The 57671-nt window shown below is 63.8% G+C and carries 48 protein-coding genes, 1 tRNA gene and 1 riboswitch (2 of these 50 cut by a window edge); of the genes, 28 read left to right on the top strand and 21 right to left on the bottom strand.

Annotation, left to right across the window (positions count from 1 at the left end; translation table 11 throughout):
- A protein-coding gene (gene purH, locus QQF40_RS00780) for a bifunctional phosphoribosylaminoimidazolecarboxamide formyltransferase/IMP cyclohydrolase (RefSeq protein ID WP_175088258.1) crosses the window boundary here: on the top strand, positions 1–549 show its final stretch. It extends 1029 nt beyond the left edge of the window; only the last 549 of its 1578 coding nucleotides appear in the window; its start codon lies beyond the left edge, outside the window; the stop codon is at positions 547–549.
- Positions 550–686: 137 nt separating this feature from the next.
- Here purH and QQF40_RS00775 read toward each other — a convergent pair whose 3' ends face one another.
- Complete coding sequence (locus QQF40_RS00775) at positions 687–1796, bottom strand: amidohydrolase family protein (RefSeq protein WP_285460144.1); 1110 nt, start codon at positions 1794–1796, stop codon at positions 687–689.
- A 61-nt stretch (positions 1797–1857) separates the two neighbouring features.
- Positions 1858–2097 carry a DUF2061 domain-containing protein gene (locus tag QQF40_RS00770; RefSeq protein ID WP_175088260.1) on the bottom strand — a complete coding sequence of 80 codons (240 nt, stop codon included), beginning with the start codon at positions 2095–2097 and terminating at the stop codon, positions 1858–1860.
- 332 nt (positions 2098–2429) lie between these two features.
- Between QQF40_RS00770 and glsB the strand changes: the two genes are divergently transcribed.
- Positions 2430–3371, top strand: coding sequence for a glutaminase B (gene glsB, locus QQF40_RS00765; protein WP_175088261.1), 942 nt, complete (start codon positions 2430–2432; stop codon positions 3369–3371).
- 684 nt (positions 3372–4055) lie between these two features.
- Here the strand turns inward: glsB and QQF40_RS00760 are convergent.
- From QQF40_RS00760 to QQF40_RS00735, 6 genes are all read right to left on the bottom strand, one after another.
- A complete protein-coding gene (locus tag QQF40_RS00760) occupies positions 4056–5513 on the bottom strand; it encodes an NAD-dependent succinate-semialdehyde dehydrogenase (protein ID WP_175088262.1) in 1458 nt (485 codons plus the stop codon).
- Between the two features lie 98 nt (positions 5514–5611).
- Positions 5612–5956 (bottom strand): hypothetical protein, encoded by a 345-nt coding sequence (locus QQF40_RS00755; protein ID WP_285460143.1) that lies wholly within the window; start codon positions 5954–5956, stop codon positions 5612–5614.
- Positions 5957–6033: 77 nt separating this feature from the next.
- On the bottom strand, positions 6034–6438 hold the full coding sequence (folX, locus tag QQF40_RS00750) for a dihydroneopterin triphosphate 2'-epimerase (RefSeq protein WP_175088383.1): 405 nt from the start codon (positions 6436–6438) through the stop codon (positions 6034–6036).
- A gap of 86 nt (positions 6439–6524) precedes the next feature.
- On the bottom strand, positions 6525–7076 hold the full coding sequence (gene folE, locus QQF40_RS00745; RefSeq protein WP_175088264.1) for a GTP cyclohydrolase I FolE: 552 nt from the start codon (positions 7074–7076) through the stop codon (positions 6525–6527).
- 353 nt (positions 7077–7429) lie between these two features.
- Complete coding sequence (locus QQF40_RS00740; protein WP_285460142.1) at positions 7430–8527, bottom strand: serine/threonine protein kinase; 1098 nt, start codon at positions 8525–8527, stop codon at positions 7430–7432.
- Between the two features lie 206 nt (positions 8528–8733).
- Positions 8734–9456, bottom strand: a complete 723-nt coding sequence (locus QQF40_RS00735) for a ComF family protein (RefSeq protein ID WP_285460141.1) — start codon at positions 9454–9456, stop codon at positions 8734–8736.
- A 309-nt stretch (positions 9457–9765) separates the two neighbouring features.
- Here QQF40_RS00735 and bioB point away from each other — a divergent pair, with 309 nt between their 5' ends.
- The 6 genes from bioB to QQF40_RS00705 all read left to right on the top strand — a co-directional run bounded on the left by bioB (position 9766) and on the right by QQF40_RS00705 (position 15011).
- Positions 9766–10944 (top strand): biotin synthase BioB, encoded by a 1179-nt coding sequence (bioB, locus tag QQF40_RS00730; protein WP_285460140.1) that lies wholly within the window; start codon positions 9766–9768, stop codon positions 10942–10944.
- A gap of 6 nt (positions 10945–10950) precedes the next feature.
- Positions 10951–12312: an aminotransferase class I/II-fold pyridoxal phosphate-dependent enzyme gene (locus QQF40_RS00725; protein ID WP_487886066.1), complete on the top strand. Its 1362-nt coding sequence runs from the start codon at positions 10951–10953 to the stop codon at positions 12310–12312.
- The gene (locus tag QQF40_RS00720) at positions 12309–13112 is read left to right on the top strand and encodes an alpha/beta hydrolase family protein (protein WP_285460139.1); all 804 of its coding nucleotides are present in this window, start codon (positions 12309–12311) and stop codon (positions 13110–13112) included. Before QQF40_RS00725 ends, QQF40_RS00720 begins: the two co-directional genes overlap by 4 nt.
- Position 13113: 1 nt before the next feature.
- Positions 13114–13980 carry a methyltransferase domain-containing protein gene (locus QQF40_RS00715; protein ID WP_285460138.1) on the top strand — a complete coding sequence of 289 codons (867 nt, stop codon included), beginning with the start codon at positions 13114–13116 and terminating at the stop codon, positions 13978–13980.
- A gap of 58 nt (positions 13981–14038) precedes the next feature.
- Positions 14039–14827 (top strand): dethiobiotin synthase, encoded by a 789-nt coding sequence (bioD, locus tag QQF40_RS00710; RefSeq protein ID WP_175088270.1) that lies wholly within the window; start codon positions 14039–14041, stop codon positions 14825–14827.
- 99 nt (positions 14828–14926) lie between these two features.
- A tRNA-Leu gene (locus QQF40_RS00705) sits at positions 14927–15011 on the top strand.
- 270 nt (positions 15012–15281) lie between these two features.
- On the opposite strand, the gene QQF40_RS00700 is transcribed toward QQF40_RS00705, so the two are convergent.
- Both QQF40_RS00700 and QQF40_RS00695 read right to left on the bottom strand, forming a co-directional pair.
- A complete protein-coding gene (locus tag QQF40_RS00700; protein ID WP_285460137.1) occupies positions 15282–15548 on the bottom strand; it encodes a hypothetical protein in 267 nt (88 codons plus the stop codon).
- 239 nt (positions 15549–15787) lie between these two features.
- Positions 15788–16174, bottom strand: a complete 387-nt coding sequence (locus QQF40_RS00695; RefSeq protein ID WP_352230709.1) for a YnfA family protein — start codon at positions 16172–16174, stop codon at positions 15788–15790.
- Between the two features lie 171 nt (positions 16175–16345).
- On the opposite strand from QQF40_RS00695, the gene QQF40_RS00690 reads away from it, so the two are divergent.
- Together QQF40_RS00690 and QQF40_RS00685 are read left to right on the top strand one after the other, a co-directional pair.
- Positions 16346–16798, top strand: coding sequence for a GreA/GreB family elongation factor (locus tag QQF40_RS00690; protein ID WP_175088272.1), 453 nt, complete (start codon positions 16346–16348; stop codon positions 16796–16798).
- A 221-nt stretch (positions 16799–17019) separates the two neighbouring features.
- Positions 17020–17565 carry an Mpo1 family 2-hydroxy fatty acid dioxygenase gene (locus QQF40_RS00685; RefSeq protein WP_175088273.1) on the top strand — a complete coding sequence of 182 codons (546 nt, stop codon included), beginning with the start codon at positions 17020–17022 and terminating at the stop codon, positions 17563–17565.
- A gap of 145 nt (positions 17566–17710) precedes the next feature.
- Here the strand turns inward: QQF40_RS00685 and QQF40_RS00680 are convergent, their stop codons facing one another.
- From QQF40_RS00680 to QQF40_RS00660, 5 genes are all read right to left on the bottom strand, one after another.
- On the bottom strand, positions 17711–19540 hold the full coding sequence (locus QQF40_RS00680) for an acyl-CoA dehydrogenase C-terminal domain-containing protein (RefSeq protein WP_175088274.1): 1830 nt from the start codon (positions 19538–19540) through the stop codon (positions 17711–17713).
- Positions 19541–19833: 293 nt separating this feature from the next.
- Positions 19834–21039 carry a uroporphyrinogen-III C-methyltransferase gene (gene cobA, locus QQF40_RS00675; RefSeq protein ID WP_348994685.1) on the bottom strand — a complete coding sequence of 402 codons (1206 nt, stop codon included), beginning with the start codon at positions 21037–21039 and terminating at the stop codon, positions 19834–19836.
- A gap of 247 nt (positions 21040–21286) precedes the next feature.
- Positions 21287–22564 carry a serine--tRNA ligase gene (gene serS, locus QQF40_RS00670; protein ID WP_176676351.1) on the bottom strand — a complete coding sequence of 426 codons (1278 nt, stop codon included), beginning with the start codon at positions 22562–22564 and terminating at the stop codon, positions 21287–21289.
- Positions 22565–22696: 132 nt separating this feature from the next.
- On the bottom strand, positions 22697–23083 hold the full coding sequence (gene crcB / locus QQF40_RS00665) for a fluoride efflux transporter CrcB (RefSeq protein ID WP_285460136.1): 387 nt from the start codon (positions 23081–23083) through the stop codon (positions 22697–22699).
- Between the two features lie 197 nt (positions 23084–23280).
- Complete coding sequence (locus QQF40_RS00660) at positions 23281–24138, bottom strand: hypothetical protein (protein ID WP_175088277.1); 858 nt, start codon at positions 24136–24138, stop codon at positions 23281–23283.
- A gap of 360 nt (positions 24139–24498) precedes the next feature.
- Between QQF40_RS00660 and QQF40_RS00655 the strand changes: the two genes are divergently transcribed.
- The 5 genes from QQF40_RS00655 (at position 24499) to cobO (ending at position 34747) form a co-directional block, all read left to right on the top strand.
- Complete coding sequence (locus tag QQF40_RS00655) at positions 24499–27744, top strand: FAD-binding and (Fe-S)-binding domain-containing protein (RefSeq protein ID WP_285460135.1); 3246 nt, start codon at positions 24499–24501, stop codon at positions 27742–27744.
- Between the two features lie 281 nt (positions 27745–28025).
- Entirely contained in the window at positions 28026–29972 is a 1947-nt protein-coding gene (locus QQF40_RS00650; protein WP_285460134.1) for a cation:proton antiporter, read from the top strand.
- 260 nt (positions 29973–30232) lie between these two features.
- Entirely contained in the window at positions 30233–31474 is a 1242-nt protein-coding gene (locus QQF40_RS00645) for a NupC/NupG family nucleoside CNT transporter (RefSeq protein ID WP_175088280.1), read from the top strand.
- 287 nt (positions 31475–31761) lie between these two features.
- Positions 31762–32014: riboswitch (cobalamin riboswitch) on the top strand.
- A 132-nt stretch (positions 32015–32146) separates the two neighbouring features.
- Positions 32147–34024, top strand: coding sequence for a TonB-dependent receptor domain-containing protein (locus tag QQF40_RS00640; RefSeq protein ID WP_285460133.1), 1878 nt, complete (start codon positions 32147–32149; stop codon positions 34022–34024).
- 123 nt (positions 34025–34147) lie between these two features.
- Positions 34148–34747, top strand: coding sequence for a cob(I)yrinic acid a,c-diamide adenosyltransferase (cobO, locus tag QQF40_RS00635; RefSeq protein ID WP_175088282.1), 600 nt, complete (start codon positions 34148–34150; stop codon positions 34745–34747).
- 50 nt (positions 34748–34797) lie between these two features.
- On the opposite strand, the gene QQF40_RS00630 is transcribed toward cobO, so the two are convergent.
- Complete coding sequence (locus QQF40_RS00630; protein ID WP_285460132.1) at positions 34798–35634, bottom strand: helical backbone metal receptor; 837 nt, start codon at positions 35632–35634, stop codon at positions 34798–34800.
- 178 nt (positions 35635–35812) lie between these two features.
- Here QQF40_RS00630 and QQF40_RS00625 point away from each other — a divergent pair, with 178 nt between their 5' ends.
- Positions 35813–36637 carry an SIMPL domain-containing protein gene (locus QQF40_RS00625; protein ID WP_175088284.1) on the top strand — a complete coding sequence of 275 codons (825 nt, stop codon included), beginning with the start codon at positions 35813–35815 and terminating at the stop codon, positions 36635–36637.
- Positions 36638–36759: 122 nt separating this feature from the next.
- Here QQF40_RS00625 and pyrF read toward each other — a convergent pair whose 3' ends face one another.
- Complete coding sequence (gene pyrF, locus QQF40_RS00620) at positions 36760–37461, bottom strand: orotidine-5'-phosphate decarboxylase (protein ID WP_175088285.1); 702 nt, start codon at positions 37459–37461, stop codon at positions 36760–36762.
- Between the two features lie 295 nt (positions 37462–37756).
- Between pyrF and QQF40_RS00615 the strand changes: the two genes are divergently transcribed.
- On the top strand, positions 37757–38167 hold the full coding sequence (locus tag QQF40_RS00615; protein WP_175088286.1) for a ComEA family DNA-binding protein: 411 nt from the start codon (positions 37757–37759) through the stop codon (positions 38165–38167).
- Between the two features lie 637 nt (positions 38168–38804).
- Here the strand turns inward: QQF40_RS00615 and QQF40_RS00610 are convergent.
- Both QQF40_RS00610 and rfaH read right to left on the bottom strand, forming a co-directional pair.
- The gene (locus tag QQF40_RS00610) at positions 38805–39311 is read right to left on the bottom strand and encodes an FKBP-type peptidyl-prolyl cis-trans isomerase (protein WP_175088287.1); all 507 of its coding nucleotides are present in this window, start codon (positions 39309–39311) and stop codon (positions 38805–38807) included.
- Between the two features lie 68 nt (positions 39312–39379).
- Positions 39380–39907: a transcription/translation regulatory transformer protein RfaH gene (gene rfaH / locus QQF40_RS00605; RefSeq protein WP_175088288.1), complete on the bottom strand. Its 528-nt coding sequence runs from the start codon at positions 39905–39907 to the stop codon at positions 39380–39382.
- Between the two features lie 253 nt (positions 39908–40160).
- On the opposite strand from rfaH, the gene QQF40_RS00600 reads away from it, so the two are divergent.
- The 9 genes from QQF40_RS00600 (at position 40161) to QQF40_RS00560 (ending at position 51385) form a co-directional block, all read left to right on the top strand.
- A complete protein-coding gene (locus tag QQF40_RS00600; RefSeq protein ID WP_285460131.1) occupies positions 40161–41366 on the top strand; it encodes an AmpG family muropeptide MFS transporter in 1206 nt (401 codons plus the stop codon).
- A 225-nt stretch (positions 41367–41591) separates the two neighbouring features.
- Complete coding sequence (locus tag QQF40_RS00595; RefSeq protein WP_175088290.1) at positions 41592–41951, top strand: STAS domain-containing protein; 360 nt, start codon at positions 41592–41594, stop codon at positions 41949–41951.
- Entirely contained in the window at positions 41951–43123 is a 1173-nt protein-coding gene (locus tag QQF40_RS00590; protein ID WP_175088291.1) for a polysaccharide biosynthesis/export family protein, read from the top strand. Before QQF40_RS00595 ends, QQF40_RS00590 begins: the two co-directional genes overlap by 1 nt.
- Before the next feature lie 58 nt (positions 43124–43181).
- Positions 43182–44636, top strand: coding sequence for a GumC domain-containing protein (locus QQF40_RS00585; protein ID WP_285460130.1), 1455 nt, complete (start codon positions 43182–43184; stop codon positions 44634–44636).
- Positions 44637–44643: 7 nt separating this feature from the next.
- On the top strand, positions 44644–46017 hold the full coding sequence (locus QQF40_RS00580; RefSeq protein ID WP_285460129.1) for an O-antigen ligase family protein: 1374 nt from the start codon (positions 44644–44646) through the stop codon (positions 46015–46017).
- Positions 46018–46163: 146 nt separating this feature from the next.
- The gene (locus QQF40_RS00575; RefSeq protein ID WP_285460128.1) at positions 46164–47540 is read left to right on the top strand and encodes an oligosaccharide flippase family protein; all 1377 of its coding nucleotides are present in this window, start codon (positions 46164–46166) and stop codon (positions 47538–47540) included.
- Entirely contained in the window at positions 47537–48619 is a 1083-nt protein-coding gene (locus QQF40_RS00570) for a glycosyltransferase family 2 protein (RefSeq protein ID WP_285460127.1), read from the top strand. The genes QQF40_RS00575 and QQF40_RS00570 overlap by 4 nt, the downstream gene beginning before the upstream one ends.
- The gene (locus tag QQF40_RS00565; protein WP_285460126.1) at positions 48619–50073 is read left to right on the top strand and encodes a WecB/TagA/CpsF family glycosyltransferase; all 1455 of its coding nucleotides are present in this window, start codon (positions 48619–48621) and stop codon (positions 50071–50073) included. The genes QQF40_RS00570 and QQF40_RS00565 overlap by 1 nt, the downstream gene beginning before the upstream one ends.
- A 67-nt stretch (positions 50074–50140) precedes the next feature.
- Complete coding sequence (locus tag QQF40_RS00560) at positions 50141–51385, top strand: glycosyltransferase family protein (protein ID WP_285460125.1); 1245 nt, start codon at positions 50141–50143, stop codon at positions 51383–51385.
- 159 nt (positions 51386–51544) lie between these two features.
- Here the strand turns inward: QQF40_RS00560 and QQF40_RS00555 are convergent, their stop codons facing one another.
- Both QQF40_RS00555 and QQF40_RS00550 read right to left on the bottom strand, forming a co-directional pair.
- Positions 51545–53371, bottom strand: coding sequence for an SEC-C domain-containing protein (locus tag QQF40_RS00555; protein ID WP_175088297.1), 1827 nt, complete (start codon positions 53369–53371; stop codon positions 51545–51547).
- 143 nt (positions 53372–53514) lie between these two features.
- A complete protein-coding gene (locus tag QQF40_RS00550) occupies positions 53515–54453 on the bottom strand; it encodes a homocysteine S-methyltransferase family protein (RefSeq protein ID WP_285460124.1) in 939 nt (312 codons plus the stop codon).
- Between the two features lie 267 nt (positions 54454–54720).
- On the opposite strand from QQF40_RS00550, the gene QQF40_RS00545 reads away from it, so the two are divergent.
- Complete coding sequence (locus tag QQF40_RS00545; RefSeq protein WP_175088298.1) at positions 54721–56628, top strand: coiled-coil domain-containing protein; 1908 nt, start codon at positions 54721–54723, stop codon at positions 56626–56628.
- 69 nt (positions 56629–56697) lie between these two features.
- Positions 56698–57671: the start of a DNA topoisomerase III gene (locus QQF40_RS00540; RefSeq protein ID WP_285460123.1), read on the top strand. Its footprint extends 1144 nt past the window's final position; the window shows 974 of its 2118 coding nt (coding positions 1–974); the start codon lies at positions 56698–56700; the stop codon falls past the right edge of the window.

Here is a 57671-nt window from a genome sequence, read left to right as displayed (position 1 = left end):
GAAGAGGCGGCGGCCATCGTCGCCACCAAGGCCAATGTGCGCCTGCTCGACGTCGCGGATGCCTGGGCCGCCGAGCGTACCGGCGGCCATGACTTCAAGCGTGTCACCGGTGGCCTGCTGGTCCAGGACCGCGACCAGGGCATGGTCGGCCGTGATGAGCTCAAGGTCGTCACCGAGCGTGCGCCGAGCGAGCAGGAACTCAACGACCTGACCTTCGCCTGGAAAGTGGCCAAGTTCGTCAAGTCCAACGCCATCGTCTACATCAAGGATGGCCAGACCATCGGTGTGGGCGCCGGCCAGATGAGCCGTGTGTACTCCGCCAAGATCGCCGGCATCAAGGCCGCCGATGAAGGTCTAGAAGTGCCGGGCTCCGTGATGGCCTCCGATGCCTTCTTCCCGTTCCGCGACGGTATCGACGCCGCCGCGGCAGCCGGCATCACTGCCGTCATCCAGCCGGGTGGCTCCATGCGCGATCAGGAAGTCATCGATGCGGCCAACGAAGCCGGCATCGCCATGGTCTTCACCGGCATGCGTCACTTCCGTCACTGATCAGATGTCAGTACTTCAGTGGCATGCACGAGCACGGTGACTTGCACGAGCGTATAGACTAGCGCTCACGCAAAAGCCCCCGTCAGCGAATAATCGCTGGCGGGGGCTTTTTCATGCGCAGACGGCAAGGAACGAGGTCATTCGACCGGCAGATTGACCCAGCGCAGGAAGTTGTCGCGCGCAACATTGCGCGCCGCCTGTGGCGACAGCGCATCGAGGAAGGGCGTATAGCTGGCGAGGATATCGCCCACCGAGCCGAAGCGCCCGACCACATCACTGCCGAGCACGAAGCGCTGTGGGAAGCGCTCGACCAGCTTGACCCAGCGCGAGCGCGGCTGCCCCTCATCGTCCAGCAGGTAGGGTTCCAGCACTGACCAGGACAGGTCGATATTCAGGTTGGGATAGGTTTCCAGCATGCGCTCGATCTCGCCGTGTAGCCAGGTCATGCGCCCCAGACGGCGATTGAGCTCGGCACTGGTCCCGGCGTGCGCCCAGATGAAGGTCGTGTTCGGATTATCGCGCACCGCACTCTCGAATTCCTCGAGGTACAGGCCCTCGTGCCCTTCCCGTTTGCTGGTGATATTGGAATGGATCATCACCGGCAGGCCTTTCTCTGCCGCCAGCGCATAGACCTTCATCAAGGCCGGATGATTGGCGCGCGGCGTCTCGCCTTCGGTCAGACGCGTCAGATCATCATGGCGCGTGAAGACCTCCCCGATGCCCTTCCAGAAGCCGGGATAGATCGCCAACAGCTGACGAATCTCGTCGGCGGCATTCAGGTCGGTGGGGTTGAAGCCGGTGATGAACGGCGAGAAACGCGCCTGTACCGGCTCGGGCGCGCGAGTCAGCGCCTCGGCCAGGATGTAATCGGTACCGGAATACCAGTAGACCGGCGCATCATCGCCCATGTAGTAACGTGGCTTCTTGGGTGCGTCCTGCTGCCATTTCTTGGCGACGCCGATGCCCGTGACCAGGGCGTGATCGACCTGCGCCTGGTCCATGGCATCCAGCAAGGCCCCCAGACCGTCGCCCTGCTGGAAGAAGTCCACGAAGTGCAGATGGGCGTCACTGTAGTGATAATCGCGCGTCTCGTCGGCTGACACGGCCTCGAGAGCAGTCAGGCTGCCGGCAAGCCCCAGCAGCAACGCCAACGCCCCCTGGACGAGAGGACGTTGGCGGGCGCGGGCAGGACAAGATGGCTGGGCAGGAAGAGAGGAACGGGCGGTGCGAGGGGCAAGTTTCAGCATGGGGAGCTCCGGGAAAAGGTCGCTCGATTCTGCGGCGCATCCTCGCCACGCGCAAGCGGCCTCAGCCCGCCAGCGCCGCCCCGCTCATGGAGTTTCGCGAGTTTGCCTCGCGCTCAGCAGCCTGCTGGCGGCGCGCGGTGACGCGGTTCCAGACCTTCTCGTGGAAGAAGAAGGCGACGGTGTTGACCGCCGGCTCGACGATGGCGACCAGGCCGCCGACCACGATATCGCCGGTCAGCAGGTAGGTGACACCGAAGGCGATGGAGAAGTGCATGCTGGCAAAGGTCAATGTCTTGATCATGTTGGCTGCCCTCCGGGCGGTCTACTCAGCGCGTCGCATGTCATGGGGTCAGGCAGCTGCGTGCTGCCTTGATGAACCAATAATAACGATTCTCAACTGCATATAGAAATCACTTTGCACTACCTGGCTGATAAGCGTCAACTATCACGCGATTGAGCCGGCCTGAGGGCAGGAACTGCCAGGGGCATCGGGCGCGCCAGCTGCGGTCATATCCGCTAGAATGCTCTGCCGGTCCCTGGCGCCATTATCGGCCTGTCACCCGATGGCGCCGTTGTCACGATGGCCCGGCCAGCTTCACGCCCTTTTCCCTCTACCGCTGCTTCAAGGTTGCCATGACGCCGCCACTCGACCCCGATGCTCTCCAGACACTGCTCGAACGCCTGTCCGATGATGCCAGCCGCTGCTTCAACGAGGGCAAGGTCGCGGACTATATCCCGGCACTGGCGCAGGTCGACCCTGACCAGTTCGGCATCGCCGTCTGCCATGTCGATGGACGTGTCCAGTACGCCGGCAGCGCGCATACCCGCTTCTCGATCCAGTCGATCTCCAAGGTGCATGCGCTGGTACTGGCGATGCAGCGCCTGGAGAGCGACGAGATCTGGACGCGCGTCGGCCGTGAACCCTCCGGCCAGGCCTTCAATTCGATCATGCAGCTGGAGGTCGAGAACGGTATTCCGCGCAATCCCTTCATCAATGCCGGTGCCTTGCTGATCACCGACCTGCTGGTGTCGCGCATCGTCTCGATCCAGAACACCCTGCGTGAGCAGCTCAGGCGCCTATCCGGCAGCGACGATATCGGCTTCGATGAGAAGGTCGCGCGCTCGGAAATGGACCACAAGGCACGCAATGCCTCGCTCGCCTACCTGATGCAGGCCTACGGCAATGTGCATTCCGATGTGGATGACCTGCTGGACACCTACTTCCACAGCTGCTCGGTGTCGATGAACTGCGTGGAACTGGCGCGCAGCTTCGCCTTCCTTGCCAATCGCGGCATCAACCCACTGGATGGCAAGGAAGTGGTCTCGCCGCTGGAGACACGCCAGCTCAATGCGTTGTTGCTGACCTGCGGGCTTTACGATGCGGCGGGTGACTTCGCCTGGCGGGTGGGCCTGCCGGGCAAGAGTGGCGTCGGCGGTGGCATCATCGCCATCCTGCCGGGACAGATGAGCATCTGCGTCTGGTCACCCCGCCTGGACGGCTATGGCAATTCGATTGCCGGGCGACATGCACTGGAAGGCCTGGTGGCGGGGATGGGGCTTTCGCCATTGGGGTGAGAAGTGAGGGCTGAGGCACGATAGCCGAGCTCCGGCCATAAAAAAGGGCGAGTCGCGTCCGCCACGCCACTCGCCCTGTCTTCAATCCTTGAAGACTATCACCACAGGTCCCGCTCTTTGACTGTAGCGTAAATAAGCATATCCACAAGTAAGAGAATGCCGACAAAGCACAGCTGTCTTTGGCCCTGATCTGCGCGAAAAGGCCGCGATATACCGCTTTGGTCTGACACGCGCAGCGCGAGACACTCCATCTCTACGACCAATGGCTCATGCGCCTCTTGACGCGAGATTGCCCTCCTCTCGCCCATGCCGCTCTTTCATCAGCAGCGAAAGGTCGCTCTCATCAGCAGAGAAGATTCCACGGGCAAGTTGCAGGCGCACTCGGCGCAGACAGGTGGGATAAATGCATGGCATGAAAAAGCCCGCCCGGTTTCCCGAGCGGGCTTTTTGCCAGCTGATGGCGTATCCGATCATTGCCTTGAGAGCTGGCCATCAATCAGCGATGCAAAGCTCAAAGATGCAAGGCTCATGCAGGGATCGACAGCGCAGATCCATTGGCGATAGATCAGCCAAGCGATGGCGTATCCGATCATTGCCTTGAGAGCTGGCCATCAATCAGCGATGCAAAGCTCAAAGATGCAAGGCTCATGCAGGGATCGACAGCGCAGATCCATTGGCGATAGATCAGCCAAGCGAGAGACACAGATACTTGGTTTCCATGTATTCCTCGAGGCCATACTTGGAGCCTTCACGGCCCAGCCCCGATGCCTTGGTGCCACCGAAGGGCGCCGCGGCGTTGGAGATCAGCCCGGTATTGATGCCGACCATGCCGTAATCCAGACCTTCCGAGACGCGCCAGACACGCTTGAGATCCGTGCTGTAGAAATAGCTGGCCAGACCGAACTCGGTGTCGTTGGCCATCTCGATGGCCTCTTCCTCGCTCTCGAAGGGGAAGATCGCTGCCAGCGGACCGAAGGTTTCCTCACGGGCGACCTTCATCTCTGGCGTCACCTGCGAGATCAGGGTCGGCGTGAAGAAGCTGCCCCCCAGCGGATGCGGATGGCCGCCCAGCAGCAGTTCGGCGCCCTTGTCGAGGGCATCCTGCACGTGCTCGGTGACCTTCTCGACGGCGTCGCCATCGATCAACGGGCCGACCTTGACACCCTCTTCCAGGCCATTGCCCACGGTCAGCTCGGTGTTCATCGCGGCAGCCAGCTTCTCGCTGAAGGCGTTGACCACGCTGGACTGCACCAGGAAGCGATTGGTGCAGACGCAGGTCTGACCGGCATTGCGGAACTTGGCTGCCATCGCGCCTTCCACCGCCGCATCGAGATCGGCGTCTTCGAACACCAGGAAGGGCGCGTTGCCGCCAAGCTCCAGCGAGATCTTCTGGATATGCTGGGCGGCATTTGCCATCAGGCCACGCCCGACTTCCGTGGAGCCGGTGAAAGTCACCTTGCGCACGATGCTGGAATCGGTCATCGCCTTGGCGATGTCCCTGGCCGAGCCCGGCACGACGTTGAAAACGCCGCGCGGCACGCCAGCGCGTTCCGCCAGCACCGCCAGCGCCAACGCAGAGAACGGCGTCTGGCTGGCCGGCTTGACCACGATCGGGCAGCCTGCGGCCAGCGCGGCACCCGCCTTGCGGGTAATCATCGAGGCCGGGAAGTTCCACGGCGTGATCGCCCCCACCACCCCGACCGGCTGCTTGAGCACCAGGATACGCTGGTCACGCTTGGCGGCCGGAATGGTATCGCCATACACGCGCTGACCTTCCTCGGCGAACCAGCGCAGGAAGCTGGCCGCGTACTGGATTTCACCGGCGGCTTCAGCGAGAGGCTTGCCCTGCTCCAAGGTCATGATCTGCGCCAGGTCATCCTTGTGCTCCAGCATCAAGGCGTACCACTTCATCAGGATGTCAGCGCGCTCCAGCGCCGGCGTCTCCTTCCAGTCCGCGAAGGAGTGCTGCGCAGCCTCGATGGCCCGTTCGGTCTCGGCGTAACCCAGCCGAGGCACGCGGCCGATGATTTCGCCGGTGGCAGGATTGTCGACCTCGATCTGCTCGCCGGAATCCGCGGCTACCCAGCCACCGTCGATATAGGCAAATGGACGAAACAGACTGGTATCGTTGAGATGTTCCATGAAGACTCCCGAGGCGTGCTTGTGGGTCAAGGCAGTGATTCCCGGCTAACCGAGACTACTCAAGACTAACCTGATATAGCCTAGATGCGGGCGTGGCGCTAGATCCACAACCCTGCCAGTACTAGTACCACGATGGCCAGCCCGGCGAGCCACCAGCGCTTGCGCGTTGCCGGCCTGGCGGCGTCAGCCTTGCCCCCGGGGGCCTCGCCGACCTCGCTCTCGGGCGGCATCGAGACGACTCGCCTTGCCTTCTGCTGCTTGATTCGCGCATTGAAGACCTGCACTGCACGCCCGTCGCGAAGCTCGAAGTCCACCGCCAGCCCCGGCCCCGGCAAGCCACGCCCGCGCCAGCCGACCAGATCGAAGACGTGCTCACCGCCCTTCTCGTCCCGAATGGTGCCCTGCTGTTCTGCATCATCGAAATGGATGATTTCCCCGATCACATCATGTCTCCCGACTCTTCAGGCTTCTGCGCCTGATCTTCTCGACATCTGAGCTTCTCAACGCCTGCCCCGGCCGACTAGTCATGCGCTTCGCGACTGTCCGACAGGGTGACGGACACCGAGTCCGAGAAGCGCAAGGCATGCGGCTTGTCGATCTCGACCTGCGCCGTCAGCACCTGTTCGTGCGCCATCACGATATCCAGCACCTCACGGGTCATGCGCTCGAGCAGCGCGAAGCGTCCTTCCTCGACATGACGGATCAACTGCTTGGTGATGGTGCGGTAATTGAGCGCTTCACTGATGTGGTTGAACTGCACGGCGCGTGCCGCGCGATAGCGGATCACCACGTTGATCACGACATCCTGGCGATTCTGGATCTCGTCTTCGTTGATCCCGATATAGGTTCTCAGACGCAGATTCTTGATGCGAATGGTGGCGAGGTCGTGATCGAGATGTTCATCGTGCAAGGCATGCATCGGCATCGGCAGGGACTCCTGATCAAGGGAAACGCGCGAGATGACTCCCAGACAAGAACGCCGCCTCGAAAGGCGGCGTCTTCACTCTGCTGTCAGCTGATCAGCGTCAGGAATTCCTGACGGGTCGGCTGATTGTCGCGGAAGGCGCCCAGCATCACGGACGTCTTCATGCTGGAATTCTGCTTTTCCACCCCACGCATCATCATGCACATGTGGCGCGCTTCGACCACGACGGCCACACCACGTGCACCGGTGACCTGCTGAACGGCCTCGGCGATCTGCCTGGTGAGGTTTTCCTGGATCTGCATGCGACGCGAATACATGTCGACGATACGCGCGAACTTGGACAGACCAAGCACCTTGCCGGACGGCAGATAGGCGATGTGGCACTTGCCGATGAACGGCAGCAGGTGATGCTCGCACATCGAATAAAGCTCGATGTCCTTGACCAGTACCATCTCGTCCGTATCGGAGGTGAAGACAGCGCCGTTGACGATCTCCTCCAACGACTGTTGATAGCCATGCGTCAGGTACTGCATGGCCTTGGCCGCGCGCTTGGGCGTATCCAGCAGGCCCTCACGCTCTGGATCCTCACCCAACGCGGTGATGATCTGGCGGTAGTGGTTGGCAATCTCTTCGGTCATCCGTCTGCCTATGGTATCGGTCAGGGGCGCGCACTAGCGCACGCATAGCAGGGGTAAAGCACAAAAGTCATACACAAGCGATCAGATGGCAAGAAATCGTATAACTTCGTGTTCAATGTCAGGGCCAGATTCTACCTCAGGCATGCCGTCAACGCAGGTCTGTTCACGCGATTGTCGTATCCGTGCAACACATGCGCCCCCATCGGTAACCGATGGGGGCGCATGAAGAGGCGATGTCACTCACTTCGCCAAAGCGACTCAAGCCTCGCGACGGCCTTCAGGTCATGTCACGACTGCCAGGCTATGCCGCGACTACCAGCTCATGTCACGACTGCCAGGCTATGCCGCGATCGCTAGGCCAGCCAACGCGGCGCAGACAGCGCGACGCGCTGCTGTTCCAGGCTGCGAATGTGGTCGTCCCAGTAGCCTAGGCTCGCCACGTGGGAGAAGGCCTGCGGGAAGGCGGGATCCGACCAGCGCCGCACCACCCAGGCACTGTGACGCACCATGCGCAGGGTACGCAGAGTCTCGATCCACTTGAGCTCGCTGCGATTGAACTCACAATGCTGCTCGTAGCCCTCCAGCACCTCGGACAGCTGCATGTGCAGCTCCGGGTCACTCTGACCGGTCAACAGCATCCACAGGTCCTGCACCGCCGGGGCGCTCAGGCAGTCATCGAAGTCGACCAACGCGAAGCTGTCATCACGCCCCAGCATGTTGCCGATGTGGCAATCGCCATGGGTGCGGATCAAGGCGCTTTCCAGCCAGCTCTGCTCCGCGACCAACGGGCGCAGTGCCTCGATGACACGCTGGTAGCTGTCGCGCTGGCGCTCACTCAGCCAGTCGGAGGGCAGCACGCTGGCGCAGCTTTCTTCCAGAATTCGCAGCGGCGAGAGCGTCTCCCGCTCGCGAAACGCGCTCTTGCGCCCCACCGCATGCACGCGGCCGATCAGCTCGCCCAGCTGATAGAGGTGCTCGGCAGATTCAAGCTCTGGCGCGCGCCCCACCACATGCGGGAAGAGCGCGAAGTCGAAGCCCTCGAATCGATGCAGCGTCTCGCCGGCCTCGTTCGCCCACGCAGGGGCGCCCGGAACACCGGCCTCATCCAGCTCGGCCAGGAAGGCGTGCTCCTCGAGAATCTGGGCACGGCTCCAGCGCTCGGGGCGATAGAACTTGGCCACCCAGCGGCGTCGGTCATCATCGGCGAGATGGTAGACACGATTCTCGTAACTGTTCAGCGCGAACGGCTCGCCGGGCAACCAGAAGCCCAGCGATTCGACAGCGGCCACGACACGGTCCGGCGCGAGAGCATCGAAGGGATGAAAACGCGTGTCTCCATGGCCCTCTGACGCAGATGTCGTCGACCAGGTGTTGCCATTGGAGCGCACATCCAACTCGCGCGAAGTGCCGGAAGATTGCGTGTCATCGGGGGAAACAGGATCAATAGGCATGGCAATTCCTCGGGCGTGGACCAGCAAACGGCTGCCGGACCTTGCATGCTATGAGATTAGACCCTCTGCACGCCAGTCTTCTCCCTGACTGACCCCGCCTGCCCGCTGAGTTCAACGCCCGTTTCGCGGCTGAGCCCTGTCGGCATGTGTCGGGCGGCTCGGTCGCAAGGCTCGGCAGGAGGGACCCTGCGTGTCGCGATTGCGGGTCACTGCGCACCGCGCAGGGCCAGGGGAGTCCGCGCCAGCACGCAGGCATCGACCTCACGGGCACCGGCTCGCAGACAGGCCTGAGCAAGACTGTCGAGCGTCGCGCCGCTGGTCATGACGTCATCGATCAGCAGCACGTGCTCGGGCAATAGGCCCTCGATGCCATAACGCCCACGCTGGGCCTTCAGACGCCCGCGCCGGTCCCGCAGGCGCTGATCCGGCGCTGCCCTGGCCTCCGCGACTGACGCCTCTTGCGGCATGCGTCTGTCTCGCACCCGCGCTCTATCCCGCGGATAGCCAGCAATGGCGGGGCTCAGCCCGCGACACAGTTCCGCCAGCGCATCATGGCCGCGCTGGCGACGACGATAGGCATCTGCCGGTACCAGCAGCACTGCGCCGTGAGGATGCGCCTGGCGCCACTCGCGGCAGAAGTGCGCAAGCTCCCGCTGCATGAGTTGGCGCAGCAGTCGCCCGGCGCGGCGCTGATGCTGGTCCTTGTAGCGCTGGAACAGCCCCGCCAGCAACCCCTCATAACGCAGCGGTGCAAAGCAGCGTGCAAAGGCGGGCGGTGATGACAGGCAGCGAGCACAGGCCTGCTGACTCAAGGCCAGTGAGGCGACAGGCTCAGCACAGTGCGGGCAGGCATGCTGATTGCGCGCGATTCTCGCCTCGCAGGCATCACACCACTCGCGGCGCGATGACAGCTCTCGCTCACGACGCAAGTGAGTCGGTGACAAAGGCAATGAACGGGGAGGTGAAGCTGAAGCGCTCTGTCGTTCGGTCACGCTAGGCATGGCTGTCGTCAGCTGACGCTGACAGAAGGCACAGGGTCGCGACAACTGCCAGTGGTCAACCAGCAGACTCCTCATCGTTGACAGCATCCGCGGAAACTCTATCATCTCAGTTAACCTGACTTTATTCGATGCGTTGACTGGCCACTTGCCAGCTCGGCTGCCGACTCCCAAACTCACTCACGGATGAGCGGCTCAGCGCGCTCTCGCTCTGCCCGCCTGATGAAGGACCTCAAGCTCATGACCGTAGAAGCCTCCCGCGTGACCACACAAGCCACGAATATCCCTGCGCCTGCCGATGACAGCGTGGTACGCCATGACTGGAGTGTCGCGGAAATCGAGGCGCTGTTCGCCCTGCCCTTCAATGACCTGCTGTTCCGTGCCCAGCAGGTGCACCGCCAGCACTTCGACCCGAATGCGGTGCAGGTCTCCACCCTGCTGTCGATCAAGACCGGCGCCTGCCCGGAAGACTGCAAGTACTGCCCGCAGTCCGGCCACTACAACACCGGCCTCGGCAAGGAAAAGCTGATGGAGATCGAGAAGGTGGTCGAGCAGGCGCGTGCCGCCAAGGACGCCGGCGCCAGCCGCTTCTGCATGGGCGCAGCCTGGAAGAGCCCACGTGAGCGCGACCTCGAGGTGGTCACCGAGATGGTGCGTCAGGTGAAATCGCTGGGACTCGAGACCTGCATGACGCTGGGGATGGTCGATACCGATCAGGCCAAGAAGCTCGCGGATGCCGGCCTCGACTACTACAACCACAATCTGGACACCTCACCGGAGTATTACGGCGAGATCATCACCACGCGCAGCTACAGCGAGCGCCTGGACACCTTGGCCAGCGTGCGCGAAGCCGGCATGAAGGTGTGCTCCGGCGGCATTCTCGGCATGGGTGAGACCACCACCGACCGTGCCGGCCTGCTGCGTCAGCTGGCCAATCTGGAGCCGCAGCCGGAATCGGTGCCGATCAACATGCTGGTCAAGGTGGCGGGCACGCCGTTGGAGAATGTCGATGACCTCGATCCCATCGAGTTCATCCGCGCCATCGCCGTGGCACGCATCATGATGCCGAAGAGTCATGTGCGCCTGTCCGCCGGCCGCGAGCAGATGGACGATTCCACCCAGGCACTGGCCTTCCTCGCCGGTGCCAACTCCATCTTCTATGGCGAGCGTCTGCTGACCACCGGCAACCCGCAGGCCAACCGTGACCGCGAGCTGTTCGAGCGCCTCGGCCTGCACCCGGAGACCCGCCAGGAAGTCGCCAGTGACGAAGTGCGCGAGGCCGCCCTGAAGGCCGCCATGGAAGAAAAGGCACGCGCCAATGTCGAGGGCAGCCTGTTCTATGACGCCACGCGCGAGGCAACGCCCGCCAGCAGCGAAGGCCAGGTTCGCGGACGCAAGCCCTGCGGCCTGGTGGTCTGATCGCTCGTGGCCACCGACACGCCCGCCAGCGCGCGCTTCAGCCCTCAGTCCAGCGCCAGCTTCACGCATCTGGAGGACCTGCTCACTCAGCGTGAGCGGGTCGGCCGCTATCGCCGGCGCCTGACGCTGGACTCCCCACAAGGGCCCCACGTCAGCCTCGCCGGGCAGGTAGCCGATGCAGAGGCGCGCCGGCTGCTCAACTTTACCGCCAACGACTATCTGGGGCTGGCCAACCACCCGGCACTGGTCGAAGCCGGCTGTCGCGCGGCGCGTGAATTCGGTGTCGGCAGCGGCAGCGCTCACCTGGTCAATGGCCACCAGAGCGCTCACCACCAGCTGGAGGCTCGCCTGGCCGAGCTGACCGGGCGGCCGCGCGCGCTGCTGTTCTCTACCGGCTTCATGGCCAATCTGGGCGTGATCGATGCGCTGGCGAGTGCTTCGCGCGAGGCCGGTCGCAGCCTCGAGATCTTCCATGATCGCCTCAATCACGCCAGCCTCCTCGACGGCGCGCGCCTGGCGTCCTCCGGCACCACTGCCGTACGCTCGCGTCGCTTCCACCATCGCGATCTTGAAGACCTCGAGCGTCAGCTGGCGCGCTCCCGCTCCAACGACAAGCTGGTGATCAGCGATGGCGTGTTCAGCATGGATGGCGACTGCGCCGATATCGCGGGCCTGAGCCAGGCCTGCGCCCGACACGGCGCCTGGCTGATGATCGACGATGCCCACGGACTGGGCGTGCTGGGCGAGCATGGCGAAGGCCTGGTCGGGCGCGCTACCCCGCTGGCTGACGTACCGATATTGGTCGGCACCCTGGGCAAGGCGCTCGGCAGCAGCGGCGCCTTCGTCGCCGGCAGCGATGCGCTGATCGAAAGTCTGATTCAGCTGGCACGCCCCTACATCTACACGACCGCGCAACCGCCGCATGTCGCCGCCGCTACCCTGGCGGCGCTGGAAATCGTCGCGCGCGAGCCGCAGCGCCGTGAGCAGTTGCAGGCTCGCGTGCAGCAGTTCCGTGAGGGTTGTACGCATCTGCTGGCGGGCAGTGGGCTCGCGCTCGGGCTGACGCCAGCCGACACGAACATTTCATCCTCCGCCCCGCTGACCCCGATTCAGCCACTGATTCTGGGCAGCGAAACACGGGCATTGGCCTGGAGCACGGCGCTGCGCAAGCGCGGCGTGCTGGTCTCGGCCATCCGCCCGCCCACGGTGCCCTCAGGCAGCTCGCGCCTTCGCTTTACCTTCTCCGCCGAGCACACTGCCGAGGATATCGCGGCACTGCTTGAGACTCTCGAAGCGGTACTGGCAACGGAAAAGGCCCAGCCCCGCTCGGTTTCCCCAACCATCAGCTCAGAAGGAGTCACGCCATGACGCTGACTCGTCTGGTGCTGTTCAGCGGCTGGGGCATTGATGCACGCATCTGGCAGCCCTTGATCACCTGCCTGCATGCACGCCTCGCTCACGTCACTGAGACGGATGATGAAGCTGAAAGGCACCCGCTGGAAATCATCGCGCCGGATTGGCCAGAAGAAGGCCCGCAAGCCGAGTCACGGGCAGGCGCAGAACCGTCCGCCTCGCACGCCTCACTGGGCGGCGCCGACACCCTGTGGCTGGGCTGGTCGCTTGGCGCCCTGCGGGCCGAGGCGCTGGCGAAGGAGCAGGCGCCGGCCGCCCTTGTCTCGCTGTCCATGGGGCCAAGCTTCATCGATCAGGCCGCAGCTGAGCAGATGATTCCCGCCCTGGCACCAGAGGTGCTGGAGGACTTCCGTAAAGCCTACGCGCGCAACCCCGCGGCCAGCTGGCAACACTTTCTGCGCTGGCAGGCCAGTGGTGAGACCTCTGCACGTGACTGCCTCAGACAGTTGCGCGAACTGATCGGACGCCACCCCGTCAGTTGCGAAGCAGTGCTGGCGGCAGGACTATCGGAACTGGCCAGTCGCCAGATGTCGCTGGCGCCTCCATCAGAGTTACCGCTCGAGTTCTGGCTCGGCAAGCAGGACCCGCTACTGGCGCCGGGCCTGAGTGCAGCGCTGCGCGCGCAGGGCCAGGTGGTTGCCGAATTCGAGGGGGGCCACTGCCTGCCATTGAGCGCGACCGAGGCACTTGCCGATGCCCTGCTCGCGCGCATGGGCCTCGCCACACACGCCACGCACATCAGCGAGGAGGCCTGAGATGTCGATAGCCGTCAGCGTGCCGCCTACTGAACCTGCAACGCCCCCGCTCACGCCTGCACTTGCGCCTACCCCGAGCCGCCAGCAGATTGCCCGCGCCTTTGACCGCGGCGCTGCCGACTACCTCACTCTGGCGCAGGCGCAGCACGCCATGGCGGCCACCCTGTTCGCGTCGCTCCCTGAGCAGCTGCCGCCCGCCGCCCGTGTGCTCGACCTCGGTTGTGGGCCCGGGCATTGGACCCTCGAACTGGCGCAGCGCTACTCTGAGGCTTGCTGTATGGGACTGGATCTTTCGCTTGAGATGCTGCGTGAAGCCGTACGCCAGACAAGCGAGCTTGCGAGTGGCAGCCCTGAACGTCTGCACTGGCTGCGCGCAGATGCCGAGCGCCTGCCACTGGCCGATGCGAGTCTGGACCTGGTGTTCTCGAGCCTGGCCGTGCAATGGTGCGATAGCCCTCGGCAATGGCTCGTCGAACTGTCACGTACCTTGAAACCCGGCGCTCGAGCGCACATCAACACCTTGGGGCCCGGCACTCTCAAGGAAGTACGCCACGCCTGGCAGCGCGCAGATGAATCCGTGCGTCACTTCCCCAGCGCCGCCCACCTTGCACGCCATGCCCAAGCCGCCGGGTTGCGCTGCCACTGGCAGTTACGCCCGCGGGTATTTCACTATCCCGATGTCGCCGCGGTCATGGCCTCGATCAAGGGCATCGGGGCGCAGACCGCCACTGGCCGGCGCCTGACACGTGCCGAGGTGCAGCAGGCCAAGGCGCGACATGAAACGCTACGTACCGCAAAGGGGTTGCCTGTAAGCTATCAAGTCATTGAACTTGTGCTCGAAAAACCGCTCAGAATTGCGTGCGGATAACACTGATACTTTGCTTGAAGGCAATTACCTGCCTCGCTCGGATACAATGAAAACTGATATGAAAACCGCGGACAGCTCGACACGGGACACTGCTTTGCCTGCACGAGGCGAACATGGCATCGCCGCCTTCGTGACCGGCACCGATACCGAAATCGGCAAGACCTTCATCGCCAGCGCCCTGCTGGCACGTGCTCGCCTGCGCGGCCTGACCACGCTGGGCCTCAAGCCCGTGGCCTCTGACTGCTTCGAGAATCACGACGGCCTGGTCAACGCCGATGCCCTGTCATTGCAGGCACAGTGCGAACCGGAAGCCGATTATGAAAGCATCAACCCCTGGCGCTTCGCGCCAGCCATCGCGCCGCATATCGCCGCGCGTCAGGTGGGCATCAAGCTCGAGGTGGCGAAAATCGCGGCGCATGTGCGAGGCCAGCGGACGAGTGCACCGCGCGACCTGCTGCTGGTGGAAGGTGCTGGCGGCTGGCGGGTACCGCTGAACGATGATGAGGATTTCTCGGACCTGGCCATCGAACTGGGCTTGCCGGTGATTCTGGTCGTCGGCCTACGCCTGGGCTGCATCAATCATGCGCGCCTGACACTTGAAGCCATCGAGCGCGATGGGCTGGAGATCGCCGGCTACGTCATCAACCATCTGGAAGCGGATATCGAGGTCAGCGAAGACAACATGGCAACCTTGTCACGCACGCTGCGGGCTCCCTGCCTGGGGGTCGTGCCGTGGATGTGCGATGAAGACCTCTCCAATACACGCCACGCCGCCGAGCGCGCCGCCAGCTATCTGCAACTGCCCTGCGGGCTGGAATCACGTAGCGAGCATGTTATGGCGAAGTGAAGCGCTGAAGGCGCGGCGCAAGACGGGAAAATTCCGGTGATAATCGATACAAGCGATTGACTTGAAAGGCATCACGGGTAAAATGCAGGCCTGCTTCTCGCGGAAGTGGTGGAATTGGTAGACACGCCAGATTTAGGTTCTGGTGCCGCAAGGTGTGGGGGTTCGAGTCCCCCCTTCCGCACCATCAGCATACTCTGCTGATGTTCCCCAGCTGCCTCGCGCAGTCAGCAAGTTCTCCCGCTTTTGTCTATTGTGCATGCGTCGTGTCATCTGATGCCTTCTGCACCCATAATCCTTGTCAGTACCTTCCCGTCGGTTGCCATATCCGCTTCGCGCCCGCGCTCTGCGTCAGTCTGCCTTGCACACAACCTGCTCTACTCTCTCCTGCTTTGCGTCCTCTGCCTTGCGCCCTCCGGACAATCCGCGGTGCGGCATTCGTGCGTTTCGACGAACCTCAGCGTCGTCTTAGGCTGTCCTGCAGGTTGGCCAGACTGACACGCGCCTGATCCATCAACAGCTGGCGCTCTTCACGGTCATGATGCGCGGCATGCGCCGCGGCGAGTTGCAGGTTCACGTATTCGATCCCGCTGGTGACGCGATAGAACTCGCGACGCGAGGCCACCTGGCGAAAAGCATCGAGCAGCGAGGGATCAAGCGCCAACCACTCACCACGCGCAACGTCTGGCTCCGCCTCCACCAATGCCGATAGCAGTGGTTGCACGGCCTGATTCCATTCCTCTCTGCGCGGCCGCCAGCGACCGAGCCAAAAGCCGATGAAACCGCCGATGCCAAGGCCGCCCAGCCCCCATAACCATTCCCACTGCATGCTGGTGCCTCACTGCGTCAGATCGAATCCCGAGGGTCATTGCCTCATCCTGGCGCAGTATACCCAACAATGAGCGCTCTCATGCTCAACGACCGACTTATTTAATAAAATCCTAATAAAAAAGACATCTACGCTCATTGCGCACGGGCGCCCAGCACGATGATGGCGCTGCCCGCCAGGCAGACCAGTGTTCCCAGCAGGTCCCAGCGACTGGGCAATTGCTGCTCGACCAGCCACAACCACGCCACGGACGCGGCGATATAGACACCGCCATAGACGGCAAAGGCGCGCCCGGCGTGACTGACGTCGACCAGTGAAAGCAGCCAGGCGAACAGCGCCAGGCTGAGCATGCCGGGAATCAGCCAGGCGGGGCTGCGTTCCAGTTTCCACCAGGCCCAGAAACTGAAGCAGCCAGCGATCTCGGCGAGCGCCGCCAGCGGATATATCCAGAGAATCGACATCGATGAGTCTCGTGTGAGAGTGGCAGCCTTGGGTGACAGCGCCATTAAAGTTGTCGGCATCAGACGACTCCCGCACCCCGTCAAAAGCCGCTAGGATTAATTAGCGGACAATCCATGGACAATCACGGCCGATGGATTTCCTGTCCGTCTCTCCATATTGCCCAAGCCAGGATTGGCGCCGTCTTGCTGCGCATGATATCGCGCAGTGACTCGATAACAAGGAACCCCACGATGACTCGGCAACGACTGATCATCAACCGCCTGGACGCTGACCGCCTCCAGCGCCTGATCGACGCTCAGCAACACGATGATGAGCTGTCCCTTCGCCTCGAAAGCCGCCTGATCCAGGCAGAGATCGTGCCCCCCGATGACTTCCCCGAAGACCGCGTCAGCATGCGTAGCCGCCTGCGTCTCAAGGGGTCGCGCTCCGGCGATAGCGAGCTGACACTGCACTATCCGACCCCGGAGGATGGTGAGTGCATGCCCCTGCGCAGCCACCTGCCACAACCTGAAGAGCAAGAGACCTCACTGGCACTGTGCATCATGTCGCCGCTGGGCATCGCGCTGCTGGGAATGGCGGTTGGCGAGCAGATCACGCTACCCCGGGAAGATGGCCAGAGTGACGTCATCCGCCTGGAAGCCATCCTGCATCAGCCGGAAGCCTGCGGTCAGTTTCACCTCTGAAGGGCCAGGGCCACTTGTTTCACGCCTGAAAAACGCCGGACTCGATAGTCAGCTCCGTGTTGACACAGGCTGGCAGCTTGGCAATACGCTACGCTGACAGGAGTCAGCAGGGTTGCCGGACCCTGCTGGCTCACGCCATTGCTCCTTGACATAACACGCCATCGTTCCCGCTGCGCACTTGCGCATGCGGGCATTTTCAATGTCTGTCTGGAGAATGCCTCATGAGTATATTATCGCACCCTCATGTCAAGACAGCCGCTCACCGGCGTCTGCATGAAGCACTCGAGCACTACGCGGCCAGCCATCAGCATCGTGAAAACATCCGTATGCACCTTGTCTGCGTGCCTGTCATCTTCACTGCCAGCTTGATTCTGCTGTGGAGACTGCTCGGGGGGCAGGGGCTATCGAGCGAACCGGGGCTGGGTCTATGGATACTGCCCGGTGGCGTGGTCACTCTGGCGGTCCTGGCCGTCTATGCGCGCTTCTCTCTCAGGGTGCTTGGCGTGATGGTCGCCTGGACTCTGGCAAGCCTGGCGCTGATGTTCGTGATGCTCGGGCTCAACTGGCCGGTGACACCCATGATGCTGGCAGCCTTCGTGGTCGCCTGGATCGGTCAGGTCGTCGGCCATCGTATCGAGGGCCGCAAACCGGCCTTCCTCGATGACCTGCGTCAGCTGCTGATCGGCCCGCTGTTCGTGCTGGTCGAGCTGTTCCCCGCCATGCGTGACTGGCTGCTGAAGCAGGATGAGCCCACCGAGCGGTCATGAGCGGCCAGTGGGCATGCAAGCTTGCCGACACGGCCCGATGGACAGGGATTCCGACAACACAAAAAGCCCAGCGACCTGACACGGTCGCTGGGCTTTTCATATGACGCTACTGACGGTCACGGTGGCTTGTGACTTGTGGCTTGCGTCATTGCTCCGGCGCGAAATCCTCGAGGCTGAAGGCCATCAATGGCGCGGCGCCAGCACTGATCTGGGCTTCCAGGGCGACGGCGCGCGGGAGCACGCGTGCCACGAAGTACTCCCCGAGCGCCAGCTTGCGGCGATAGAAGCCCTCACCACTGGCCCCCGCTTGCGCCAGTCCACGCGCCGCAGCACGCGCCATGCGTAACCACAGGTAGCTGTAGACACACAGCCCCGCCAGATTGAGGAAGTCACAGGCCGCCGCGCCCAGCTCTTCCGGATTGTCATCGGCGCGGGCCAGCAACTGCTCGGATACTCGCTCCAGACGCGCAAGCTCCGTCTCGCAGGCCTCGGCGAACGGGCGGGACTGGGCATCGTCGGCCTGCTGATCAAGCTCGGCTCGCACCAGGGCGGCAAAGCTCGCCACATGAGCGCCACGATTGCGGTAGAGCTTGCGCCCGACCAGATCCATCGCCTGAATGCCGTTGGTACCTTCGTAGATCATCGCGATGCGTGCATCGCGCACGTACTGCTCGGCGCCCCACTCCACGCAGTAGCCATTGCCACCATAGAGCTGCTGCGCCATGACGGTGGCATCGAAGCCACGGTCGGTCAGCAGCGCCTTGGCGATCGGCGTCATGAATTGCACCAGCGCATCCGCGTCGGCCTTCACCGCGCCATCGGCGTGATATTTGACGCGGTCCAGCTGCTGGCCCACGAAGACGGCAAAGGCGCGCCCGGTCTCGTTCCAGACGCGCACCTCAAGCGCCATGCGGCGCACGTCAGGATGCACCAGAATCGGGTCGGCCGGCTTGTCGGGCGCCTTGGCGCCTGTCGGTGCCCGGCTCTGCAGGCGCTCGGCGGCGAAGTCCATCGCGCTCTGATAGGCCACCTCGCCCAGCCCCAGCCCCTGCAGACCGATGGAGAGGCGCTCGTAGTTCATCATGGTGAACATCGCCGCCAGCCCCTGATGCGGCTCGCCGATCAGTACGCCTTCGGCGCCGTCGAAGTTCATCACGCACGTCGCGCTGCCCTTGATGCCCATCTTGTGCTCGATGGAACCACAGCTGAGCGCATTCGGTGTCGCCGGCTGGCCGTCGGCATCAAGCAGGTGCTTGGAGACCAGAAACAACGAGATGCCACGCGTGCCCGGCGGCGCATCCGGCAACTTGGCCAGCACCAGATGCACGATGTTGTCGACCATGTCGTGCTCGCCGCCGGTGATCCAGATCTTGGTGCCGGTGAGACGATAGCGCGGCAGCCCCAGCAGCGGGTCATCGCCCTCGAGGGGTTCGGCACGGGTGCGAATCAGGCCGAGATCCGTGCCGCAATGCGGCTCGGTCAGACACATGGTGCCCAGCCAGTCGCCGGCATACATGCGCGGCAGAAACACCTGCTTGACGGTCTCCGGGGCGTGACTGTCCACCGCCAGACAGGCACCGGCATTGAGCGCCGGATAGAGCGCGAAACTGGTATTGGTGGCGTAGAGCATCTCTTCAAAGGCCACGGTGAGCATCTTGGGCATGCCCTGACCACCGTATTCAGGATTGCCGCCCAGCCCCATCCAGCCGCCTTCGGCGAGCACCCGATAGGCCTCCTTGAAGCCCTTGGGTGTCGTGACGTGTCCGTTCTCGAAGCGCGCGCCCTCGGCATCACCGCTCAGGTTGAGCGGCAGCAGCTCGGCCTGCGTCACGCGCGCACCTTCCTCGAGAATCGCCTCGGCCAGCTCGACATTCACCTCTTCGGTGGCTGCCATGCTCGCCCATTCCCGCTCGGCGGCGAACACCTCATCGAGAATGAAGCGTGCATCCTTGAGTGGCGCCTGATACTTGGCCATATCACTGTCCTCACTGACTCATGTGCTTAGGGCTTTCGCGAAAGACTTGCCTCTCACCCCGTGATGAACGACGGGTTTCGCTCAGCAGAATTCAAACGATTGCTTGAAACAATAGGCGCAATCAGATGCCACGTCATCTCGACCTTGGCCCAAGAGCCGCCCGGCCATGCGCCAGCACGATGATCAGGCCCGCGATCACCAGCCCAACAACGCAAGACGCCGCCCCGGGGTTACCGAGGCGGCGTCTGGTCACTGCTCATGTCGCTGCTTTCAGCGCTTTCGCTACGGTCGCTCTAGATCGATACCACATTGGCCAGCGGCGTCGGGTGCTTGCCATCTTCCCATCCCAGGCTGCTGTTGGCATTCGGCGAGAACCACTTGAGCGAATCGTGCAGCTTGACCACATTCCCGACGATGATCAGCGTCGGCGGCTTGAGGCCCTGACCGGCGATCTGCGCCGGCATGTCGGCCAGCGTTGCCACATGCACACGCTGACGCGCGGTAGTGCCCTGCTCGACCAGCGCGATCGGCGTGGACGCCGCCAGACCATTGGCGATCAACTGCTCGCAGATCAGACCCAGGCTGCCAAGCCCCATGTAGAAGACCAGCGTCTGGGCCGGACGCGACAGCGCCTCCCAATCCAGGTCACAGCTGCCATCCTTCAAATGGCCGGTGACGAAGCGTACCGACTGGGCGTGGTCGCGATGGGTCAGCGGGATACCCGCGTAAGCCGCGCAACCGGAAGCCGCCGTGATACCCGGTACCACCTCGAAACTGATGCCGGCGCCGGCCAGGGTCTCGAGCTCTTCCCCGCCGCGTCCGAAGATGAAGGCGTCACCGCCCTTCAAGCGCACCACGCGATGCCCGGCGCGGGCGTAATCCACCAGCGCCTGATTGATGCCTTCCTGGGGCACGCTGTGATCGCTGCGCGCCTTGCCGACGTACAGGCGACGCGCCTGTGGCTTGGCCAGCGCCAGAATCTCATGACTGACCAGGCGATCGTGAATGATGACATCGGCCTGCTGCAGATGGCGCAGCGCCTTGAGCGTCAGCAGCTCTGGATCGCCCGGCCCCGCGCTGACCAACGCCACCTGGCCATGCGTGCCCGTGAAGCGGTCCTCCTCCTTCACGGGCAACACCGCCTCGCCTGCCACCAGGCGCGGCGGCAGGCGAACGCTGGAGTCCCGGGGGTGGCTAGGCGCGAACACCATCACGTGCTGCTCGCGCGCATGACGCAGGATGCCGCGATCGCGCCCTTCGCTGCCGGTGGCGACCAGCCATAGCTGGCCGGGGGCCGGCACGGGCAACAGGGTATCGGCAACCTCCCAACCTTCACGACCACACAGGGTCTCCAGCATCGGCATGCGGGCATCACCGTAGACACACAGGTCCGCACCGAGGCCGGCGAAACGCTCAGCCAGCGCGACAGCCTCCTGGCCGCCACCGATCAGGCACAACTGGAGTCGTGAGGGGTCACAGGAGAGATTGAGAAATTCCATGGGGCACATCCACAAACGCGGCGAGGCTGGGGAGCAGCCTTCGATGGGTCGCATTTTAGAGCATAAAAACCACTCTCTAAAATAACCAATAAGAATAACAACCCTGATGCTACGTTGTAGTCACGCAGAGGGGGCAATGAGTGGTGTGATCGGGCAAGGACGCTATCTCCGCGATAAACGAAGGCCCCCGCTTTCATGGGAAAGCGGGGGCCTTGTCGCGAGAATCCACCACGGCGATTCACGCACCTCAGACGTTGATGGTTTCCACTCCACCCATGTAGCCACGCAGCGCCTGCGGCACGCTGATGGAGCCATCGGCGTTCTGATGGTTCTCCAGCACGGCGACCAGGCAACGGCCCACGGCCAGGCCGGACCCATTCAGGGTATGCACCAGCTGCGGCTTCTTCTGCCCTTCGACACGCACACGCGCCTGCATGCGGCGCGCCTGAAAGTCACGGCAGTTGGAGATGGAGGAGATCTCGCGGTAGGTCGCCTGGCTCGGCAGCCAGACTTCCAGGTCGTAGGTCTTGGCGGCGGCAAAGCCCATGTCGCCGGTGCACAGGGTCACGGCACGGTACGGCAGTTCCAGCGCCTGCAAGATAGCTTCGGCGTGGCCACGCATCTCTTCGAGAGCTTCGTCGCTCTTCTCCGCCGCGACGACCTGTACCATCTCGACCTTGTCGAACTGGTGCTGGCGAATCATGCCGCGGGTATCACGGCCATAGGCACCGGCTTCACTGCGGAAGCACGGGGTATGGGCGGTGAACTTGAGCGGCAGACTGCCGGCGTCGATGATCTCGTCACGCACCATGTTGGTCAGCGGCACTTCGGCGGTCGGGATCAGGAAGAAATCACGATCGTCGTTGAGCTTGAACAGGTCTTCCTCGAACTTGGGCAGCTGGCTGGTGCCCATCAGGGAGTCGCGGTTGACGATATAGGGTACGTAATATTCTTCGTAGCCATGCTCCAGCGTCTGCTTGTCGAGCATGAACTGGACCAGCGCACGGTGCAGGCGCGCGATGGAGCCATGCATCACGGCGAAGCGTGAACCGGTGATCTTGACCGCCAGCTCGAAGTCCAGCTGGCCCTTGAGCTCACCGAGGTCGACGTGATCGCGCACGTCGAAGTCGAATTCACGCGGCGTGCCCCAGCGGTGCAGCTCGACGTTGTCGCTTTCATCAGCGCCTTCCGGCACTTCGGCGTCCGGCAGGTTCGGCAGGCTGGCCGCCATGGCGTCGGCCTTGGCCTGCAGCTCATTGAGCTCGGACTTGGCGGCGTCGAGACGCTCGCCCAGATCACTGACTTCTGCCAGCAGCGGCGCGATGTCTTCGCCGCGTGCCTTGGCATTACCGATGGACTTGGAGCGGGTGTTGCGCTCGTTCTGCAGGGATTCCGTCTCGACCTGCAGGTCACGGCGGCGCGCTTCCAGCGCGGCAAAGGCTTCGGTATCCAGCTGATAGCCACGACGTGCGAGGCGCTCGGCAGTCGCTTCAAGATCAGCGCGCAGAAGTTTCGGGTCCAGCATGTGGGAAGGCTCTCTCGTCGGATCACTCAGGCCGCATCGCGGCGCGGAAAGGTTATGCGCAATAGTCTACCTCAGCCAGGCCCTGCTTCGCAGCCGCCCAGGCGACAGGATTGGCGCGCGCAGCGACGGGAATCACAGCAGGACGCGTGCGATCTTCATGCCCAGCGCGACCATGCCCAGACACGCCACCACACTGACGGCGACATAGACCAGCCCCGCCAGCATGCGTCCACTCATCATCAGATTGAGCGCCTCGAGGGCAAAGGTGGAGAAGGTGGTGAAGGCACCGGTGAAGCCGGCCACCATGATCGCCTGCCAGACGGGGGCCAGCTTGAGTTCCTGGGTCACCCAGATGAACAGGAAACCCATCAGGCAGCTGCCGATCAGATTGACACCAAGGGTCCCCCACGGGAAACCACGCCCGGCGGCGCCGACGATCCAGCCACTGACAAGATACCGGCCCAGCGCCCCGATGGCACCGCCCGCTGCTACTGCCAACCAGGTTCCCATGTTTCGCATCTGCCTCATGTCATGAGCCGCCAACGGCTCATCTAGCTGTCCATATAAAAGATCATGCCTCAGGCACACCGCCATATCCGAGGCATGTCATGAACTGCCAGTGTAAGAAAATCACGGCATGCGGGGAACTCGGGACATGGGAAAGGCGAGTTCAACAAAACATGACTCGCTGCCCGAGATGATCGACAGCGCTGGAATCAGTTCAATTCGCTTCTCAGCCCCTCCAGCACTTGCTGCCATTGACGATGAGCACCTTCCTTGCCCCCTAGTTGCTCAAGTCCGCGTGCCGTCCAGGTGCCAGGTGTGCCGATGCGCGAGGCAAGCTCACCCGGCGGGGTATCGGGGTGGGCTTCCATCAGCGCAAGGGCATCACGCATCTGGGTCATCAACAATTGGCGGGCCTGAGGCCCGGTGATGCCCGGGACAGTCTGGAACCAATCAAGCAACGCCTGCTGTTGGGCCAGCTGCCAGGCATTCATGCAGACTGCCAGCATGCTGGCCTCGAAGGCGGCCTCTTCATTGAAGGCAACCGCTTGCCGGACTGCCGGACCGAGCAGATCTCGCGTGAGTGAGTCTTCCGGGTACAACGTGAGAGCACTCTGCCCCTCGGACACTGCCAGCCCCGTCATCACCCGTACGACTCTGGCCGGTGCAAACCAACGCTGCAGGTCAGTTAGTGAAACTCCGGCCGCCATCACCATCAGGTGATGATCCTTGCTCAGAGCGCGATTTTCACGCAGTTCCATGGCCAGCGCTTCCAGTTGCTGCGGCCGCACGCCGACCAGCACGCACAGGCTGGCTTCGCACACCGCAACATTGCTTACGTGCCGGATGGCACCGAAGCGCCAGCCCAGTCGGTGACTGCGCACGTCATTGCGTGGCGAGAGATGAAATTCCAGTTCATGCCGCGAACGTCCTTCACGCTGACAACCGCGCGCCAACGCGACCAGCAATGACTCCGCCAACTCCCCCACCCCCAGCACTCCCAATCGCGTGGGCGGCTGGCGAGACTCGCGATGACAGGTGGAGGTCGAGGAATAGGTGGACGATGTCATAAGCTAACTCCTGATGACTCAGCGGAAGGGGGAAGACAGCTTCAAGGAAAGAAGCAGAGGGGATGTGGCGTGACAGTCTGCCTTGCGATGCCAACGGTACCACTGAAGCGGCGACTGACGCCTGACAATCGCCCGCAGCATGTGCACATCGCCCCCCCCCTTGTGGCTTGGATTCTGACGCACACACCTTGATTTTATGACTCCTCACAGCGTAGTCATTCCTCACTCCTTTCACCTGAATTCCCGTCTCGCGAGTGATGCAATGCCGCGCTGGGCTGGGGCCACACGCCCAGCTCAGGTAAGCTTAGGCCCATTGGCCCTGGATGCCTGCCTGACGCGACTCACTGCCCGAGCGAGATCATGACCGAACGCCTGCTGGATATGCCCGCCCCCGTCGATTCCCTCTATCTGGACTTCCTGGCCGCCCTGCGAGATGCAGGCTTTGCCGGTGACATCAGTCCGGACTACGCCAACCGCACCGTGTTGTCGACCGACAACTCGCTCTATCAGGTGCTGCCTCAGGCCGTGGTCTACCCGCGCCATGCCGAGGATGTCCAGCGCATCGCGCGCCTCTCCCACGAGCCACGCTTTTCGGGCGTCACCCTCGCGCCACGCGGCGGCGGTACCGGTACCAATGGCCAGTCACTCAATGACGGCGTGCTGGTGGATGTCTCGCGGCACATGAACCGCATTCTCGAGATCGATGTCGAGAACCGTCGCGTGCGCGTCGAGGCCGGCGTGGTGAAGGACCAGCTGAATGCCGCGCTCAAGCCGCATGGCCTGTTCTTCGCGCCGGAACTCTCGACCTCCAACCGCGCCACCATTGGCGGCATGATCAATACCGATGCCTCCGGTCAGGGCAGCTGCGAATACGGCAAGACGCGTGACCACGTGCTGGCGCTCGACAGCGTCCTGCTCGACGGGACACGACTGACGAGCCATGCCATCGACGGCGCCGAGCTCGAGACACTGTGCGCGCGTGAGGATCGCGTCGGTGAGGTCTACCGCACCGCACGTGCCATCGCCGACGAGCGCGCCGAGGAAATCGCCGACATCTTCCCGCCGCTCAACCGCTGCCTGACGGGCTACGACCTCGCCCACCTGCGCGAGGCCGATGGTCGCTTCAACCTCAACAGCCTGCTGTGCGGCGCCGAGGGCACGCTGGGCTTCGTGGTCGAGGCCGAGCTGAATGCGTTGCCCATCGCACCCTGCTCGACGCTGATCAACCTGCGCTATGCAAGCTTCATGGACGCACTGCGCGACGCCAAGGCGCTGATGGCGGTCGAGGGCAATCGTCCGACTTCCATCGAGACGGTGGATGACACCGTGCTCAACCTCGCCATGCAGGACTTCGTGTGGGACAGCGTCGAGGAATTCTTCCCGGCCAGCGCCGAGGGTACACCGGCCATCGGCGGCATCAACCTGATCGAATTCAATGCCGACAGCGAAGAGGTACTGGATGCCAAGGTCCGCGCCTTCAGCGAGCACCTGGCCAGCGATATCAGCGTCGAGCGTCTCGGCTTCACCGAAGCCCGCGGTCGCGCGCAGATCGGTCGTGTCTATGGCATGCGCAAGCGCTCGGTGGGCCTGCTGGGCAATGTCGACGGCGAAGCCCGCCCGCTGCCCTTCGTCGAGGACACCGCCGTTCCGCCGGAGCATCTGGCCGATTACATCGCCGAATTCCGCGCCGCGCTGGATGCCCGTGGCCTGCGCTATGGCATGTTCGGGCATGTCGATGCCGGCGTGCTGCACGTGCGCCCGGCGCTGGACATGAAGGACCCCGCCCAGCAGGCGATGATCCGCGAGATCTCCGATGAGGTCGCCGCCCTCACCCACAAGTACGGTGGCCTGCTGTGGGGCGAGCACGGCAAGGGTGTGCGCTCAGAGTACTCGCCACGCTTCTTCGGCAGCCTCTACGGTGCGCTGCAGGATGTGAAGGCGGCCTTTGACCCGCACAATCAGCTCAACCCGGGCAAGATCGCCTCCCCGCGCCTGCCAGTGGCGCTGGTCGACGACGCTGGCAAGCGTGACGCTGGGGCCAGCGAAGGGAGCAGCGAAGAGAGCAGTGAGAGCGACAAGCGTGATCACGCTGACAGCGCCGTCGAGGCCTTCGACCCCCGCTTGATGCGTATCGATGACGTGACCATGCGCGGCGATCTCGACCGCCATATCGATGAGCGCGTGTGGCAGGAATACGCCAGCGCCGTCTACTGCAACGGCAACGGCGCCTGCTATAACTACGACCCCAATGACGCCATGTGCCCGTCGTGGAAGGCGACCCGCCAGCGCATCCACTCACCCAAGGGACGAGCCAGCCTGATGCGTGAGTGGCTGCGCCTGGAAGGCAACGCCGGACGCGACGTGATCGCCGAGGCCCAGGCTGCGCGTACGCCAGGCTTCAAGGGCACCGGCATGTGGCTGGCACGTCTGCCGGCGCGCCTCAGCGCCTCGCTCAAGGCGCGGCGTACCGGCACCGCACAGGCTGAGGGTCAGTCTGACGCCAACTTCGATCAGCAGGTCTACGAAGCGATGTCCGGCTGCCTGGCGTGCAAGTCCTGCGCGGGCCAGTGCCCGATCAAGGTCAACGTGCCCGATTTCCGCAGTCGCTTCCTTGAGGTCTATCACCATCGTTACCAGCGCCCACTGCGCGATTACCTGATCGGCAGCCTCGAATTCGTGCTGCCGTGGGCCGAGCGCGTCACACCGCTGTATAACGGCCTGCTGTCCAATCGCCTGGTCAGTCGTCTGCTGGAAGGCCCGATCGGTATGGTCGATGCGCCGCGCCTGTCACGTGCCAGCCTGCGCAGACAGCTCAAGAGCTGGGGTGTGTCCGAGGCGACACCTACCCAGCTGGGCCGTCTGACCGAATCTCAGAAGGCCAGAAGCGTGATCCTGGTGCAGGATGCCTTCACCAGCCACTTCGAGGCCCAGCTGGTGATCGACATCATCGAGCTGCTGTCGCGACTCGACATCCATGTCTTCGTCGCGCCCTTTGCCCCCAACGGCAAGCCGCTGCAGGTACAGGGCTTCACCGGCGCCTTCCAGCGTACCGCGCGTGCCCAGGCCGAGCGTCTCAAGGCGATCGCCGACTTCGGCGTGCCGCTGGTCGGCATCGACCCGGCGATGACCCTGACCTACCGTCAGGAGTACGTGAAGACCCTCGGCCCGGACGCCGTGCCCGACGTCCTGCTGCTGCAGGAATGGCTGATCAGCCTGCGCAAGCTGCTGCCGGTCGGCGTCACCAAGACGGTGCTGGGCAAGATGGACCCGGGCATGAAGCTTCTGAGCCACTGTACCGAGAGCACCAATGCTCCGGGCTCGGCCAAGGCCTGGCAGCAGGTCTACTCAGCCTTCGGCCTCAAGCTCGAGACCATCGCCACCGGCTGCTGCGGCATGTCCGGCACCTACGGCCACGAAGCGCGCAATCTCGAGACCTCGCGTGCCATCTATGACCTGTCGTGGAAGTCCGTGGTCGAAGACGACGCCAGTCAGGGCAAGCTGGTCGCCAGTGGCTATTCGTGCCGCAGTCAGAGCAAGCGTTTCTCGGGCAGCCAGTTGCCGCATCCGCTGCAGGCATTGCTGCCGCTGCTGCGTCGCGCCCAATGAGTGATGGCATCTGCCCGATGCCATCACGTGGGTACGATAGAGGAAGGAAATGAGGAGAGCGCGATAAGGCAACGCGACGTTGCATACCACGGAATCAATCGCTAGGCTGCGCCCTTTCGGCCTGCCACGCGGCACCTGAGTGGCGCCTGCCCCCTGCTTCAAGCCTGTGCAGACAAGCAGAAGCAAGGGCCACTGACAGACGGCTGAGACACAACGAAACGATGAGCGGTGACCGCAACAGTGGCACCGCTCATTTTCGCTGACTCCAAGGAAGACACTCGATGACCGAACCTGCTCTGGCCCTGACCCTGATCGGTCTGATGGCCCTCGGCTGCCAGTGGCTGGCCTGGCGCATGCGTCTGCCCGCCATCCTGCCGCTGTTGATCGTCGGCATCCTCGCTGGCCCCGTCACGGGCTGGCTGAAGCCGGATGAGCTGCTCGGCGACCTTCTGTTCCCGCTGGTCTCGCTGGCGGTGGCGGTCATCCTGTTCGAGGGCAGCCTGACGCTGGACTTCAAGGACCTGCGCGGCCATGGCCATATCGTCAGACGACTGGTCACCACCGGCGTGGTGATCACCGGCGTGATCGGCACCGTGGCCGCCCACTATCTGCTCGACATGCGCTGGGAGATGGCCGCCGTGCTCGGCGCCCTGCTGGTGGTGACAGGCCCGACGGTAGTGATGCCGCTGCTGCAGACGCTGCGCGCGCGCGGCAACCTGACCCAGATCCTGCGCTGGGAAGGCATCATGATCGACCCGGTCGGCGCGCTGCTGGCGGTACTGGTCTACGAGTACGTCGCGCTCGGCATGACCGGCAATGCGGCCTCGCACACCCTGTTGCTGTTCGCCCAGACAGTGGGCCTTGGGCTCGGCATGGGGGCACTGGGTGGCTGGTGCTGGGGGCTGGTGCTGCGTCATTTCTGGCTGCCGCAGAAGCTGCACAACTTCGGCACCCTGATGGTGATGCTGGGACTGTTCGCCATCTCCAACACCCTGTTCCATGAATCCGGCCTGCTGACCGTCACCGTGATGGGCGTGTGGCTGGCCAACATGCGCGGTGTACCGACCCAGCAGATCATCGAGTTCAAGGAAACCTTGACGGTTCTGCTGATCTCGGGACTGTTCCTGCTGCTGGCGGGGCGCCTGACCGTCGAGCAGCTGTCCCTGCTGTCGTGGCCGGCGTGGATCTTCCTGGCGGTGTTGATGTGGGTCGCACGCCCCCTGACGGTCTGGCTGTGTACCCTGGGCAGTGGGCTGACGCTACGCGAGAAGGCCCTGCTGGCCTGGCTCTCGCCGCGCGGCATCGTCGCGGCAGCGGTCGCTTCGCTCTTCGCCCTCAAGCTCGAATCCCAGGGCATCGAGGGCGCCGAGATGCTGGTACCGATGACCTTCCTGGTCATCATCGGCACGGTGGTGGTCCAGAGTCTGTTGTCGCGCCCCATCGTCAAGGTGCTGGGCGTCGGCGAGCCACCGCCCTCGGGGTTCCTGATCCTGGGCGCCAACTCGGTATCACGCCAGGTCGCCCGTGAACTGGTCGACGCCGGCTTCTCGGTGCGCCTGACCGATACCAACTGGGACGCGGTGCAGGAAGCGCGCATGGCGGGTCTGCCGGTCTACTACGGCAACCCGCTGTCTGAACATGCCGCCCAGCATCTCGAGCTGACCGGTATCGGCCACTTGATGCCGCTGTCGCCCTATCGCGAACTCAATAGCCTGGCCGCGCTGCACTTCGAGCACATCCTGGGCCACGGGCGTGTCTTCCGACTCGCCGAGGACAATGGCAAGAATGCCAAGCGCCAGCAGGACCAGGCGCTGGGGCATCTGCCGCTGCTGTTCGATGGCAAGATCACCTATGCCAAGCTGGCGAGCCTGCTGTCTCAGGGTGCACAGTTCCGACGCGCCCGCATCACCGAGAGCTTCAGCCTCGAGGATTACCGCAGGATTCATGAAGAGCGCCTGCTGCCGCTGTTCTGCATCAGCAGTCAGGGCCGCATCCGGATCGCCAACACGGCCGTGGCACTGGAGCCAAAGGCTGGCGAGACGCTGATCAGCCTGATCCATGCCGACTCGCCGGAGCTGAACAAGTCTTCCCAGCCCAAGACCGACAATACGGAGACTCCCCAGGCCGACAAGGACACGGCCGGCAAGTCATCACAGACTTCACGGACGCCGCCGGACTCGGGGTCTGGCCCTCTGCCGGCCAGTCGACTGCCGGGCGCCAGCACCTGACAGGGGGATAGACTCAGCATCACGTCGGAATATCACGACGGTACCAAGGGGAAAGCACGAGGCTCGCTCATGGCGGGCCTCGTGCGTGTTGACGCAGGCACGCCTCGCACGATTCACAAAAAATGCGTCAAACGTTAGTGGCAGACTCCGACAGAGGGCAAAAATACTGGTAGAGTACGCGCCAGTTTTGGCCATACGTCCTGTGGCCAGCGCTATTGCCTTGTCCTCAACGTAACACCTACGCATTCAGGAGCTGCTTGATGCAGATCGTCATGGGCCTGGTGGGCATCTTAGCCCTGCTGGGGATTGCCTTCCTTCTCTCTGAAAACCGACGCGCCATCAGTCTGCGCACCGTGCTGGGTGCCTTTGCCATCCAGGCGATGCTGGGGATCTTCGTGCTCTACGTGCCTGCTGGCAAGAGCATGCTGCTTGGGCTCAGCGAAGGTGTACAGGCCGTAATGTCCAGTGCCAACGTCGGCATGGACTTCCTGTTCGGCGGCCTGGTCAGCGACAAGATGTTCGAAGTCTTCGGCGGCGGCGGCTTCGTGTTCGCGCTGCGCGTACTGCCGATCATCGTGTTCTTCTCGTCACTGATCGCGGTGCTCTATCACCTGCGCGTGATGAACGTCGTGATCAGCGTACTCGGCGGCGGTCTGTCGAAGGTGCTCGGCACCAGCCGCCCGGAGTCCCTGTCCGCGGCCGCCAACATCTTCGTCGGCCAGACCGAAGCCCCGCTGGTCGTGCGCCCGTTCATCGCCGGCATGACCCGCTCGGAGCTGTTCGCCGTGATGACCGGTGGCCTGGCCTCGGTAGCCGGTTCCGTACTGGTGGGCTATGCCTCACTGGGCATCGACCTCAAGTACCTGCTGGCAGCCTCCTTCATGGCGGCGCCGGGTGGCTTGCTGATGGCCAAGATGCTGATCCCGGAGACCGAAACCAAGACCCAGAGCGTCGAAGAAGCACTGGGCAAGGACATCGATCGCCCGACCAACGTCATCGATGCCGCCGCCTCCGGCGCGGCCTCCGGCGTGCAGCTGGCGATCAATGTCGGCGGCATGCTGCTGGCCTTCATCGCGTTGATCGCGCTGGGCAACATCATCGTCGGCTGGGTCAGCGGCCTGTTCGGCTATGAAGACATCACGCTGCAGCTGCTGCTGGGCTATGCCTTTGCCCCGGTGGCCTGGGTCATCGGCGTGCCGTGGCACGAAGCCATCCAGGCGGGTAGCTTCATCGGTCAGAAGCTGGTGCTCAACGAGTTCGTCGCCTTCGCCGATCTCGCCAGCCACCAGATCAAGCTGTCCGAGCACTCTGAAGCCATCATCATCTTCGCGCTGTGCGGCTTCGCCAACCTGTCCTCCGTCGCCATCCTGATGGGCGGCCTGGGGTTGATGGCACCGAACCGTCGCGGTGATATCGCACAGATGGGCATGAAGGCGATTCTCGCCGGCACCCTCTCCAACCTGATGTCAGCGAGTCTCGCCGGTCTGTTCCTGTCCCTCTAGAGATGATCGCTTGTGAGCCAGTTGCCAGAGAACACGCGACTGTAGAGCAAGCTTTTGCAAGCGAACTTCTATAGAGCGACACCGCTATCTGGCCAGACTGGCATCTCGACAACGCCCGCCCCGTGCGGGCGTTGTCGTATCTGGCACAACCTGAGACGTAGCCTCTGGCTTACCCTCTGCTCGCCCTCTGACTTCTCCCCCTGCATGGCTGCGACTGAGCGGCCCTGGGTGGCAGCCAGCGCAACGCCGGTTTGCCGATTGACTCCCTCCCCCCCGCCCCAGACAATGGTTCACGTTGAAGCCAGGGTGTTCGGGAAACGGGTGAAAACCCCGTACTGCCCCCGCAACGGTGATCGCAACGCTCATGCAGGTCGACCACGATCGACAAGATCGACACGGCCAGCCACTGCCTCCGGGAGGTCCTGTCATTCAGGCCTCCCCCAAGGGAAGGAGGTGGGAAGGCGCATGAGGGGGTGAGACTCCTGCCATTGGAGTCCACCAGGCGTCAGTCCGGAGACCGGCCCTCGCTTCCACACTGGTTGATGCGGAGGGCCTCACCAGTGGCAAGTCTCCCGCGACGGGCCTGATTGATCAGGGCGCGCGCGGGGGACGTGTGCTCGCGCACCCTGTCACGCTGTCCTCCTCATTGCGTCTGACGCTTGAGGATCATTCATGAAACACAACAACACTCGTGGTCGCGCATCCGCGCAGGCCAGCTTCACCCTCGTCGGTAGCCTGCTGCTGCTGACTCCGCCCGCCGTCGCTGCTGATGCGCTGACCACCGATTCATCCGAGGACCTGGATACCGTTCAGGTCACCGCCAATCGCATTCCGCAGCTGCAGAATGATGTGCTGGCCAGCACCGACGTCATCACGCGTGACGAGATCGATCGCCTGCAGGCCAATTCGCTGGTCGATCTGCTGCAATCACGCAATGGCATCGAGGTCGCCCGCAGCGGCCCGATGGGCAGCCAGACCAGCCTCTTCATGCGCGGTACCGAGTCCGACCACACCTTGATTCTGGTCAATGGTCAGCGCGTCGCCAACAGTGCCGATGGCCTGGCGCGTTTCGAATTTTTGCCACTCGCCGCCGTCGAGCGTGTCGAGATCGTGCGTGGCCCGCGCGCCAGCGTCTACGGCGCCGATGCCATCGGCGGTGTGATCAACCTGATCACGCGTGGCGGCAGCGAAGTCGGTCAGCATGCAGAAGTCACCCTGCGCGCCGGCAGCGACGGCACCTTCCGCCAGAACGCCCAGTTCAGCTCGGTGGAAGACGACACACGCCTCTCGGCCAATCTCCATCATGATGAGAGCGATGGCTTCTCGGCCCGCGATACCGGCAGTGAAGATGATGGCTACGAGGCCACGGGCGCCGAACTGCGTCTTGGCCACGACTTCGGTCAGCAGGCCACGCTCAGCCTCGGTGTCGCCAACACCGAGACCGATTACGACTATGACGGCTGTAACTTCACCACACCTGAAGATTGTACGGGAGAGGGCAGCCAGCTAGTGCTGGATGCCAGCCTGCTGACGCACCTGAACCCGAACTGGGACATGACGGTCAGCGTGGCGCGCACGCGGGATGAGTACGAGAACACCGAAGCCGGCAGCGATGCCGGGCGTGTCGCCAGTACCCGCAACGAGGTCGGCCTGCGCCACGACTTCTACACCGACCTAGGCACGCTCAGTCTGGGGGTGGACCATCGCGAGGAAAGCCTGGATGCCGATGGCCCCTACTTCACCGCCGAGGGCTACAGCGTCGATAGTCGCTATGCCACCGGCGTCTACGGCAGCTGGCACCTTCAGCAACAGCGTCACCACGTCACGACCAGCCTGCGTTACGACGACGACAATCGTTATGGCCACCAGATGACGGGCGGCTCCAGCTACGCCTATGATCTGACAGCCGCGCAACAGCTCGGTGCCAGCTATTCCAGCGCATTCAAGGCACCGAACCTGATCGACCTCTACAGCCCCTACGGCTCCGGCAACCCGGATCTCGATGCCGAGACCTCCACGACGGCCGAACTCTTCTGGCGTCTGCAGGAGCAGCGGTGGCACGTAGGCGTCAATGCTTTCCAGACGGATATCGACAATCTGATCAGCTACGAAGGTGCCAATTTCACGCCGATCAATATCGATCGCTCACGCATCCGTGGCATCGAACTGAGCAGTGGCTGGCAAGGTGATGCGCTCAGCGTGAACCTTGCCATGACCTGGCAGGACCCGGAGGACCGCGATACCGGTGAGCAATTGAAGCGCCGCGCCCAGCGCTTTGCGCGTCTGGACGCCGATTACGCCCTCGACGACTGGAGCTTCGGCGCTACGCTTCGAGGCAGCGCCAGCCGCAGCGATACTGACGCAGATACCTACACCGACACGCGCACTGCCGGCTATGGCGTGGTCGATCTGCGCACCAGCTGGCAGGTGATGCCGAACGTCAAGCTGAGCGCCAAGCTGGATAACGTCTTCGATCGCGAATATCAGCTGGTCAATGGCTACAACGCCCAGGGCCGTTATGTGGAAGGCGGCGTCACCTTCTTCTTCTGATCGGCTTTCCCGGGGCACCTCTTTCGAAGAGCCTCGGACGATAGCCAGCCACACATGGCACAGCACCGATCAGGGCACCGTCCCTCGGGTCGGTGCTGTGCCTTTGACTCACGGAGCATACGCATGACGGACCGCAATACCCGCCACAAGGTCGCGATGGAAAAGCTCAAGTCGCATGTCGATGACAAGGTGGCGCAGGCCACTGAGGAGCGCGGCCAGCTGCTGGTGTTCACCGGCAACGGCAAGGGCAAGACGACCGCCGCCTGGGGCACCATCACCCGCGCGCTGGGCTATGGCTACAAGGTCGGGGTCATCCAGTTCATCAAGGGGCTGTGGGAATGCGGCGAGCGCGAACGGCTCGCCGAGGATGCCAATCTCGAAGTGCATGCCATGACCACCGGCTTCACCTGGGATACCCAGAATCGTGAAGCCGATACCGCTGCCTGTCAGGCCGTGTGGCAGCAAGCGCAGCGCCTGATGCGCGATGACAGCGTCTATCTGGTGGTGCTCGACGAGCTGACCTACATGGTCAAGTTCGGCTATCTGCCGCTGGAGGAGGTGATGACGGCACTCGAGAATCGCCCAGCAGAACAGACCGTGATCATCACCGGGCGCAATGCCAATCGTGAAATCGTTGCCTGTGCCGATACCGTCACCGAGATGACCGAGATTCGCCACGGCTTCAATCATGGTCTCAAGGCACGGCGCGGCATCGATTTCTGAGCATCCAGCATTCCAGCCGCTCTTGCTCCGACGCGCTTGCTCTGACGCCTTCAGTCCGACGCCTGCACCTTCTCGATGGCAGCGCAGACCTCTGCCATCGCCTCGACACTGCGCGGGCCGGGACGACTGATCAGGTCAGGAGTCAGACCCGCCAGTGCCACCTCGGAAAGCGGCCCTTCACTCGCGCGCCAGGCGGCAACCCACTCCTCGCGCGCGGGCCCCTTCGCGATCGGATGCAGAATCAGGCGCGGCCTGGCCAGCCACAAGGCTTCCCGGTTGATCTGCGGCACCACGGCGGGTGAGTCCGTCAGTAGCGGCTCACCGCCGCAGCGCCGAATCAGCTCATTGACCAGATGGTTGCCGCCCAGCGTCGTCATCGGGCTTTCCCCCAGCTGGAAGAAGACCGGCAAGGGGGCACTGTCGCGGGCGCGCCCCAGCTGCTCGATTCGCGCTGCGAGCGTCGCCACATGCTTATCCGCAATGTCGCGGGTACCCAGCAAGGTGCCAAGCCGGGTGATATTGGACAGCACATCGTCGAGTGAGGCGGGCTCGCTGACGAAGACGGGCATCCCCAACGCTGTCAGACGCTCATGCATCTCATCGGAAAGCCCGCTGCCCCATGCCACGACCAGATCAGGCCGTGCACTGAGCAGTGCCTCCAGGTTGGGGCCGTAATAACTGGCCAGGCGCGGCAGCTCACTGACCGCAAGGGGGAAATCACTGCCCTGGCTCACGCCGATCAAGGCCGGCAAGCCTCCTGCCGCTGATACCAGCTCGGCCGCGTGCGGGGCCAGCGTGACCACCCGCTGCGCTGGCTGTGACAGCGTCACGACATCGCCTGCATCATCGATCACCTCACGCCCTGCGGCCAGGGCAGGCGACGCCATCAGCAATGTCATGACGAGCGCCAGCACTGCCTGTGCAGCGCCTCGTATCCAGCGCAGTCTCTCGTATACCTTCACGCATCGCCCTCATTGCTGATACTTTCAAGCCTATCGCGCCCGCATTCATGCCCCTCACCAAGCGCCAGGCGACAATGTTGCCACTTTACTCAAGGGATTTCCCATGCTGATGAACCACGCCACCAGAGGCCCCGCCCCCCTCGCCCAGCGCCTGCGTCGTACCGCCATGCTGTGCGGCCTGGCGCTCTGCACCGCCAGCGCCACACACCTGGCCCGCGCCGACCAGACGCCCGCACCGGCACTGGTGCATGTCAGCGCCAGTGCCAGCCTGGAGGCGGCGCCCGACAAGGCAACCATCCAGGCTCGCCTGTGGGAGAAGACGCCCGCTCGCAAGGTGGATGACAAGGCTCCCGACAGCGAGGCCGAGGGCCAGGCGGCCCGCAAGGCGCGCGAGTCACTGGAATCACGCATGACGACACTGATTCAGGCACTGGAGAAAGCGGGCATCGACAGCCGTCAGATCAGCGCCGGCAGCCTCAACCTGCGTCCTGAGCAGTACTACGAGCGCAACAATGGTCAGCAGCAGCCCCAGCAATGGCGTCGTACGCACCTCGAACGCCCGATCAGCCTCGCTCTCGATGACCTGGACAAGGTGCCGGAAGTCATCGACCTGCTGTTGGGCGCTGGTGTCAATCAACTGGCCGGTGTGCAGTATCAGATCAGTGAACGGGACGCCCTGGAAGACAAGGTGTTGAAGGAGGCCTTGACCAAGGCACGCCACAAGGCACAGCTGATGGCCGAGACCCTCGGCGCGACCCTGGGCAACGTGCAGTCGATCAATGAGTCCTCTCACAGCCCGCGCCCGCAGATGATGGCGATGCGTGCCGACATGGCGGAGGCCAAGAGCAGCGGCAGCGAATACCGCCCGGGCGAGCTGAGCCTCGAGAGCAGCGTTCAGGTCAGCTGGCATATCAAGCCTGCCGATTGAGGTCGTCGCGCAAAACGTGAGCGAGTGATCAGCAGCAGTGATCACTGCCATGAAAAAGACGCCAGCCGCAGAGTCTGCGACTGGCGTCTTTTTTTATGCCCATGAGGCAGACAATCAGCCGATCAGGCGCCCAGCTCCTGCTCGATCAGCGCCAGCGCCGCCAGCGGATCCTGCGCCTGGGTGACAGGACGCCCGATCACCAGATGGGTGCTACCGGCCGCCATGGCTTCACCGGGCGTCATGGTGCGCCGCTGATCACCGGCCTGCGCGAAGCTCGGGCGAATACCCGGCGTCACCTTGAGAAACTCTGGGCCACACAGCGCCTTGAGGCTCGGGGTCTCACGTGCGGAGCACACCACACCGTGCATGCCACTCTGCTGGGCGAGGGCCGCCAGCCGCTCGACCTGCGCAAGCGGCGTGACATCCAGCCCGATACCGGCCAGATCGGCCTGTTCCATGCTGGTCAGCACCGTGACGGCGATCAACTGGGTGTCGAGGCCGCGAGTCGAAAGGGCTTCAGCGGCGGCCTGCATCATGCGCGCACCACCAGAGGCGTGGACATTGGTCATCCACACGCCGTGCTCCGCTGCCGCCAGCACGGCCTGAGCGGTGGTGTTGGGTATGTCATGGAATTTGAGATCGAGAAAGACCTCGAAGCCGCGTTGATGCAATGCCTTGAGAATCTCGGGACCCACACGCGTGAACAGCTCCTTGCCCACCTTGACGCGACAGCGCGCAGGATCCAGCTGGTCTGCCATGGCAAGCGCAGCACTCATGTCCGGGTAATCGAGGGCGATGATCAGGGGGGAAGTCGTGGCAGGCATCCGGGCTCCAGGCGATGTGGCAGGCGCAATGACAGGAGGTCATGGGCTCGGGGCAACATTATAGCGCTCGGCTCTGTGGTTGTATGCCCAGGGAAAGACGAATCGAATCAGCAGGCTAACGCCTCTTAGCGCTTTCTTGCGTTGAGCGCAGAAAGCGGCGTAAGGATGAGAAACCGTTTAAATCTAAATGACTACAAACCTAATACCTGAGCCAGAGTATTTCTCGCGCAGGGCCTCGGGTGGTGGCTCCGCGCACACCCAATCGACCACCCTGATGTGAGCATAGGAAGCGACCATGAAAACTCTATTAGGAACACTGCTCGTGACCAGCCTGTTGGTACTGTCACCGGCCAGCCAGGCCGCAGACATGAACATCAACACCGCCACTGCCGCACAACTGACCGAGCTCAAGGGCATCGGTGGCAAGAAGGCCCAGGCCATCGTCGAGTGGCGCAAGGCGAACGGCCCCTTCACCGACGTGTCACAGTTGACGGAAATCAAGGGAATCGGCCCCAATACGCTCAAGCGCATGAACACGACATTGACGCTGGGCGAGCCGGGCAAGACGACCTCGGGCATCAACACGAAGAGCCCGTCGGTCAAGCAAGACGAGGCTATCCAGAAGAACCAGGCTGTCAAGAAAGGCCAGAGCGTCGACTCCCACAAGGAAGTCGAGAGTCTCAAGACTGCCAGCAACAATAGTTGAGCCGCCTCACCAATCAGGCAACCTCGTGTCAGTCGCGGGGTTGCCTGCCCATCGACTCTCTTCCTCCCAGAGAACTGCAAAAAATTTCAAGTAGCGCACCGGCAAGCCAGCGTCATGCAAACGCGGTGCTAGCCATTCCCCCTATGCACCCCACAACCAAAAAAGCCGACCCGAAGGTCGGCTAGCGGGGTTTCCCCCTCCCCTGACGGCGAATCGGCACCTGCAAAAAAGCCCGATTCTGACAGCGGCCATCCTGGCCTGCCCCTTCCCCAAGGGGCTCCCTCAATGCCAGCCTCTGTCGGCAGCTGACACCTCTGCTTCTGACATCGGTAGCTTTGATATCAGTAGCTCTGATATCGCTAGCTCTTCCGCCTGTGTCGGCCTGCTGCGGCCTCGACAGGGACACTCTACCCCGCCCCGCCCCGCACGAATCTGATCTGCATCAAGTCCTGAAGGCTTCATGGATCGATCTTGGCGACTGGCGCGCAGACGACTGATCCATATCAATTTTCTCCATCGCCATAGGCCCCAACAACAGACAGCCCCGCTGCCGAGGATTCCGGCAGCGGGGCTGTCTGTTGTTGAAGAGGGGCTGCAACGAGGAGCTTGAGCGATACCCCCTTTTGCAATGCCTACTTCAGCGACGCACCTTCTTGTCTTCGATCTCGGTATGACTGACATCGAGACCGAGCGGATGACCGGCCGAGAGCTCGGCACGCGTGGCATCGCGCACTTCCAGCACCTCGACTTCCCAGCTAAGCGCCTGACCTGCCAGCGGATGATTGGCATCGACCTTGACCTGCTGCTCACCGACTTCCAGCACCGTGACCGACCGCTGGCCTTCCGGGGTGCGGGCCTGAAAGCGCATCCCGGCGTTGATCTCGCCCGGACCGAAGGCATCACGCCCGAAGTACTGCACCAGGCCTTCATCCCGCTCACCGAAACCTTCGGCAGGCGTCAGATTGACGATCTTGCGGTCGCCGACACCGCAGCCTTCAAGTGCGCTCTCCAGCGCTGCCAGAATATTGTCGTGGCCATGCAGGTAGTCCATCGGCTCACGCTCAAGGGAGCTATCCAGCACAGTGCCATCAGCGGTGCGCAGGGTGTAATGCAGGCTGACGACCTGCTGGGAAGTAATCGCCATGGGAACCACTCCAGAAGAAAGGTGCAATGCGGTCTCGCGGATCAAGTGGGATGAGACAGGTCGGCAACTCAGCTTTCGCTGCGTCGCAGCTGACGACTGGACAGCTCGACACGCTGTTGCTGATTGATCAGATTGAGCAGCACGATGACGCGCTCATCGCCCTTCGCGCTCTCAAAGACGCCACTGAGCGAACTCAAGGGGCCATCGATGATCTCGACCTGCTCGCCGGCCCGGAAATAGACATTCTCCGGCGGTTGTTCCTGGCGTTGCTCACCGCTGGCGATCAGGGCTTCCACCAGAGATGTCGGCACCGCCGTTGGCGTATTGCCGAAGCTGACCAGCTTGAGCACGCCACGGGTCGAGCGAATCGGACGCCAGTTGTCATCCATCTGATCAAGGCGTATGAACAGGTAATAGGGGAAGAGCGGCTCTTCGACCCAACGCAGCTTGCCGCCGCGCTTCCTTTCCACCTCCAACAGGGGGTGGAAGACGTGAAATCCCTGATTGGTGAGGTTCTCCGCCGCACGGAAGGACTCCCCGCCCTTGCACTGGATAAGATACCAATGCGCCTTGGCAGCTTCTCGGGCTTCACTCATGATGACCTCTCATTGCCTGCCTGCCCCACTCATGCGTGTCTCGACCTGCATCATGCCTGTCAGCTGACCGGCAGGACAATGCATGGCTCTTGCCCTCAGGCAGTGCGACAATCCGGCCATGAATGACGCAAGCGGCAGATAGCCGCTCACCGTGCGTGTGACACGCGCGGCCACACCCTCTGCATGGACAGGCAAGGCTTTGACTTCAAAGGATTTACGCTTACTCGCTGGCCGTCATGGTATCACGTTCCTGATGGGCTTCGCCTCCGGGCTGCCACTGCTGCTGACCGGTAGCGTGCTGCAGGCCTGGATGACGGATGCCGGAGTATCACTGGACGCCGTGGGCCTGCTCGCGCTCGTCGGCCTGCCCTATACCCTCAAGTTTCTGTGGGCGCCATTGCTGGACCGCATCATGCCGCCGGTGCTCGGCCGGCGCCGTGGCTGGCTGATGATCGCCCAGCTGGCCCTGACCGCCCTCATCGCGCTGCTTGCCTTGCAGGACCCGCACATGTCGCCGCTGACCATGGGCGCCATCGCGCTGGCGGTCAGCTTCTTCAGCGCCACCCAGGACATCGTGATCGATGCCTATCGGCGCGAGCATCTGCCGGACAACGAGTTGGGGCTGGGCTCCAGCTTCTATGTCTATGGCTACCGCATCGGCATGCTGATGGCCTCGGCCGGCGGCCTGGTGCTGGCCGACATGATCGGCTTCCGCGTGACCTACCTGATCATGGCCGCGACTCTTGGCGCCTGCATGCTGGTGACCCTGCTGGCACCGGAGCCCGAGGCACAGGCCGCGCCGCGCGCCCATCATCTGCATGAGATCCTGTGGGACCCCATCCGCCACTTCATGAAGCGCGACGGTGCCATCTGGCTGCTGCTGTTCATCCTGCTCTACAAGCTGGGCGATTCCGTGGCGGGCAATCTGACCACGCCCTTCTACAAGGACATCGGCTTCAGCAACTCCCAGATCGGCGCGACCGTGAAGCTGTTCGGTCTTTGGCCGTTGCTGGCCGGCACCTTCTTCGGCGGCCTGATGATCATGCGCATCGGTATCTATCGGGCGCTCTGGTGGTTCGGCATCCTGCAGATGGTGTCGACTGCCGGCTTCGTGTGGCTGCATCACGTCGGTGATTCGTTGCCGTGGCTCGCGGCTGTGGTCGCCTTCGAAAACCTGGCGGCCGGCATGGGCAGCGCCGCCTTCATCGCCTTCATGGGCGCGCTGACCGACAAGCGCTTCACCGCCGGCCAGTACGCGATGCTCTCCTCGATCATGGGCCTGCCGCGCGTGGTGATTGCCGCGCCCTCCGGCTATCTGGCCGATGCGGCCGGCTGGGACAGCTTCTTCTGGATCTGCACGCTGGCCGCCATACCGGGCCTGTTGCTGTTGCTGCGCTTTCGCCACTGGGGCGCGATGCTGGCCACGCCGCACAAGTCACCCGCCATGTCGGGCGAGTGACAACGCCGCGAAGGCATCCTCGAAAACCTGAAAACAGCAAGAGAGCCCGAGAACAGCGGGCAGAACCACAAAACCCAGCAGGAAAGAATGAGGCAAGTCAGTCGGCGTCGTTGACACTGTAACAGCAGGTAAACGATGCTTATGCGGCATAGTGCATGAAGATAACAAGCTGCACTGCAGGCCCAGCTGGGGCCAGGCGGTGACATCAAGCACAGGGAGCCCGTCATGCCCATCACCACCCGGATGCAAGAAGGCATCATGATCACGCCGCCTGCCCAGCTGACAGGCGAGCTCGCGCGCTATTTCCGCCAGGAGATGCTGGCGATGATTCCTGAGCACACCGGCACGCTGGCGGTGGATCTCAGCCATGTCGAAGCCATCGATGCCGATGGTCTTTCGGTGCTGGTCAGCTTGCATGATGCGCTGTCCCCGGCGGCGCTGGTGGTGGTCGAACCCTCGCCGGTCATGCAGGCAGAGCTGGAGCGCGTGCGCCTGTTCGAGCTCTTCGATATCTACTATCAGCGCGACCCGCTGCTGGAGTCGAGCGGTGACACGCGGACAGGGCCTTCTCGTGAGGTAGCCTGATGAAACGCGACCTGACTCGGCCCACCTCCCTTGCCTGCTCTCTTCGACGCCTGCTGGGCGTCGCGGTCACGGCCGGCCTGATGGGCGGCTGTACGCCGATCATGCTGGACGACACTCCCGCCGAGGACCACTGGCAACAGGCGACCCACTGGCCACTGGAGCTGCCTGCCCCTCATGCCGATGATCGCTTCATGCAACTGCCCGCGGGCGATGACCAGCGGCTGGCGGCGGGTGATCGTCTGAGCGTCAGGGTCGCCGGCAGCGAACTCTTCGATGGCAGCTACGAGGTGGATCATGACGGACGTCTGCGCCTGCCGTGGCTCTCGCCGGTCGAGGCCTCCAACAAGACCATCGACGACCTGGCGGATGAGGTCACCCGGCGTCTGGTGCAGGAAGAGCTGATTCGCCCGGGCCTGGCACATGTCAGCATCCGGCTCGAGGAATGGGCGCCGCTGGCCGTCGCGGTGTCCGGCGCGGTGTTCTTCCCGGGGGAGGCGGTCATCAATACCCGCCTGCCGGAAGAGCGCATGGTACGCCGCGATTTCGCTGGCGGCGATGCCAGTCAACAACGCCGTCTATCGGCGGCCTTGACCACGGCCGGTGGCATCCGCCCCGATGCGGACCTGAGCCATATCGAGCTGATTCGCGACGGCCAGACACAGATTCTCGACATGCGAGGCCTGATCGACGGCGAGTATGCCGCCAATCCCTGGCTGCGTGTGGGTGACCGCATCCACGTGCCTTCCAGCGGCGCCTTCCAGGCCGCGCTGATGCGCCCCTCGCCTCTCACCGCGCCGGGCATCGTCATCTATGCCTCCAACCTGACCACCCCTGCCAACAACAACAACGTCAGCAATTACACGGTGTTGCGCTCGCAGGTGCCCTACGGCGTGCGCATGCTGCAGGGCGTGATCAATGCCAACTGCGTCGGCGGCATCCAGGCGACCTCTGGTTCACGTCGCGCGGTGCTGATCAGCACCAACCCGATGACGCATCAGCCGGTCGTGGTCGATCGCGGTATCGATGCCCTGCTGGCCAATCCGGCGGATGTGGGCGTCAATCCCTACCTGATGCCCGAAGATGTGGTCGGCTGCTATGACTCCGGTGTCACCAACATCCGTGATATCGCCCGCACGCTGACTGACCTGCTCACGCCGGCCACTCTGCTGTAACCCATCGCCTGTCCGTTGATGGAATGCGACTGATCACTACCACGCGACAAGGATGTGCATGACAGAGTCCCGCTCACCCGACACACCACAAGACGCAGCCAAGCCCTCACTGAGACGCCGACTTCTGGGCGTCCTGCTGGGCTGGGCGGCGCGTGGCTCCAGCATGCGCCCGCGCACCCGCCGCGCGGCCTACCTGCTGCTGGCGACCGCCATCATGAGTGTCATCTGGGGGGTGACCATCACTTTCATCGCCGTGGCACCTGTCACCTACACCACCAGCTGGACGATGATCCTGCCGGGTACCGGCTCCGGCCTGTCGGTGAACTTCGAGAGCATCGGCCAGGCCAGCACCAGCGCCAACTCTTCCTATTCCAGCTCCTCGCTGGACCCCAAGGTCAACTACCGCGCCATCGCCGAGAGTCCCGCCGTGCTCGAGCGTGCTGCCAGCATGGTCGACATGCATCCCGACGATTACGGCAAGCCCAAGATCAAGCTGACCGACCAGACCGCCCTGATCGCCTTCCAGACCAGCGCGCCGAGCGCCAGGGCCGCGCTCGCACGTGCCAATGCGCACATCGATGCCTTCAATGAAGTGATCGAACAGCTGCGCGACGATGAACAGGCGCGCCGCGAAGCCGTCATCCGCCGCTCGCTGGAGACCTACGACCGCACGCTCAAGGAAACCCAGCGCAAGCTGCTCGAGTTCCAGTCCACCTCCGGGCTGGTCTCCATGGAGCAGTTCAAGGAATTGACGCTGAGTGTCGAGGCGCTCAAGGACACACTCGAGACGCGTGATGGCGAGCTGTCGGCTCTGGATGCCCGGCTCGCCACCCTGTCCAGTCGCCTGGGGCTGGATGCCGGCCAGGCCGGTGGTGTGATCGCCCTGCAGCGCGATGCCCGCTATCAGGCGCTGCTGACGCAGGCAGCGGAGCAGGCGGCCAGTCTCGATGAAGCACGCGGCAAATGGGGCGAGCGCAATCCGGAAGTCATCAACCTGGCCGCGGGACTTGATTCTCTCGAGCGTTCGCTGGCCTCACGCATGCGCCAGCTGCTTCCCCGCCAGTCCTCGCGCAACCAGAGTGCCCTGCGTGCCGCGTCCGGCCATGCCAATCAGGACACTCTGGTCGGCGAACTGATCACCCTGGATACCCAGCGGCGCGGCGTGATCAGCGAGCTTGCCACCGGGCGGGCCAATCTGGCGGCCCGCCAGCAACGGCTGGACAACAGTGTCGCCAAGGCCGCCCAACTGCAGGACCTGCTGCGCGAGCAGCAGGTCGCCACGGCGGTCTACACCACGGCGCTGGCCAAGATCGACATCGGCCAGATCGACCCCTTCGCCAGCTACCCGATGCTGCAGATTCTGGACCCACCGCCACTGCCCGAGAAGGCGGATTCGCTGGGCATCAAGCTGGCCATCGTCGGCGCGCTGGCCGCCAGCGTCTTCAGCATCATCGGCCTGATCCTGCTGTGGATCAGGAAACCCTACCTGCTGCGCCTGCAGCAAAGCGTGTGAGCCGCCGATGTTTTCCCTGAAGGCCGGACCGGAGGCGGATGTCCGCCCCGAGACCCCGGAAGAGCGCATCATCTGGTTCTCGATCACCGCCACCTATCTGTTCTATCTGGTCGGCGGCCTCTATGTGCTGGCACCGATGCTGGCATGGTCATTGGTGATGCGTGCCGCCTGGTTGCACCTCAAGGGCCGCCAGCGTTTTCCGCGCCTGCCCTGGCCGCTATGGGTGTGGATCATCGGCATGATCGTGATGGAGTTCTCGCTGCTGGCCGGCCATCTGATCGAGAACCTCGGCACCGGCAAGCTGATCAAGTCCTCCATCGGCTGGGCCAAGGGCTGGGCGCTGCTGGCAGTCTTCCCGGTCATCGGCTGCCTGGCGATCCGTCCGGCGGTGATCATTCGCGCGGCCATGCATGTCTGCCTGCATACCATGCTGTTGCTGCCGGTATTCGTCGGCGCCTGGCTGGCGGGGCTGCCCCAGGTACCCTTTGTCTCGCCACTACAGGCTATCGGTGGGCCGGGGCCGGAATTCTTCGCCGTCTCGCTCTACGAGATCGATCCCGGCAGCGGCATGCCGCGCTGGCGACTGTTCACGCCCTGGGCCCCGGCGGTGGGCTTTGTCGCCAGCATCTATTTCGCCTGTGCCCTGCTGGAGAAGCATCCGATATGGAAGGCGATCGGCATCGGCGGCAGCGTGCTGATGATCCTGATGTCCGGTTCACGAATGGCACTGGTGTCGCTGGTATTGATCAGCGCCGGGATGTTCCTGCTCAAGCGCCTGCACAAGCCGTGGCTGTGGTTCAGCTTCTCCGGCCTCAGCCTGATCGCCGGCTTTCTCGGCGCGCCGATTCTGGAAGCCATCGACAACTTCATCGCCGCCTTCAAGGGCTCGCGAGCGGACTCGACCCGTGTGCGTGCCGCGCTGGGGCGTATCGCGGTGGATCGCTGGCGCAATGAGGCACCATGGTTCGGCCACGGCATCGTCGAGCGCGGACCGCACCTGGTGGAGTACATGCCGATCGGCTCTCACCACAGCTGGTATGGACTCCTGTTCGTCAAGGGCATCTTCGGGCTTTTCGCGCTGCTGATCCCGATGCTGGCCAGCCTGCTGCATCTGCTGCGCTTCGTGGTCGGCCGCCCTGTCGTGCAGCTGGGCCTGATCATGGTCGGCCTGCTGTTCGTCTACTCCTTCGGCGAGAACCTGGAGATTCTGGCCTATCTGATCTGGCCGGGACTGATCCTGATCGGCAAGGCGCACCAATTGGCGGGCCTGCCCGCCAGCGAAGGGCATATCCACAACATGGGACCGGTGGATGTGGAAAAGCCGCTTTCAAGGGCAGCGCCCGCCTCCGCCGATGCCGGCAGCAGCGACACGGCAACCTAGTCCGATCACGGGATAGTGGAACAATGCTGCGCCAGATCACGCCAATTCATCAGTACATTGCGCTAGAGTGGCTACACCAGCCGTTCAAAAGCATGACTGACAAGACCAGGTGCCTGGAAAGGCACGACAAGCCAGGGAGCCAGGCGATGGGGGTGATCACGCGACTCAAGACACGTCTGACAGGTGGTGGAGACGGTGGCAATGGCCGCCTGATCCGCAATCTGGCCTGGATGGGCATGTCGCAAGGGGTGCACCGCATCGCGCGTCTGGGCGCGACCCTGGTGGCGGCGCGCATGATCGCGCCGGAGTCCTTCGGTATCGCCGCCATCGTGCTCACCGCGCACGAGATCATGCACGCCATCTCCAATGCCGCCGTGGTACCCGCTCTGGTGCAGGCCGGTCGCGAGGGATATGAACGCCTGTGCCGCGATGCCTACTGGTTCAATTGGGTGGTGTGTCTTGGCCTGATGGTGCTACAGATGGCACTGGCCCCGCTGCTGGCCTACCTCTATGACGCTCCCGATCTGACCCTGCCACTGATGGCGCTGGCGCTGATCTTCCCGATGTTGCCCCCCGCCGCCATCAACGCGGCGCGAATTCTGCGCAGCAACCGCCTGCACATCACGGCGCGCATCGAGATGGGCCAGAGCATCGGCGAGGCCATCGGTGTGATGCTGCTGGCCGCCATGGGCGCCGGGTTCTGGGCCTTGATCCTGCCCAAGCTGATCGTGACGCCCATCTGGACCCTGACCTACCGCTGGTGCGAGTCATGGCGCATAGATGAGCGCCCCTCCACGCTTTGGTCGCGTCCGCTGATGAGCTTCGCGCGCCCGATGATGGGCGTCGAGGTGGTCTCGGTACTGCGTCAGCAGATGGATTACCTGCTGGTCGGCGCCCTGTTCGCCATGGACGTGCTCGGCGTCTACTTCTTTGCCTTCAATGCCGGACTCGGCATCAGCCTTGGCCTCTTGCGCGCCTACTCCACCGCCATCTTCCCGCAGCTGTGCGGCGACATGACGTCTCGCGAACGACTGGCACGCATGCACCACGGCATGCGCCTGTTCGCGCTGGTCGCCGTGCCCGCCATCATCGCCCAGAGCCTGCTGGCGCCCTGGTATGTCCCGATCCTGTTCGGGGAAGCCTGGGTCGAGCGTGGCGCCCTGCCGATCCTGATCCTGATCTGCCTCTCGGCCCTGCCGCGCATCCTGCTCGACAGCTGCGGCCAGTTGCTGCGTGCCCAGGGCATGCCCGGGGCAGACCTCAAGCTGCAGATCTTCATGACGCTGATGCTCGGCGCCGGCATGTTCGCCGGCGTGCCCTTCGGCATCAATGGCGTCGCGGCCGGCATTCTGGTCGGCATCAGCCTGGCCGCCCTGCCCGGCTATCTGTGGACACGCCGGCTGATCCTCGCTCAGGACGGCCCCGTGACAGATGCGCCGCCACCAGATTCACCAGACACACCTCACGCAGCAACCACCGCATCGCTTTCCCCAGACAGGGACGTCCAGGAGGCCAGACCATGACCCCGACCTTTTCGGTCATCATGCCGATCTACAACGTCGAACGTTTCGTCGCGGCCGCCATCGACAGCGTGCTGGCGCAGGAAGACGGCGACTTCGAACTGCTCATAATCGATGACTGCTCCCCCGATGGCAGCCGAGCGATCTGCGAGGCCTATGACGACCCGCGCATAACGCTGATCACGCATCCGGTCAATCGCGGTCTGGCCGGGGCGCGCAACACCGGCGTGCGTGCCGCACAGGGGCGCTACCTGGCCTTCCTGGACTCCGACGACATCTGGGAGCCCGCGAAACTTGCGCGCCACCGCGAGCACCTCGAGGCACGCCCCGAGGTAGGCCTGTCCTTCTCGCGCTCGGCCTTCATCGATGCCGCTGGCGAGCCGCTGGACTACTATCAGATGCCGAGCCTGACCGACATCACGCCGGGGCTGCTGTTCTGTCGCAACCCGGTGGGCAATGGCTCGGCGCCGGTCATCCGCCGCGAGATTCTCGAGGCCATCGCCTTCGACTGTGAGGTCAAGGGGGGCGGCGTGCTGCCCTGTTACTTCGATGAGAGCCTGCGCCAGAGCGAAGACATCGAATGCTGGACACGCATCGCCCTCAAGACCGGCACCACGGTGGAAGGCATTCCCGAGCCGCTGACCCGCTACCGTCTCAATGAAGGCGGGCTTTCGGCACAACTGGAGCGCCAGTACCAGAGCTGGCTTGCGATCGTCGAGCTGACGCGCGCCTACGCGCCTGACTTCATCGAACAATGGTATCCCCGCGCCCAGGCCTATCAACTGCGCTACCTGTCTCGTCAGGCGATTCGCCTGCGTGACGGGGAGGCTGCCTGGGCGTATTGCCGCCGCGCCATCAAGGCATGGCCGGGCGTCTGGAAGGCGGAATTCGGGCGCACCGCTGCCACGGCAGGGGCCGCCCTGATGTTGCGCGTGATGCCCAGGAGTCTCTATCTACGCTGTGAAGGGCTCGCCCAGGGGGTCATCGGCAAGGCGCAGAAGAAGAAGATCGACAATGCGCCGCGCCCGCAGTCGGCCAGACCGAATCAACAGCAGGACGCTCATGAAGTGGAGTCGCCATGATGAGCCAGCCATTGGATCAAGCCCTCTTCACCACAGAGCGCGTCAAGACGCTGCCTCACGTCAAGGTGCTGGGGGTGCCCTTCGTCAACACCAGTCTCGACACCTGCCTGAGCCTGCTCAAGAGCTGGATCAGCGACCCGCAGCCGCGCACCGTCAACTTCGTCAATGCGCACTGCCTGAACGTGGCCCAGGTCGATCGCTACTACATGCAGGTGCTGCATGACAGCGACCTGCTGCTGCCCGATGGCAGCGGCGTCAAGATGGCCTGCCGCATGCTCGGCCAGGAGCTCGAAGCCAACCTCAATGGCACCGATCTGCTGCCCCACCTGTGCGACATGCTGGTGGCGGAAAACAAGCGCCTGTTCCTGCTCGGCGCCGCCCCGGGCGTGGCCGACAGAATGGCTGACAAGCTCCGCGAGCAATGGCCGACGCTCGAGATCAGTGGTGTACATCACGGTTTCATCGGCCCGGAAATCATCGACGACGTGCTGGCGCAGATCAATCAGGGCACCGACCTGTTGCTGGTGGCGATGGGCGTACCGACGCAGGAGAAGTGGATCTCGACCTATCGTGAGCGACTCGAGGTGCCAGTGGTCATGGGCGTCGGCGGTCTTTTCGACTTCTATTCCCAGCGCATTCCACGTGCGCCGGGCGTCGTGCGCAGACTGGGCATGGAATGGGCCTGGCGATTGCTGATGGAGCCACGCCGCATGTTCAAGCGCTACGTACTTGGCAACCCGAGCTTTCTGATGAGCGTACGTAAATATGGGGAAGAGGCGATCCCCGGACGCGGCCTGTGGATGAAATCACGCTCCAACTGGCGCCACTTTCGATGGCGAGTGAGCAACTGGCTGACCCCGCGCGCGCGCCGCGCCATGGATATCGTCGGTGCCAGCGGTGTGCTGCTGGTGCTGTCGCCACTGCTGCTGGGCACCGTGCTGGCCATCCGCCTGGAATCGCCAGGCCCGGTGCTGTTCGGCCAGGAGCGTATCGGGCGCCATGGCAGGCCGTTCAAGCTGTGGAAGTTCCGTTCGATGTACATCGACGCCGAAGAGCGTCTGCGCGAACTGCAGGCCGCCAATGAGAGCGAGGGTGGGGTGCTGTTCAAGATGAAGCAGGACCCGCGCATCACGCGGGTGGGCCGTATCATCCGCAAGCTGTCCATCGATGAATTGCCGCAGCTGTGGAATGTGCTGCGCGGCGAGATGGCACTGGTCGGGCCTCGCCCGGCGCTGGCCCGCGAGGTGGCGCTCTACGAGGCGCGCGCGCGCATGCGTCTGGATGCCACCCCGGGGCTGACCGGGCTGTGGCAGGTGTCGGGCCGCTCGGACCTGTCCTTCGAGCAGCAGATCCACCTGGATCTCTTCTACCTGCATCGTCAGGGCATCAAGGAAGACATCAAGCTGCTGTTGCGCACGATTCCTGCCGTTCTGACCAGCCGTGGAGCCTACTGATGCGCGAGACTTCTCTCATTCGTGCTGCGCTGCACCAGTGTCATGATTCATGCCAAGGAGGTGTGCAATGCATGTGATCCTGTTGGCGGACCGCCTCGGCCAGGAAGTCGCGCCGATTGACCGCCGTTACTCGCCGGCGCTGCTGCCGATCGCCGGACGCAGCGTGCTGGAGCGCAACCTCGACCTGCTGGTCGGACGAGGCGTGACGCACATCAGCCTGATCATCGCCCGTGACCCCGAGTGGTTCCGCGCGCGTATCGCCGATGGCTCACGCTGGGGCATTGATCTCGACATACTGCCGATGCCCGGCGAGCGAGACCCGCGCGAGCAGATCAAGCGGCTCGGCGCCATGGCCGCCCTGCCTGCCCCGGTGCTGCGCGCCGATGTGCTGCTGATGCCGGAGTGGTTCCAGGATGACAGCCTCGCGATCAGCGAGCAGGCCATGGCGTCAGGCGCGCCGGTCTGCCAGCCAGCCAGCGTGGCAGACCCGTCTCTCACTCGCCTGCACTGGCCGGAGTTGCGCGACAACCCCCGGCTGGGGCCGGCCCTGCTGGCCTCGCTGTCGCACTATCACACCCTGGTGATGCAGGCACTCGATGCCGATGACTCAGGCCTGACACCGCACGGTGAGCGTGGGGTATTGCCCGGCGAGCAGGACCTGCACCACGTCTACTACGCCGCCGGCGCAACCCGCCTGGATGAATCGCGCCTCACTGGTGGCTTCGCCGGCATCACCACCCATGTGGAGCCCGGCGTGCAGCTCAAGGGATACTGCTGCCTCGAACAGGGCAGCTACGTGGAAGAAGGCGCCATGCTCGAGGACTGCGTCATCCTGCCCTTCACCCGCGTACACGGTGGCCAGCAGGTCAACGCCGGCATCCTGTTCGAGGGTGAGGCACTCGACAGTACGGCCCCGCACTGGCTCAAGGACCGCCGTCAGGCAGGCGCCGCCTCGCAACGCGGCGTCGCCTACCGCAACCCGGCACGCCCTGAATGGCAAGAACGGGTTCTGGCGGCCCTGATTTCCCTGGCCACACGCCCCTTCGGCTCACGCTACAAGGAGCTTCGCCATCGCCTTCGCCAGGTGCAGGACAGCCGCATGCGGCTTTTCGGGGCACTGCCCGAGCGCTCGCCACCGCCTCTGGACAGGGTCGGCATCAGCAGTGCAGGCGCCATCCAGCCCCCGGATTGGCGCGCCACACCGGATGCCTTCGCTGCGACGCTGGAGGCCATCCAGGTCGGCCAGACGCCGGGGCTTCGCAGCGCCCTTCGCGAAGCCTGGCGTCTGCGCCAGCAAGGCAAGCAGCAGTGATCGCGCCCGTTCATGCTTCCCCCTGAACTCGCCTCGCGCTACAGGACGAGACACAAAAAAACCGCAGTGCCGTGGCACTGCGGTTTTTTTCATACGGACTTCGTCATACGAGCGCTTGCGATCACTCGCTAGGTAGCATGAGCGGTCTTTGACACCGACTCAGCGATGCTTGGCCAGCCAGGCAAGCGCGCCCTCGCTGCGCTTCCACTGGTCCCGCATCAGGGTGCGGTACTGCCAGGCCTCGCCACGCGTGCCGGGTTCCGGCGCTTCCACCGCCAGACTCACTGGCCGCGGATGCTCCGCCAGCAGCAGGCTGATCAGATGCGAATTGGCTTCCCGCACGATCTCGAGTGCCTGCTCGGCATCCTTGTCGCGCCCCAGTCGGTAGAGCGCCAGCACCTGGCCCATCAGGATGCCCAACAACGGCATTTCCTCATCGACGGCACGTCGCTCGATATCATGCTCGGCGAGGGTCACGGCCTCGTCGTTGCGGCCTTCGCGCAGCAACTGATCCAATACCAGCTCACGCAGGCCGAGGCTGTCTTCCTCGTCGAGCTTGAGCAGGCGCTCCGCCAGCTGGCGCGAACGCTCGCGCTCACCGCGCTCCATGCCGATCACCAGCCCCAGTCCACAGCGCAGCAACTGGGCGTTGTCGCCATCTTCCCAGCGCAACAGGCCGCCGGCCTGTTCGATCTGATCGAGCCAGCGATCGAAGCGCTGCGCCAGCGGCACGAAGAAGGTGTCCGACATCCACGGCAGGCTACCGAAGCGACTGGCCAGCGCCAGGATCAGCCCCTGACACACCGACGGAACGTCCAGCCACTCGGGGCTGGCGCACAGCTGCTGCAGCCATTCGTTGGGGTCCTGGACATCCCAGGGATCGATATCCAGCGCCAGTGCCGCCTCTTCCTCGATACGCGCCGGGAAGACCGCCTCCCAGAGCCCGAGTGTCACGGCCTGCTCCGCATTCTGACGGAACAGCAGACTGCCATCTTCCTGCGTTTCCAGCGCCAGACGCGGCGGATGCTCGATCACCTCGAACAGCGCCTGCAGGGCGGCCAGTGAATCCGACAGGGACTCATCGGAATTGACCATCTGCTCGGCGAGCGTGGCACGCGGGTTTTCGGCCAGATCCGCCAGGAATTCCAGCTGACCGGGCTCGATGTCCTTCTGCTTGGACAGACGACGCCACCAGAAGCGCGCGCGATCCTGCGCCTCTTCCGGCTGGCCCTCGTGCAGCAGCAGCATGGCTTCGATATAGGCAAGCGTCGGCGAATCGGGCAGCGTCTGCTGGGCACGAATGAAGGCGGCGCGCGCCGAGCCGAGATCATCGCTGTCCAGATGCAGCAGACATTGGTGCTCCAAGGCGACGCCGCGCAGGAAGGCAGGGCCACGCTCCAGCACCTCATCGAGCAGCAGCGCCTTCTTGCGGGTGAAGCCGCGCTCCTGATAGAGATCCAGCAGCAGCTCGAAGCCAGGCTCGGCCTGCTCGGGCAGGCGCGACCAGTCGCTGGTATCGAACAGCGCCTCCATGATCTGCTGAGCCCGACCGCGATTGCCGCTCTCGGCGCTGATCAACCCCGCCTCGAGCAGCGCCTGCGCCGGCGCGAGACCGGAGGCCAGCGCCGCCTTGAGCTGTTCGCCCTTGAACTCGCGCAGCGACAGCATCCACATCAGATGGTCCGGAATCGCCGGCAGCTGCACCTTGTCGCAGCACTGCTTGTACTTGCGACCCGAGTCACACCAGCAAGGCTCGTTGCGCCCGGGCGGTGCCAACGACTCGCGCGCGAAGTCGAGTCGCACCAGCGGAGTCTGGCTCCACAGCACCGGCGCCAGCGCTACCGCCAGCGCTTCGTCGCCACCGCTGTAGTTCACGCCCTCCGAATGCGCCCACTGCATGAAGGCAGGAAAGGATTCATCGGCGCGGATGGCATCAAGTGCCCCACTGGCGTAACTCAAGAGCCGTTCGACCCACTCGGCAAGCATGGCATCTCCCTAGAAAAGCGTTTCACAGCCCCGCGGGCACCGCATTCTGGTCGCCACCTCGGCGTTTCCTCAGGCGCGGTGCCCGTCAGAACCTGCGAATCAAGGGGCGAAGTCTATCACGAGGAAGCCTCGCCCCTCATCGTTCACTCACTCAAGCGGCTGACGCAGCGATAACCTGCTGACCTGAGCTGTTCGGCCAGGCAAGCGATATGCGCCGGGCCCACCTCGCAGCAACCGCCGACGATACGAATGCCGGCATTGACCCACCCCAGCGCATGCGCCGAGTACTGCTCCGGCCCCAGGTCTTCGCGAGCCTTGAGGTCCTTGACGGTGCCGCCGGGGGTGAGTTCCGCAATGGAGGTGAAGCCATTGGCATAGGCACCGGTCGGCAGCGGGCTGGCCAGCAGATTTTCCAGACTACCCTGAATGGCTTCCGGCGCGCTGCAATTGATCAGGATCGCGTCCACGCCCATCTCCTGGAGCATGATGATCGCGTCTGCCAGCGGCTCACCGCTGCGCAGGGTCGCGGTCAGATCATCCTTCACCGTCAGCGAGACCCACACCGGCAAGCCGCTCTCGAGTGCGGCGGTGGCAGCGGCGCGAGCCTCGACGCAAGAAGACAGCGCCTCACACAGCAGGACATCGACCAGCGGCGCCTGCAATTCCACCAGGCGGCGATAGCTGGCAAGGGATTCGTCAGCACTCGGCGCGACATCGGGGCGATAGGTGGCGACCAACGGCGGCAGGCAACCCGCCACGTGCACGTCCGCCTCGCCACTCAGGGCGATGGCATCCCGCGCGGCCTTGCCAGCCGCGGCATGAATCGCCGCGATCGACTCGCCGACACCCGCCAGGCCCAGACGCTGCGGCGTGGCCGTGTAGGTATTGAGCGTGATGACACGCGCGCCGGCACGAATGAAATCCAGGTGCAGGTCACGCACCAGCTCAGGCTGGTCCAGCATCACCTGAGACGACCACAGCGGCGTCGGCTCACGACCGCTACGGCGCACCAGTTCCTGTCCCATGCCGCCGTCCAGCAGCACGACTTCAGCCCCGTCGCCTGCCCCCTTTCCTGCTTCCAAGACTCGTTCCACACAACCTCCAGAGCTTTTTGGTGTCCTAGCGTGAGCCTGACGACCTGGCGAGACCCGCTGGCCAGTCAGTGGCGGGCGAAATTCTACCACGCTCGACCCGCTTGCGGCCCTTGCTCACTGGAGCCAAAAGGCTGCCCAATGCTACTGTTGACGGCATTCTTTGCCCCGCGCTGCGCTCGAGGCTCGTGCTCAGGAACCTCTCGGCAGCCCATGTCGCGCCAGATGCCCCACCCCGTTCAATCAAGGAAGCCTGCCTTGCTGTTGCCGAGCCCCTTTCGTCCCCGAGCCAACACTGCCAATGACGCGCCCCAGGTACGTCTGGAGCGTGAGGGCCGCGACGAGATTCGCCGCATTACCCAGGCCGTGGAGCGTGTGCCCTGGTCGGTGAGCCTGATGCAGATCCTGTGGACCGCAGGCCCGGTGACGCTGATCGGCGCCTGGGGCGGCTATCTGCTCGGTTACGGCAAGGAACCGACCTTCGAGAACTACATCTTCTTCATCTCCTACACCGTCATCACCGGTGTCGCGGGCATCGTGGCCAATATTGCCCACAATCTGACCAGCTCACGGCGCTATGACCGCACCGAAGCCAAGATCGAGCGCGTGATCGACACCGTGCCGGAGCTGATCCTCGCCACGCGCAACCTGATCGTCGAGAGCCTCGAGGGCGATGCCCGCCGGCGTGAAGCGGCGGCCATGCTGCTGCGCAAGCAGGACCTGGCGCCGGAGGGGGTCGAGCTGGCGGCGCTGGAGCTGCTCGATGACCGTGATGCCGCGCGCATCATCAGCCAGATCGACGTCTACCGTCGCGTGGGCCTGCATGCGCGTATCCGCGACATGAACAGCCTCAACCGTGAATGGCTCGAACCCCAGTTCAATGAGCTGGCCGAGCTGGCCCCCGAGGCCATCGGCCTGCTGCGTGAGCGCTTCGAAGGGCGCGCGCCCGACCTGCACAGTGGCGTGCCGCGTGACGAGAACTTCATCGAGCGTGTGCTGGCCGCCATCGAGCAGGACAACGACCTGCTGATGACCCTGCAGGACGTGGAGGAGATGCTGATTCTGGCCTTCGAGCTGATCAGCGGGCGCAAGATTCCGCTGCTGACTTTCGAATACCGTGGCCGCTGGAAGCTGGCGCGCGCACTGGACAACCTCGAGCATGCCCGCTCGCGTTATCGCATTCGTCAGGCCACCGGCCTGTCACGCCTCAAGGCGCTGACGGTCTATCTGGCCGAGCAGTCCGGCACCCTGGTGGAGGATGCCGCCTCCGGCCTGCGCGCCGAGGTACTGCTGGAGCGCTCCACCCAGGCGATGGACGCCCTTGCCGAGCAGGTGACGCATCTGGCGATCGCGGTCAATGAGGGCGATCGTGAACACCGCGCCGCGCTGCGCTCGCGCGCCGACATCCTCACCAACGCCATCCGCCTCTACAAGACGGTGACCAATGCCTACGAGCAGGTCGGGCGCAGCCACGCCGTCTTCCTCAAGATGTCCAAGCGCTGGGAAAACATCGCCTCGCAGATGTCCGATGACGCCACCCGCCTGCGGGTCGGCCCTGGCCGCCGCGGTCTACGCATCCAGGAAAAGACCATCGCGCTGGACGATGAAGCCAAGGCGGAGGTCTGCAAGCATCTGGCCGATCACTTGAACGAGAGCCGCATCAAGCGCGTCGACAGCGAGATCGCCTACCAGGCCCGCGAGACGGTGCTGCGGGTCGGTGTCGACAAGGCCAAGGCGATGGCGGTCGAGATCGCCCTCGCACTGGAGCCCCACATACACCTGTCACGCCCGGCCGTGCAGCGCGCCATCAATGGCTCCAACGCCGCCTATTTCGGCCAGCTGGAGCCCAATCAGTCCGCGGCAGCCAAGGCGGCCCTGGGCAGCGCCATGGTGCGCGAGATCGACGATGACCTGTCACGCACCGCCGAATCACTGGCCATCGCGCTGGTGCGCCACTACCGCGTCGAGCTGGAGCCGCTGGCCATCGAGTTCCTGCGCGACACCTTCGGCGCCCGTGAAGCGACACTCAACATGCTCAGCAACTATCAGCCCACCGACCACCACCCGGTCAGCTATCTCTCCAATCGCCCACCGCTGATCCAGACCGCCAATCGCGACTGGTATCGCGCCCTCGTCCAGGCACGTCGTGCGCTCGACGACGATTGATCCCTGCCTCGGGCCAACGGCATACTGTATGGATCATCATATCGACAGCCTTTGACCGCAGGATGCCCGATGCGTCTGATCATCGCCGAAAAGCCCAGCCTCGCCCGCGCCATTGCCGAGGCGCTGCCCGGACGCTCAAGCAAGCGCGACGGCTATATCGATGCCGGTGACACCCGTGTCACCTGGTGCATCGGCCACCTGCTGGAGCAGGCCCCGCCGGATGACTACGACGAGCGCTTCAAGCGCTGGTCGCTGGATCATCTGCCGATCATCCCCGAGCAATGGAAACTCAAGCCGCGCAGCCAGGCGCGCGGTCAGCTCAAGACCATCCGCGAGCAGCTCAAGCTGGCCGATGAGGTCGTGCATGCCGGTGACCCTGACCGTGAAGGCCAGCTGCTGGTGCAGGAAGTACTGGAGCACATGCGCTGGCGCGGGCCGGTCAAGCGTCTGCTGATCAGTGACATGAACCGCCCCGCCGTCAGCCGTGCCCTCAACAAGCTGGACGACAATCAGCGCTGGCAGCCGCTCTATGAAGCCGCGCTGGCGCGACAGCGCGCCGACTGGCTATATGGCATGAACCTGACCCGCGCCTGGACATTGACCGGGCGCCAGGCTGGCCACGACGGTGTCCTGTCGGTGGGTCGTGTGCAGACGCCGCTGCTGGGGCTGGTCGTGCGCCGTGACGAGGAAATCGAGGCCTTCGAGCCCCGCGCCTTCTTTCCGCTGTGGATCGAGGCTGGTGTGGCGGCGGGCAGCTTCAAGGCCTGGTGGCATGCGCCCAGCTCGCCCTGGTTGCAACGCCTGGCGGACAAGGGCACCCCACTACCGCTGGATGACAAGGGTCGCCTGCTGGATAGCCGCCCCGCCGAGCGCCTCGCCCGCCATCTCGCGACCTTGACCACCCTCGGCGATGGCCATGTCGAAAGTGTCGAGGCCAGCGACAAGTCTCAACCCGCACCGCTGCCCTACTCGCTCTCGGCGCTGCAGGTCGATGCTGCGCGCCGCTTTCGCCTGCCGGCCCAGAAGGTACTCGACACCTGCCA

It is taken from the genome of Cobetia sp. LC6 (assembly GCF_030264805.1).
Taxonomy (GTDB): domain Bacteria; phylum Pseudomonadota; class Gammaproteobacteria; order Pseudomonadales; family Halomonadaceae; genus Cobetia.
The sequence above is the reverse complement of the archived record's forward strand: the minus strand, read 5'-3'. Positions and strand labels throughout refer to the sequence as shown.

Bases quoted from the DNA above. Each gene is read 5' to 3' on its own strand.
- QQF40_RS00615 (WP_175088286.1), top strand. From the start codon at position 37,757: ATGAAAACTCTATTAGGAACACTGCTCGTGACCAGCCTGTTGGTACTG.
- QQF40_RS00565 (WP_285460126.1), top strand. From the start codon at position 48,619: ATGAGCCAGCCATTGGATCAAGCCCTCTTCACCACAGAGCGCGTCAAG.
- QQF40_RS00600 (WP_285460131.1), top strand. From the start codon at position 40,161: ATGGGCTTCGCCTCCGGGCTGCCACTGCTGCTGACCGGTAGCGTGCTG.
- QQF40_RS00570 (WP_285460127.1), top strand. From the start codon at position 47,537: ATGACCCCGACCTTTTCGGTCATCATGCCGATCTACAACGTCGAACGT.
- bioB (WP_285460140.1), top strand. From the start codon at position 9,766: ATGACCGTAGAAGCCTCCCGCGTGACCACACAAGCCACGAATATCCCT.
- QQF40_RS00630 (WP_285460132.1), bottom strand. From the start codon at position 35,634: ATGGCGTCGCCTGCCCTGGCCGCAGGGCGTGAGGTGATCGATGATGCA.
- QQF40_RS00555 (WP_175088297.1), bottom strand. From the start codon at position 53,371: ATGCTTGCCGAGTGGGTCGAACGGCTCTTGAGTTACGCCAGTGGGGCA.
- QQF40_RS00590 (WP_175088291.1), top strand. From the start codon at position 41,951: ATGAAACGCGACCTGACTCGGCCCACCTCCCTTGCCTGCTCTCTTCGA.
- QQF40_RS00580 (WP_285460129.1), top strand. From the start codon at position 44,644: ATGTTTTCCCTGAAGGCCGGACCGGAGGCGGATGTCCGCCCCGAGACC.
- QQF40_RS00660 (WP_175088277.1), bottom strand. From the start codon at position 24,138: ATGACATCGTCCACCTATTCCTCGACCTCCACCTGTCATCGCGAGTCT.
- QQF40_RS00715 (WP_285460138.1), top strand. From the start codon at position 13,114: ATGTCGATAGCCGTCAGCGTGCCGCCTACTGAACCTGCAACGCCCCCG.
- QQF40_RS00680 (WP_175088274.1), bottom strand. From the start codon at position 19,540: ATGGCCAAGTATCAGGCGCCACTCAAGGATGCACGCTTCATTCTCGAT.
- QQF40_RS00595 (WP_175088290.1), top strand. From the start codon at position 41,592: ATGCCCATCACCACCCGGATGCAAGAAGGCATCATGATCACGCCGCCT.
- QQF40_RS00720 (WP_285460139.1), top strand. From the start codon at position 12,309: ATGACGCTGACTCGTCTGGTGCTGTTCAGCGGCTGGGGCATTGATGCA.
- QQF40_RS00685 (WP_175088273.1), top strand. From the start codon at position 17,020: ATGAGTATATTATCGCACCCTCATGTCAAGACAGCCGCTCACCGGCGT.
- QQF40_RS00770 (WP_175088260.1), bottom strand. From the start codon at position 2,097: ATGATCAAGACATTGACCTTTGCCAGCATGCACTTCTCCATCGCCTTC.
- cobA (WP_348994685.1), bottom strand. From the start codon at position 21,039: ATGGAATTTCTCAATCTCTCCTGTGACCCCTCACGACTCCAGTTGTGC.
- QQF40_RS00640 (WP_285460133.1), top strand. From the start codon at position 32,147: ATGAAACACAACAACACTCGTGGTCGCGCATCCGCGCAGGCCAGCTTC.
- serS (WP_176676351.1), bottom strand. From the start codon at position 22,564: ATGCTGGACCCGAAACTTCTGCGCGCTGATCTTGAAGCGACTGCCGAG.
- QQF40_RS00695 (WP_352230709.1), bottom strand. From the start codon at position 16,174: ATGCCGACAACTTTAATGGCGCTGTCACCCAAGGCTGCCACTCTCACA.
- QQF40_RS00690 (WP_175088272.1), top strand. From the start codon at position 16,346: ATGACTCGGCAACGACTGATCATCAACCGCCTGGACGCTGACCGCCTC.
- QQF40_RS00625 (WP_175088284.1), top strand. From the start codon at position 35,813: ATGCTGATGAACCACGCCACCAGAGGCCCCGCCCCCCTCGCCCAGCGC.
- QQF40_RS00740 (WP_285460142.1), bottom strand. From the start codon at position 8,527: ATGCCTATTGATCCTGTTTCCCCCGATGACACGCAATCTTCCGGCACT.
- QQF40_RS00775 (WP_285460144.1), bottom strand. From the start codon at position 1,796: ATGCTGAAACTTGCCCCTCGCACCGCCCGTTCCTCTCTTCCTGCCCAG.
- QQF40_RS00585 (WP_285460130.1), top strand. From the start codon at position 43,182: ATGACAGAGTCCCGCTCACCCGACACACCACAAGACGCAGCCAAGCCC.
- crcB (WP_285460136.1), bottom strand. From the start codon at position 23,083: ATGCGAAACATGGGAACCTGGTTGGCAGTAGCAGCGGGCGGTGCCATC.
- cobO (WP_175088282.1), top strand. From the start codon at position 34,148: ATGACGGACCGCAATACCCGCCACAAGGTCGCGATGGAAAAGCTCAAG.
- QQF40_RS00560 (WP_285460125.1), top strand. From the start codon at position 50,141: ATGCATGTGATCCTGTTGGCGGACCGCCTCGGCCAGGAAGTCGCGCCG.
- folE (WP_175088264.1), bottom strand. From the start codon at position 7,076: ATGACCGAAGAGATTGCCAACCACTACCGCCAGATCATCACCGCGTTG.
- QQF40_RS00655 (WP_285460135.1), top strand. From the start codon at position 24,499: ATGACCGAACGCCTGCTGGATATGCCCGCCCCCGTCGATTCCCTCTAT.
- QQF40_RS00760 (WP_175088262.1), bottom strand. From the start codon at position 5,513: ATGGAACATCTCAACGATACCAGTCTGTTTCGTCCATTTGCCTATATC.
- QQF40_RS00650 (WP_285460134.1), top strand. From the start codon at position 28,026: ATGACCGAACCTGCTCTGGCCCTGACCCTGATCGGTCTGATGGCCCTC.
- pyrF (WP_175088285.1), bottom strand. From the start codon at position 37,461: ATGCCTGCCACGACTTCCCCCCTGATCATCGCCCTCGATTACCCGGAC.
- QQF40_RS00575 (WP_285460128.1), top strand. From the start codon at position 46,164: ATGGGGGTGATCACGCGACTCAAGACACGTCTGACAGGTGGTGGAGAC.
- bioD (WP_175088270.1), top strand. From the start codon at position 14,039: ATGAAAACCGCGGACAGCTCGACACGGGACACTGCTTTGCCTGCACGA.
- QQF40_RS00645 (WP_175088280.1), top strand. From the start codon at position 30,233: ATGCAGATCGTCATGGGCCTGGTGGGCATCTTAGCCCTGCTGGGGATT.
- QQF40_RS00610 (WP_175088287.1), bottom strand. From the start codon at position 39,311: ATGGCGATTACTTCCCAGCAGGTCGTCAGCCTGCATTACACCCTGCGC.
- folX (WP_175088383.1), bottom strand. From the start codon at position 6,438: ATGCCGATGCATGCCTTGCACGATGAACATCTCGATCACGACCTCGCC.
- glsB (WP_175088261.1), top strand. From the start codon at position 2,430: ATGACGCCGCCACTCGACCCCGATGCTCTCCAGACACTGCTCGAACGC.
- rfaH (WP_175088288.1), bottom strand. From the start codon at position 39,907: ATGAGTGAAGCCCGAGAAGCTGCCAAGGCGCATTGGTATCTTATCCAG.